The sequence below is a fragment of the Enterococcus sp. AMC1252 genome, assembly GCF_058216515.1.
Window position 1 is genome coordinate 3,402,249 of record NZ_CM177097.1, and the last position, 57,671, is coordinate 3,459,919.

Sequence of the window (57,671 nt, forward strand, 5' to 3'; positions counted from 1 at the left end):
GCCCGAATGCATCACCGCATCATCGATAGCAGAAACGATCCTCGCTTGACGTGTAACAACTGGTGTCCAGTTTGTATCGACAACGTCACTAAAACTCTCTTCATCTAGCGCATCTAAGTATGCATTGGTAAACCCAACGCTGGCAGATAAATAATCTTCTAGTAAGCTTTTATCCCTCACTATAACTTTAGCTGCTTGTTCAGGAGTATGATGCCAATCTTCCGTATCATCTGGTAAATCCAATGCGAATCGCTCATTCCAACCCGATTCTAACCATAGCGGTTTAGTACCGTTAAGTTCTGAAATTTGATAATCAAGTTCTCGTGCAGTATGCCAAATAAGCCAAGTAACTGATTTGATTAATGGTGCTGGCATTGTATTAGCTTCATCTACTTGCATCTGGTCAAGTGTCTCTTCAAACCGTTCTTGAGCTCGTTTCAACGTTTCTATAGATAGTTGTGTACTTTTCATTGTAGACCTCTCCTTTAATGGTTGAAATGAAAATAATTTGTTCTATATCCTTACTAAATACTGTACTACAGTGATCTTGTAACTACAAATTTTCCAAACTTTTTTGAAACGCGTTTTCAACACTTTTATTTAATCATTCAATTTTATTTTCTGCCAAAATCTCGATGTAGCATATATATGTTTAGTCCCCTATTATATTATTCGATTGACACAAAGCATGATAGGATACTGATACGATTGCTACCTAAATAATATAGGCATAAAACATAGAATTATATCGACTTATTCAACCTCTTAGTATATAATAACTTACTAAAAGGAGTGATTCACGTATGGTATTAGCAGATATTAAAATTGGGATAGACTTAATTAAACAAATCCCTTCAATGTACGACTATTTGAATAAAAACGTAAGAAAACTGTCTTTTCCAAAAGAAGAGGAGCTAAGAACTATTTATGAACAATATTTAAAAAATACTTTAAAAACATACAGTATGGCTAAAACATTGTTATATAGCCATACGCCAAAATCTATATATTCTTTTTACGAACCTATGGATTTAAAAAACGAGTCACATTACATACCTACCAGTGACTCTTTAAAAAATATAGATTTTTTTCAACGTAATAAAAAAGTTATTATTACTGGAACTGGCGGTATTGGTAAATCTATGATGCTTAAGAAAATATTTCTTGATTTCATACAAGGAGATACACAAATTCCGATTTTTTTGGAATTAAAAAAAATAGAAGACAAGGAAGATATAGAGACCTTTATCTATAACAATGTTAAGGTTTTAGGCCTTAATCTTACTCAAGAAGAATTTTTAAAAACGCTAGACTTAGGTAGATATATTATTTTTTTTGATGCTTTCGATGAAATCAACTATGACCTATCAAATAAGATAGAACGTGAATTATTAATATTTTCGCAAAAATACGAAGATAATATTTTTATTATCTCATCACGCCCTGGAAATTCATTTGAGAGTTGGACTTTATTTTCAGAGTATCAAATTGCTCCATTAACTAAAGAAAAAGCTTTATCTTTGATAGCTAAACTAGACAGTACAGAACATCTTCAAAACAATTTCTATAAAGAAATTGATGAAAAACTTTTTGAAACACATAAGCAATTTTTATCTATTCCTTTATTATTAACCATTATGTTAATAACTTATCAAGAGTCTTCAGAAATACCTAACAATTTCACAGATTTCTACAATTATTGTTACAGTGCACTTTTTAATAGACATGACGCAAGTAAAGGTTATAAAAGGAAACTAAAAACAGAACTAGGCGAGTCTGATTTCAAGAAAGTTTTAAATTTCGTTGCCTTCAGAAATTTTACCAAAGGGCAAGTTAATATGAATAAAGAATACTTGGTAAAAATTATAGATGATTATAATAATTTGAATCAGAGGCAGTCTTCATCCCTTTGGATTAATGCTGATGATTTTATAGATGATGCTTCAAATTCAGTTTGCATGTTAGTAACAGAGGGTCTTGACTACAAGTTTTCACACAGGTCATTTCAAGAATTCTTTGGTGCAGGTTATATTCTTCAAAAAGATCGTACTTTTTTTGAAAATAAATTACTCCCTTGGATTGAAAAAGTACATAATATATTTACTGATAATATTATCTTTTTTAACACTATCCAGAAAATGGCTCCTGATCTCTTGATCAACAATATTCTACTGCCTATTGTACAAAAAAAATGTGAAGAAGTAGAAGGGTTAACTGATTATGAAATAGTTAATCTATTTCTAGAAAGTATTAAGTTAGACAACGATGATATCTTTTCAATTTCTTATGATATAAAACTCAGTTCTTTAAAAGATACATATAAATATATTCGTTCTGAATTTAATTTCGTTCCGAATGATATTCTTCAAAGAAGAGAGACTCGTCCTTTCTACCCTAGCTTATCGCGTGAAAAAATAGAAAACTATCCTGATGTGGATATTTCACATGTTCCCCGTGAGCAAATAGAAAAAAATCTTTATTTTGGACTTCTCTTCAATGCTGTAATTGAACCAGTACATGGGTTAAAAGAGTGGTTAAACTTAACTATTGCGAATATCTCTGATGTCAAAGATGACTTTTATTGATTCAAAGATATTCACCATAAGTATTTATTACATTGCTAATAACAATCTTAGATACATATACCAGGTAATGTCACATGAAATCAGCACTTAAAATAAAAATATGATGTTGGAACAGAAGTGTTTAACTCCGAGAAATAAGAAGGAGTTGCTTCTGCGCCCACCGTTTATTCGGATTCCTTGAGGCTAGGATGTAACTCATAGAGTTATGTCCCAGCCTCATGTTTTTTATTTATGATACGCATGGTTCTTAGAAAAATACCAATTAATAGGATTCTAGTAATAGCATGGTTTGATGACTACGATCATCGATCACCCATAACTTTTTAATTTGGAAATCAGGCATCTTTCCCTTTATGGTGTAGGTATGATACTCAATGAAAAATGGTTCTTCTTGTCGATGAATCACTTCAATTGCTTGGCGTTGATTATCTGGATTGAATTCAAAGATTTGTAAGTAGTCTAATTCTGTTTCAGTTTCACTTCTTTTTTTGTCAATTAAATTCCAGCAATATAATTGGATTTTTTTTGGTACTTGTTCGTTCACTCCTCTCGTGACGTAACGATTTTCTTTGTTATCGAACATTTTATTCCCTCCTTAAAACACAAAAATAGACCAACCACCATTTAAGATGATTGATCTTCATGAATATAATATATAGTTATTTTTAAGCTAGATATATTCCTTACAACTGATTTACATCGGTTTCCTTAATGACATGAAATTCCGTCCTTCTTTTTTCCGGCGTATTCTCGTATTTCCTATCCCAGGAATCAACCACTTTTTGCATTTCTTTTAAAGTTCTCTCTATTTCTTCAAAGTGTTTATTGGCTTCTTTTTCTGTTTTCAACTGGCTTTCTAAACTTTTGAGTTGGGCATTCTGTCCAATTTCACGAATCTTTTGACGTTGTTCTTCCTTGCGCAGTTCTAATTCTTTATCATCCACTAGAAACACACCTTTTTCTATTTCAATTAAAATTTATCTAGCATTTTTCCTTGTTCATCTAAAACTTGTGTTACTTTCTTTCCAAACTGCCCTTTTACTGTCTCTCCTAGACCACTTGTTGCAGAAGTAATCGAACTTTTTGCACTTTCTGATTCCGTTTCTCCAGATTTTTTTGTTTTTTTCACAAGACTATCTTTTTTTTGAACAAGTGCCATTGCAGTGGCTTGAGCGCTCATTTTTTGTAAATTCTTTTTATATTCTTTTAATAGTTTTTCGATTGCTTCTAACACGTAATCATACTCCTTTTACGGTTTAGTTTGTTCTTGAAGTTTTTTACGATAGGCTTGTTCTGCTTCGTCTTCTTTTAACGAAAGGGTCCGTTTCTCTCTGTCTAATTCTGAGAAAAAATCTTCTTCAAGACGTGATAGTTCACGTCTTGCCCATTCCATAGGCTCATTTGTTTCACCAAATCGTTGTACTTGCCGTTGCATTTCAGAATAGGTATCATTCGTTGCTTGTTCCGCTTGTCGCCTAATTCTTGTCAATGCGTCAGATTCTTCTTCAAGTTGTCGTCTCGTTTGTTGATAATCCGCTAATGCTTGCTCTTCTTGATCCATACTCGTATCTCTCCCTTTTTTAGGCGAGTTGTTTCGCTAATTCTTGGTCTCGTTGAACTAATTCACCTATTTTTGCAGTAATATCTTTGGTTAGGGTACTAAATTTACTACTCATTTGATGCGCTAAACTTAGTTTTTCTTGAAATTCTTGTGAAGGAATCGTCACCATTGTTTGTTCCGTACACCCCATTGCCTGCATAGCATCTAAAACTTCGCCATAAGATAAGTCAGGACAATTACTTTGAATCGTCGAACGTCCTTCTTGCCACATTTCTTCTAATTCCCTAATCGCATCTTTATAGAGCTTTACGACGTTCTCCATTGCCATGTCAAATTTTGAAGATGCAAGCTTTACAATGGTTAGCGCTTGGCTATCGTCTAAATAGATTTGTTCATTTCCAGATAAACCGCCACCACTAGCAGTAAATTTTTTACGTAAAACGTTCAATTTGGTAAAACTATCAATTTGAGTTTGAAGCCACTCATTTTCTTTTTTTAATTGTTGGTACTCTTTTTTACTGCCACTTTTATGTACACCATATTGTTCTAATCTGCGCATTTGCATCTTATTTTCAACGATACTTTGCGCTAAAAGGGTTTGTTCAATCGAAATACCACCATTCAAATCAGAATAAACCACGATATCGCCATATTTGTTGATATAGTTCCCTTTTTTATCTACTTGAAACTGATCTAATGAATGACCAGCGGTTCTCCACCATGGATTGTCGATACCCATACTCAAAAAAGGTATTTTTTTCCGACCACCAGTCAACACACCACTCGTCACGGCATCCCTTGTATCGAACAGATTCACAATCGTTCCTTTGTACTGTTTAATCTGTTCGGCTGTTAAGCCTGAACCAGCAGCACCATAAGTGAAGGCATTGTAACCTAATAATACCGCAACATAAATCGCTTCTGCCCCACCTAATGAATGACCTGTCGTTCCGATGTTAAAACCATTTTCTTTTGGATACTTCCGTTCAATTTCTTTAGCGTAATCTATCGCAGAAGAGAACGCTCCATTCTCATATTTAGCGTCTAGTCCAATTTCTATGACATCTGATGTCCAATCCTTCAAACCACTTGTTCCTGCATAGACAATGATTACGTCTTTTTTTACGACTGATTCCGGATAGCCGGGTACCTTTTCTAATCTTTTTTCTGTCTTATACTCATCTTTAATTTCAGCAACAGTCATAGCTTGCATACTGTTTTTTCTAGGGGCAGATTCTGTTTTTAAGGTATCTTTGTTTGTGTCTATGGTGTCCAAAACTAAATATTTATCTTTACCAACCGTACTACCTACTTGAATTTCTCCAGATTCCACATCATAAGAATCTTTGGAAAGGACATTGAAATCATTCAGCTCTTTCTTTTTTGCCATACTATTTTACTCCTTTATTATCATAAATAATATTTTTTTCAGGCATCTTATCTGTTCTACTTTCTTCTGATTCATTTAAAAAATAATTATTTTGCCCTTTTCCAGTATTGAAATCAAATATAAGCTTTCCGGTTTCTGCCGATACTGTATTTGACGATGCACGAAGAGTATAAATATCATTAATAATTAATCTCACTTCTAGCGAGTTCATCGGCCCAACAGAAAATCCTGTAAATTCTATTTTTTCTATATCTGAGTATTTAGCTATTTCATCTACACGTTTAGAATATTCAGGAAACGTCATTTTCTCATTGTCATAATCTTTATCTAATTGATCTAATTCTTCTTTGTTAAACGTGTAAAGTCGATAGTTGTTATACAAATAATTGGCTAAATCTGTTTGAATATCGCGTAATTCTGCTAAATCTTTTTCTCGTTTCATATACCATGCTCCTCCAATTACTACTAAAATTATTAAAGCTAGAACTATGTTTTTTTTTGGTTTCATTCGTTTCTCCTTAAAGTAAAAGTAAGATAATCATAACATAGCGATTAGATTCATAAAACCACGTAATAACAACCGTTAACAAGTTGTCGCCTTGTTTGGTGGTACTCTGCTAGTGCCTAGTCTTCATTCCTCATGTTGGGTTCACTCCGATAGCGTGGTGAATTTACTCCCCATCTGATTCGCCAAACTAATTCTCTCTTGGAGTATATTCTGATTTTAAGGTATTCTTGTTTGTGTCAATGGTGTCCAAAACTAAATATTTATCGTCTACTAGTCGATCACCTGTCTGAACATTATTATGTTTCCCTTGATAAGACTCTTTCGATAATTTGTTATAATCGACCAATTTTTTGGGGCAATTTTTCTGCCGTACCCATAATTATTCCACTCCTTTGTTGTTGTAGATAATGTTTTCTTCAGCCATTTTTTTGTCAGTGCTTTTTTCTTTTCGTTCTAAAACATACCCATTTCGGTTATTCATAGAATTGAAGCTGTACAACCATTTCCCTGTTTCTGCAGAAACGGTACTTAATGACGTATCATCTGAGTACACATCATTGATTTTAAAATCAACGACTAAATCTTTCATTGGTCCAACAGAAAATTTAGTAAATTCCACTTTTTCTATATCCGAGTAAACTCGAGTCTCTTTCATTTTTTTAAAATATTCTTCTTCGGATAAACTTCCATTCCCTTTATTATACAACTTCTTTACTTTATCACTTTCAGATGTATTTCTCGTATATAACCGATAGTTGTTATACAAATAATTAGCTAAATCTGTTTGAATATCATGTAATTCTGCTAAATCTTTTTCTTTTTTCATGTACCATAAACCTTGTAATAACTGTATCTAAAATTTAAAAGTAATGTTATTAAACATCTAGGTAGACATAATCCCGATTAACTAAAGTAGCGCCTGTAGCCAGTTTATTAACATACGTTCCCTCTTTGACAATATACACTAGTCCAAGTAAACACCTACTGATGTCCCTAACTTTCTTTTAAAAAAAATATGAAAGTTTGGAACAAAAACACCGATAAATCGCTATATAATTAGAGTTCAAAAGAAATTTTTTACTCTCTGTTTAAACAATCTTGCAACGTGATTTCGAGTATATGCATTAACTCTCTAAAGTCATTCTTAGTAACCGTATAATAGCAAAAAGAATGATAGTGCATCAACAGATGAAATAGGATTTTTTTCAAATCTAGTAAATTCATTTTGTTAAACCTGTAAACTAACAAATAATGCTTCATGAACTTTGATATCCACTATATTTACCAAATTTCAAAAAAATGAAACAGGTAACGAGGAGATTGGCAGATTCATATATTTTCTCTCTTCACCATTCAATCCTCTATACCAATACAGATCCGTAAGTAGTATTTCAGAAAAAATTTCTGTGATTTCTAATTCAATTTCACCTATACTGTAAATTAGTTTGATCTTTTTTTCTTCCTTACTTTTTAAAGCTAAAAAGGTTTTACCATTAAGAACAGAGAAATCATCAGTACTTTGAAGTTCATTCTCCCAGTCATGCCAATTCAAAATATTTCTAACAGTTATAACTAATTTTTGTTCACCGTTAGATACAAAGACACCCTTCTCATTATTATTTTCTAAAAAGCAATATACTCCATCAAACTTAAGTATGAGTACATGATTTTGAAATAAAGCATCTGTAATAGTCATATCGTGAAACGAAATATATTCCATCGTCTTGTATATCCGTTTATCCATTAGTCATCTTTTCCTAAAAATATCCCTACTTATGATACGGTTCTGCGTATCATAAGTAGGGATATTTACGAAATCTTATGATATCTATTGACTTATTCGTCTGATAAACTTATGTAATCATAAAATATCCTCTAAAACTTTTTAGCTATATTTTTTGTGATAAAAACTAATGCAGTCATGCCAGCCATACTACTTACAATTTTCGTATTCTTTTTGAACTCTTTATATAGACGCTCATGCTCTCCACAGAATAGAGATTTTTTAGAGTACGTTTCTTTCTTACAGCTAGGAAACTTACATATTCTTAATTTCGATTCATTCATGACTTTCTCCCTCAATTTGATTATTTTTTATACCTCTAATTAAGTCAGTAATTTTATTCGTGATATCTAATGATATCTCATTGAATCTTCCATCATAACCTTTATGCGCATTATCCATAAGCCAAGCTATACTTCTACCACTGTTATCAATTTCTTTTAACAAAATCTGCTCAATAAAAGATTGATAATTAGCCAACGTTGCTAATAATGAATTTTCTTCACCTAATGCAGTGTATGCAATAAGATTCAACTGAACAGCTGAATTTAGATAGCCAATTGAATTTTGTAAAATGTTTTCGATTCTTTTTGCTTCTTTTGTTTTTGTCTTCAAATCTATAAAACTGTTAACATCTAAATGTATTGAAAACATTAACTTAGCTATTGTACTGTTGCTTATTTTTATAGCTTCTATCAATAATTCTTGCCTTAACTTATCATTTTTAGCAGATAGTCCCTCAATCATGAGTTGACGCGCACTAAAAAAACCAGCGTACCTATCATTGTATTGCCCTTTTTCAACACGCTTTACCAGCTTATTTAAATCCTCAATTTTCTCAGTAATTACAGCTATCTGTCCTTGTATTGCTGATAGCTCTGGGAGATTCCCTAAACCTTGAACAGTTCGTTGATCAAGTGTAACAAAACTTTGATTTTTACCTGTCACTGCATCTTTGATCACAGCGTATGTTTCGCCAGTTTTTTTCCTTATACCAAACTCCCACTCACCTGTTTTTAATTTTTCTTTAGCGTAATCTGACAAGTTTGCAACATATTCTATTTTCTTTTTTCCAATAAGTTCAGACATTAATTTAGCTTCAGATATATTCCTAAAGATACTCTGCTTAATATTATTATTCAGAGAAATTCCTGCTGCTTCTTGAAGGGGAACCAATGAAAAAGAAGAGAAATCATAATTATATAAATTTTTATCAGTTACATCAATCGTAGTCATTTGATCTATGGGTAAAATAATTTCAAAATTATCCATTCCTATTCTCCTTATCTTTGATATAGATATATTATATCATGTATAAAAAGATACTTTCTGTACAATTACAAAATGCTACCTAACAAAACTTGTCAGGTAGCTTAGAAAAATACATCCATTAACTTTGGTCTTGATATCTTTTCTAAAGATGATGGTCGTCCTCTCGTATATGTTTACCAATCTATAATTTCTTCCATCCTATAAATAACTAAATAGCTGGCATTCCTACCACAAAACAGTCTTCATAGTACAAATTTACTTACGATAATATTCTGCGTATCGGAAGTGAATGATATAAATTAGTAAATCTAAAACACATTCTTAAAAATCATGACTAGACTGTTAGAAACGTACTTAGATGGAAAAGAATAAAAACAGCCCACAGCACAAAGATTGCTGCTGGTGTTCTATTAAATTCAAACAGTGATTTATAATCTATCCAAAAAATTCAGATTGAACATTTATAAGATTTACATCGTCATCTATCATATTTTCAAATTTATATTTCATATAATATGCGCTACTATCATTGTGTGTAGATAAAAGAAGTTGATAATCCTGTAAAAATTCATGTCTCAGCAATTCTATAAAAGAGTGTACGTTTAAAGAGTCCATGTCTTGTATCGGGTCATCAATCACTAAATATTTCAGATTATCTGAAATATTGTATGTTGTGTTTATTGCAAGAGTAAATGCGACGGAAATGACTGCTAGTTGACCAGAGCTTAAATGATGCATTGCATCATGGTCAGAGGAAGGGTCTGTAATAAACCGTATCCTATCAGATTCTTCACTTGTAGAAATAAAGACACCCATACCTTGCTGATAATTCTGCAATACTTTTGACGTGTAAATATAGAAAGGTAGTTTAATAGCATTGACCATTTTTTTCTTATGATCAGCAATTGTGGTTTTATAAATATCTTTTACATCCCTAACTTTATCCAATATGTTGTCTAAGTCCTCTTTGCGTTTCTCAAGTACTTCAACAATGATATTCTTCTTAATCAAGTATTGGCTATTAAGATATTGTTCTTTTTCTAACAATTTTTCATAACTAAAATCTTTAAACTGACTTGAGTCAGAACTAAAATATGTCTCATAACAATTATATTCATCAACTGTCTCTTCGTGATTATATTGAATTTTTTGATATTCTGCATTTAAATCTCCTACAAGATTATTTTGCATATCAGCAACAGTGATTTTTGTCACTACACCCGTTTCTTCGTTATCAACCTCATATTCTTTCAATGCCAATTCAGGAAGATGTTTCTCAATAAAATTCAAATCTGCGTCAAAAGAAACCTGGCTCAATTCGTTTATTTCTTTCATTATGTCAATTCCAACTGGTAAACTCCCTATATATTCTTGCTTTATCTGAGTGATTGTATTTTCTAAATCTTTTAATGTTTTGTTTTCACAATTCTCCCAAATTAGGACTTTTGTTTGATCCAAACGTTCAATAGAATGAGGAATAGTTATATTCAGATTTTTTATTTCTTTAAGTTCGCTAATTAATTGATTATTTATTGTAGTGTGTTCAGTTAGAAATGCTATCACTAATTCATTAAGTTTATCTATAAATAATTCCTTAATTCTATCTTTTAAGTTTGTTAATTTCTGATTTTGAGTACCCGCAAGTTTATTCAGATAAAAACTATAATCTTCATACAGTTCTTCAAGTATTTTATTCTCTTGAGGTATTGTTCCACAATATGGACACTCTTCCTCTTGAAGAACATCCTGGCAGCTCTCGTTTACATGAATATTCATCTCTTTTCGCATATATAATAACTTATTCAAAGATATTGTTGTCTCTTTACTGGATTTAGTAAGGTCCTCATACTCATTCGTTAATTCTTGAAACACAGAAAATTCTTTTGGAAAATGATGTTTGATAGCACCTTGTACCTTCGATAGTACGATATCAAAATCATTTTCTTGAAATATGGTTGACAAATCACTATACTCACTAATCTGTTTGTTTGTTTTTTCGTAAGCCTCAATATTCGAAATAACATTTTGTAAAACAAATCTTTTATACATGTTCTCATTTTCTATAAGTGCCAGTTCATCAAGAGTAGTTTGTAGCTTAGGCTCAAGAAGATACTGTCCCAAAACAATTTTTTTTAATAATTTTTCATTTTTTTTGATTTGATTAATTCGTTTTGCATTTTTCATCTTAGTAAACTCATCTGGTGAGAAATGGTTCAAAAATTCTTTTAATATATTAAGCTCATCATTGTATTTACTTCTATTAATTTCAGTTTCTTCAAGTGAAAATTTGCTAAATGGATTCTCCTTATCGAAATCAAAATTTTCATGAGTGAATAATTTTGAATATGGTCTGCTGACGGCGACATTTTTATTTCTTAATTCGACTATTTTAGCGCCTATACTCTCACTAATTTTAAAAAACCTATGATAAAATTGATTTAATTTTTTATAGTAATTTTCTTGAAAATCTGTTTGAAATAAAAAACCTAAAGCCGCTCTTCTCTCAGTTTCAGATTTTTTTAAAAAGAAAGTAGTTTCTTCTTGTTGTAAATAATTAAATAGATAAAAAATATTTTTGAAATTATATTCATGATCTTCAAGTCCAAAAAACTCTTCTATTTTATCACTCGACAGTTGAGTATTTGCATCTGATGAAGGATCAAAAACATCTTTGTCAAAATCTTGAGCCGGTTCAGTGAAAGTTTGAATCATTTTAAAATCTGCTGGTTTATTCTTTCGGCCTTTTTCATTAGATCTACCAGAATGATTTTTCTTTAAATATTTAACTATGATTAGTTCTTCACCATGAGAGTTTTCTAACCAGAGCTTTACTATTACATCCTTATTTTTTATATTCTGATAAAATGGCTTAATATAGTTTTTCTTGTGATCTGTCACATTTTCTTTAATAAAAGTTCGATGGATTTCTCCTGTTAAGCATAGTTCTATAACATCAAATACAGTCGTTTTTCCGTAACCATTTGGGCCAACTAACAAAGTATTTTTTCCTGAAAAATCAATAATTTTTTTTTCAGCTACTCCCTTAAAATTACTAATAAATACTTTTTTTATTTTCATTCAATTGCCCCTCCAAATATCTTAAAAAAACTATCAACCAATTCATTGGATTCACTCTCACTTATAAATGACTCAGCAAACTTGTCAGTTTTATCTGGTAGTTCTTCTGGGAATTTCCGAGAGAAGATTTCAATACAATTCTGAACCTCTGCTGTATTCTTTATCTTAAGATTTTCTTCTATTTTTTTATCCAAGTCTTCTAGACTTTCTGGTTCTCTCCCTAATGCTAAGAAAGGTAGCTTCACGAAAAGTTGCATAAGTAAATAGTACTCTGTATCCGAAAATAAATCTTTTTCGAATTCTTGAAATCTGACATCATCTGTAATCATTTGAGTTAATTTATCTACAAGATTTGGACCTTTAGGTAGCTTTGCATAACTGTCATTTGTATAGCTTATAACGAATTTTCTGAAGAAAAATTCATCTTCCTCAATTCTTAATATTTGATTTTTATATTCATCAAATTCTTCCTTTCCCCCTTCCAATAAAATTATTAAGGACGTGTTTTTCTTGATTTCAGGGTGTTTTTGTTGCCAAATTTCAAATTTTTTAATGATTAAATCTATTTTTTCAGATTCAAAAAAGTTCAAAAATTCTTCTTTATCAAACTTTGAGATTATGTAACTTTCCGAATTTTTTATTTTTGTTAATGTGTTTTCATTTATTTCAAACATACCATCTTCAAAATTATATTCGGTAAATATTTGATCTAGCATATCAATCATTTTCCACCTCGTTATTAATTTTTTTTATTGCATCTTCCACTTTTATGAAAGACATATTCGAGTTCGTAAATTTGTCATCTTCACTAGCTTTTTTTTTCCACCGATTTGGCTTTTCTTCAACTAATTGATCAATTTTTTCTGAAATTCTAATGCTTCCTATTTGTCCATTTACGATATAATCTCTTTGAAAAATATCTTTTGTTGCAACTTTATTATTCATCATTTTTTTAATAACACTTTCTACCTTTGCGGGTTTTCTATTGACTAGTGAGACTAAATAACCACCGTTGCTACAATAGCCATTGTACGAACAGTCAAATTCCTCCTTATCAACACCAACTAAGCAACTTAAAAATACATCTTTAAAGCTATCATCATTACACAAGGTCAGAAGTTCTTGTTCCTGGTCCTCATCATCAAATTTATCAGGATTTATTTGTCTGAAAAACTTTAAAAGTTTCTCATCATTAAGCTGATAAATTTCATCAATTTTTTGCTTAAAAAACCCAGCCTTTTCATTGAATATTTTGACGCTAGCATCTTCTTCTTCACATTCTTCTTCATACAATTCTTCTAAAAAAATCTCCCATTGTTTAACTAGAAATACTCTAAGAATTCGAATTCTATTTTCTTCGAAATCTGATTGATCCTCAATAATTTTTAAAACTTCCTCAAAAAATAATGTTGGAAATCCACCTTGCTTATGCTTTTCTCTTATTTCCAAATCTAGTTCAGCTAGCAAATAATAATAGACTTTTTTTATCCTTACTAAATCATTGCATAAATTTGGATCTCTAATCATTAAAATTTCTTTAATTTTTTTTGTACAAAATGAATAAATCTCATCTTCAGTATCTCCGTTTGACAAATTACAATACTTTTTCCCATCAGGATACTCGAACAGTTTAATGTTGTTAGGATTCGGAACGTAGACTTGTCTACCATCGAATTCTTTCAATTTCTCTTCATCTAATCCAAATCCTTTAACCTCTTTAATGGTATGTAAATATCTAGACTTATTATCAACAACTGGAATGGTTGATGTTTGATTTCCTTTTTTATCATAAGTATGAATTTGAAATCCTGGTGTTTCTATTGATAGTTCTCCTTCTGAATATTTGTATTTAAGTATGCTAAAAACATCTTTATACTTATTAGGGGTAGTTCCTTTTAGATAGGCTTTAACTTGGTGCCTTGACACTACTTTATCTATTGATCCACGTGTTGAAGGTTTCTTCACATCAATATCCTCTGCAGACTCATATTCAACATACCAACCTTTATAATCTTTATTTTCTTCAAGTAAAGTCAATAAATTCTCTAAAAGTAAAAAAACACCGACTTTCCCTTGATGAAAATACCCACTCCAACTAGCTGTTGCATTTCTAACATCCATACTCTTCTCCTTAGTTTTATTGTGAAGACTTACTAATAAACTCGTAAAGCCTTAATTATGCTCTCTACCTCTTCTCCAGAAGCTATACTTCATCTTCTGTTATTTTTTATGTCTTTTTTACTGCACGTCAGCATCCTAGTTTTGAAACTGTATTTTCAGCATTCTTCTTGTACGAATCGTAGTCATTAGTGTCTTTCTTATAAAGTCTGTTAATTTTATCATCTAGTATCCTCTCAACACCTTATACAAATCCTTAGCAGCCAATGTATACACCAAGTTAAAATTATTTATCATCTTCTTTGCTAAATAATTTTTCATACGCACTTTAATCGGATATATACTCTTCCGTGATTCCATCTTGGAAGACATCCTTGAATAGTATTTTCTCAAACATTTGCACGTTCATTGTACATATCGTAGTTAGTAGTCACTATATTAATTGGACTTTTCCTATTTGAAGAGATCGTTTTTAGATAAATCTTTTTATATACATCTGACAATTCTACGCAGTTCATTCCTTGTATAAATTTTTCTGTAATAAAACTTTTGACAATTTCAATTTTTCCATCAATTTCATTTTATATTTCTTTGATGTGATTTACTTGCTTTAGAAAATTCATAAAATCCATTAGCTCCTCAAGATTTCTATTTACCTTATCTTGAAATATCTACACCTAAAATTTTTAAATCTGGATGCAATTCTATGAAGTAATTAAAAAGACCTGTCATCGTAGAAATCGCAGCTTCTTTTTTATCAATGTAAAAACTGGAGCATCCTGCGCCCATAAGTACTGATAGATTTTCCATTTGCAATGCTTGAGAAATATTCTTTCGTACCTCTTCTACATTTTTTTCTTGTTTTATTGCTCCTTGATAACAAATAACTTTTTCATCATCTTGTACCACAATTCAATCCCTTCATAAAAAATTATATTTATTAATTTAATTATAACACTGACACTCATAATGTTAAATATTTTATATAATTAGTTTGCGTTACGCACCTCCCTAACAGTTCCCTTAGCGATCATGAACCGCTAGGGAATTGTTACGAGGACGATCACATTTGATGCGATTCTTCATTGCTCCTATACTGTGAATCGAAAGGGGGTTGTTAAGACAAAAAGAACCGAATCCTCTGAATGTGATACGGTTTCTCTATAGTGCTTGCTAAGCTGATCAATGATGGATTGGTCAAAATACATCGTCAATTGTAAGTGTTCTTTAGTATCTGGTGTAAAGATAATCTTTTGAATAAAGGTTCAGTATAGCTGCTTTATCTGCTGTTTTTCTTAATTGCTTACCAGTTTATCAATACCAATCACAATGTCAGTCACGTTACCTACCTCTATTTTCTTGCCTTGATAACTCAAAATAGTTAAAATTTCATTTTCTTGCCAGAACGTGTGTAATTCTTACCAACGTTCTTTCAATGAATCCAACAGCTCTGGACTATCTTCTAACAACAATGTCAATTTCTCAATTTTTTTCATGACCTCTTTCTTTTAGTCTCACATAACCCCTAATTCCTGCTTTATTTGTCGATTAATTGCCAACAATACAGTTGAATTTCTTTTGGTACTTTGTCGTTCACTCCTCTCGTGATGTAATGATTTTCTTTGTTATCAAACATTTTATTCCTTCCTTGAAACACAAAAATAGATCAACCACCGATTAAGATGATTGATCTTCATTAATATAATATATAATTATTTTTGAGCTAGATACATCAGTTTACTCAAGATATAAAAACAGAGCCAGCTTTTTTCATTGGTTATTATACTTTTCATAAATAACGTATATAATTGCCATAACTACGGCAAATGGAATAGTTAACATAAGTCCAGCAATCCCCCATATAAAACAAGCCAACGGATAGGCACCTAATCCATTTTCGCTTGAATCTAGATTAGGAAAAATACTAAAAAGAAATAAAAAAATTGCAGGTATGATTATGAGTATAACTATATTAATAGCAAATAATACTTGGCTTACAAGAAAAATTTTTTTCATTTGTTGCCCCTTTATGATTTGTTCTAGAGCACTTGTTGCAGGAGTAATGAAATTTTGGGAAAATACCTATTAAAAAGAATCTAACGTTTGTTTTTGTTCCTCAAATACTTGCGTTACCTTCTTACTAAATTGACCTTTCACTGATTCTTGAAAGGCGCTTCCAGTTGACCCAATCATCGCAGACGCTTCACCCATCCCTTTTTCTCCTTTTGCTTTGACTGATTCTTTATTCGTGTTCATTTGGGTACTTGCACTTTGACCAAGTCCACGTAGCGCTATTTTTTGACTTTCTTTTCGGAACGCTTTCTCTCGTGCTTTTTGTTCCCGCTCTTTTGCTTCTTTTGACACCCCTTTAGCCCTCCTGTTGGATTAATTCTTGACGTTTCTTTCGATAATTATATTCCGCTTCGTCTTGTTGCTGAATCAAGTTTTTTCGTTCTTGGGTTAATTCTTCCAAGTAATTCGCTTCATTGCGTTGTAATTCTCGTTGTATATCCATTAACGAATCCATAGAACGCTCTCTTTTTCCCACTACTTGCCGTACTTGATGCAACAATTCTTGCGTATAATCTTCTCCATTTCGGAGATATTCTTTTACTCTATCTTCTTGCTCCTCCAACTCTATTCTAGTTCTCTGATAATTTTGGAATAATTCTTCTTCTGCATCTATTGTCATTTTTATTTTTCCTCTATGAAACAAGCCCTTTTAATTGGTTCGCTAGTTCTTTGTCTCTTTGAACAAGCTCATTAATTTTACTTCGTATTTCTTGCGCTAATTGTTGGAATTTTTCAGCCATTTTTTTGGCTTTATTTATCTTTTCTTTATACTCATTCACGGGTTCTGTCACAATACTTTGTTCTGTACAACCACCTTCTGCTAAGGCAGATTTGATTTCTCCTTCAGATAAATCAGTCCCAATCAATCGAGCATCCGTTAACGTTTCTGTCCATAATTCTTCTGCGTTTTGTATGCCTGTTTGATACACCATCACAACTGATAACATCGCAGTTTCAAATTCTGAGGAAGCATGACTCACAACCGCTAAGGCTTGACTATCATCTAAATAAATTTGTTCACTAGATGACAACCCACCACCACTCGCCGTGAATGTCTTCTTTAATTGTTCCAAGTTCTTCAACTGATCACGCATAATCAACATATTATGCGCATGTTTTGCTTGTTGGAATTGTTTTAACGATTCTTTCGTTACTTGTAGGTTTCCGTTCTTAAACTGATACCCACCCCACATATGTTGATCAATCATTCCTTTTTTCTTTGAGTCAACAAAAATAAGCATTCCTACATGTCGCAATTTAATATTCCAATCTGTATGTCTATATCCAATAGGAACAATATCTTTTTCATCTACGAAATTAAAGATACGGTCTTTTAACTGAGCTACTCGTTTTCGTTGCTTTTCTGTCATCATACAGTAAGCATTCGGTCCTTGATAAAGAAAAGCACCATTCACTCGGTTTAACTTATCTTGTGAATCCAATGCTCCTAAAGCATATTGAGCATTTGAAGAAGCTTGAGAATGACCATATACATCAAAACGAGCATTTGAATACTTGTCCATCGCATTATTCAGCGTTTCAGCAGAAGATTTCATTTGTTTTGTCGGATCGAATATAGTATTCGGTTTCTTATAACTTTTCTCAATATTATTTAAGATTTGCTTATTGTTATCCCACCAATCCCGCTTCACTTCTCCAGCTTGACTGCCTATTTTCTCTGGACTTGTAGAACCTTGATACAGCACAGTTACGTTATTCACTTCAGACGGTTTTTGTATTTTAGGATTGCCGTCAGTGATAATAAAAGCCTGTTCCCCTGTTTTTTTATCATTTACTACTTTTGATACATAGCCTATTTTTGTATTTCTATCATCAATGTATACAGGTTCACCTTCTTTATAGTCATCATATTCATTTTTAGCAATATCAACTCGTTGCTTATCTGAGTAATTAGTCATTATTCATATTCCCTTTCTCTAACATATCTTCCAAGGGCAGTGACCCTCCACCAGAACTGTTAGTTAATCTCCCATTTTCTTCTTGATCTAAAGTCACTCGAATATACAATTGATTATCATCATTGATAATCAATTTAAGCATTATTCCTCCCATAGGATTATGTTCCACACTATCATAATCTACTTTATAGGATTTAATTATTCCATCTGAAGTTAAAGCTTTTGAATCTGCATTTTTTAATGTTTTTTCATAAACTTGTTTTGCCTGACCACTATTTACCACATTTAACATCTCATCTTTAAATCGCTTGTTATCCATATACACTTTTCCTCCGATACCTAGAATAATAACTAAAACTATTCCTACTACTATTACTATAAATTTTCTTTTAGTCATCCTTTACACCTCATCATTAATAAGTAAACTATAACATACTTGCAAAATGAATACATTCGTTATTTAAATAGCTAGTAGACATAATCCCGATTAACTACAGTAGCGTCTGTAGCCCCCTATTAAATACAAGCTTTTACTTGATAAATTTAGCTGAAAAGCGTCTGTCAGACACTCAGTAAAGTTCCTTGACAAGTTGTGAATCGTTTTTTTGTTTCTAATACTGAAGAACTCCTTCGTTTAGTTTACTCTCTTATTATTTTCCAATAAGTATAGTTTAACAAAATAAAGAGTAAGAATACAGACCATTTGGTAAAAAGTAATTTCTCATGAGAAATAAAACAGCGTATGACTATAAAACTAACATTATTTACAATTTGAGTGAAAAGACTATAAATAATGTGGTATGCTAATAATGGTTGATGGTTTTTTTATCCGAATATAGGTTACATATCCGCTTGAATAAAGATCGGAACATCTTTGCTTTCTGAAAGTATCGAGCGAACTTCTCGCTCAATACTTTTCGCAAAATTTTGCTCTCCAAGCTTCGTTAATAAGTGGATATAGTCGTAAATATTTTCTTTATAACAATCGTCACCAGTAATTAAATAGCTTGTTAAATTATCCAAGTACTGAATAACTAATTTGTAATCAAACGTAAGATTGCCTTCTTTTGTAGCGGCTAATCTTAAATAATAACGACTTGCCTCATATTCTTTTTTGCGTAGTAAAGTTGTGATTAAATTGTTTATCATGTTTTTAATAAATTCTGTTGTCTCCACATTTCTGACTTCAATATCTTTAACAGGCAACGCTTTTTTAGCTAGGTGATTGATTTGCTTATTGTTAAATAGAAATATTGTATTGGATAATACAGCGTAATCATACTGAAAAAAATACTCTTTTTCCATTAGAAGTTCATAGATTTGATTTAACTCTTCTTGGCTTACAGGAGAAATTTCTTTCCAAAAATTGGAGAACAGTGTTTTTATCCCGATAAAATTTGCCATTTCCCTAAGATGCATGTCCTTAGAAAATGTTAATTGGTTGTAGTAGTTAAGTAACTTCTTTTTATTGGATTCATCTATAGGATTATTAGCACATTGTCTAAACAATTTACGAAACTTTTTTTGTTCCATACTGTCTTCTAAATATTCTGAAAATTCTTCTAGTGGAACAGAGAAGCGTTCTAAAATATCTCTTAGTTCAGAAAATCTTAACACTTTTTTTCCTGTCTCAATTTTGGAATAGACGGAAGTATCCGTATAGGTAAGAATATCTTTTTGCTTTAAATTTCTATTTTTTCTAAAAAAATAAAGTGCTTCTTCTACATTCATTCTAGTTTCACTTCCTTTTGTCTAAGTATAGCACATTATTACATATAAAATGTTTGAAATATACTATTATTGAAAGGAGGGATTGCCATGATTACAGTTGCTACTGCGGTTGCTATTTCAGTTTTTATTTGGGTTAATGTTTAATTTGATTACACCACAATTATCTGAGATAGCTGTTTAGTTATTTCATAAGTCGACCCTTGTATCTTTTTTGATACAAGGGTTATTTTAATATTAGCTGATTCTATTTTTAACTTTATTAAAAAATATAGTCATCCATATTTACCAAATTTCAAAAAAATGAAACAGGTAACGAAGAGATTGGCAGATTCATATATTTTCTCTCTTCCCCATCCAATCCTCTATACCAATACAGGTCCGTAAGTAGTATTTCAGAAAAAAGCTCTATAATCTCTAATTCAATTTCACCTATACTGTAAATTAGTTTGATCTTTTTTTCTTCCTTAATTTTTAAAGCTAAGAAGGTTTTACCATTAAGAACAGAGAAATCATCAGTGCTTTGAAGTTCATTCTCCCAGTCATGCCAATTCAAAATATTTCTAACAGTTATAACTAATTTTTGTTCACCGTTAGATACAAAGATACCCTTCTCATCATTATTTTCTAAAAAGCAATATACTCCATCAAACTTAAGTATGAGTACATGATTTTGAAATAAAGCATCTGTAATAGTCATATCGTGAAACGAAATATATTCCATCGTCTTGTATATCCGTTTATCCATTAGTCATCCTTTCCTAAAAATATCCCTACTTATGATACGGTTCTGCGTATCACATGTAAATGATATTCTTAGAAGCCTATAACAATCAACATTTCTTCTCACAACTCCCAACGCACAAAAGGTCATATTTTTACAACTCGAATGTATGTGTTAGTTTATCAAAAGTTTTTATTTGTAAATAAAATATAATTTCATCGTTTCAATCCGAATAATCAAAACTACTATATGTGTGTCTTCATGATACAGATTTTTTAAGTTTGTTATTTAAAATTAATTAACAATACAAGACTCATTTTTATTATTTTTTATAAGACTGGTTTGCAAACGTAATAATCAATATATTCTTAACAAGAAAAATGTGATGATCTAGACTGAATAAGTCTAGATCATCACTACTGCAATTTTGTTCCGATACAATGAAACTAAAATATTCTGGTGTTTAACCTTTATTTTAGTTTTATTAAATCTTTCCACCTACTCCTTTGAACTTATCTACAAATACTGAGATTTTCTGAAAAACGCTCTGCTTTTTTGTTAAATACTGAGGATTAAGAGGACTCATTTTAGGAAGAGCTTCATTAAGTTCCGTTCCATTTTCACTGGCATATTCTCTTTTTAATGACGCTAAAATATATCTTTTTGCAGCTTCTTCATTAAGACTTTCAGTATTAATCAATTCTTCTGCTTCACGTTTTTGCTCAGTTTGAGCAAATGAGAAAAAGGCATCAATAATACTTGCTTTATCTTGAATACTATCTAAATCAGCTTGATTGATAAAATCAACTACCAAGTTTTCTTTTGCACGGTTTCCTACACTAGAGCGAATTAAGCGGCGAACTTCTTCAACCAAGAATTCTTTATCTTTTACCTTTTTATTATGCTCAAAAATAAGTTCAAGAATGTAATCCAAATTGATCTCTTGGGATTTTAAAAGATCTACCTCAAAGACAACATCATCCCAATCAATAGAGGCATCTCCTTTTTCTTTTCCAGTTTTTTCACGACGAAGCCAATCACGAATATCATTATATGAAGAACGATAATCTTGAACAGCTCTTTCTTCTAACACTTGAGTCTTTTCCATAACAGATATATCTTCATCCGTTACATAGTGAGTAGACTTAAAATTTTCTAAAGCTTTAGGGTCGGTCAGATCTACTGTTTGTAAAGCTTTTAAACCTGAAAATTCATCATAGTTCTGTAGGATATTTTCAATACGCAAATATTCTCCAAAAAGTTTAGCAAATTCTTTCTTATCCCTTTCAGTAACAATCTCATCAACATTAGGATAACGTTCCTTTAATTCTTTTACCACATCTTCATATCCACGACGGGCTTCACCTGTTGCCAAGTCAGTGAATCCTTCCATATAATCCTTGTAACTTTTCTCCAACACAACGTTTTTAGTATTTTTATCTCCAAAAAGAGTAATAGCGTCAATGGTTGCTTGCTCTAAATCTCTAAAAGTAACAATATTTCCAAAAGTTTTGGTTGAATCATAAATACGATTTGTTCTCGAAAAAGCTTGCATTAAACCATGATACCTAAGATTTTTATCAACAAATAAAGTATTTAATGTAGGTGCATCAAAACCAGTTAAAAACATTCCAACAACAATCAACAAATCAATCTCTTTGCCTTTTACTCGTTTAGCAAGGTCTCGATAATAATTTTGAAATTCCTTACTTTCTACGCCATAATTGGTTTTAAACAGGACATTATAGTCTTTAATGGCTAAACTTAAAAACTCTTTTGCACTACTATCCATTGCCGAAGGTTCAAACGTTTCGTCAAGAATTTCTCCTATAGCATTTTGCTCTTCATTAGCAGCATAGGAAAAGATTGTGGCAATCTTAAGAGGATTATTATTTCCCTGTTGTAAGTTATTTAATGATTCATAGTAGAGTTTGGCTGCATCGACACTGCTTACAGCAAACATGGCATTAAATCCTTTTTCCCCCGCATTTAAACGATGGGTTTTTACTTTAAAATTATTAAGAATATATTGTGAAATTTCTTTAATTCGTTCAGGATGCATTAAAGCCTCTCTATTTTCTGCTGCCGATAGCTTTTTTTCGTCCTGTTCTTTTTCAATCATTTTGAATTTGGGACGTACATCATTATAATCTACTTTGAACTTTAAGACTTTCTCATCTCTAATCGCATCAGTAATTACATAGGAATGTAACTCTCGACCGAAAACAGAAGCAGTCGTTTCAGAACCTAACGCATTTTCCGGGAAAATAGGCGTACCTGTAAATCCGAATTGATAGAACTTCTTAAACTTTTTATTAATATTTTTTTGTGCTTCACCAAATTGTGAACGATGAGCTTCATCAAAAATAAATACCACTTGTTTATTGTATATAGGTAGCTCTGTTTCGCTTTTAATTAGGTTATTCAGTTTTTGAATCGTAGTCACAATAATTTTATTATCGTCTTTTTCAATGTTGCGCTTTAATCCTGCGGTACTTTCTGACCCATTAACACTATCAGGAGAAAAACGCTGATACTCTTTCATTGTCTGAAAATCTAGGTCTTTCCGATCTACAACAAAAAAAACTTTATCTATAAAATCAAGTTCAGTAGCCAAACGTGCTGCTTTGAAACTCGTAAGCGTTTTTCCCGAACCCGTTGTATGCCATATATATCCGCCACTTTCAATGGTTCTCCAATTTTTAGCTAGGTAAGAACTTTCAATTTTCCATAATATTCTTTCCGTGGCAGCAATTTGATAAGGACGCATAATCAGCAAATTATCGCTCACATCAAAAACTGAGTATCTCAGTAGTATATTCAATAAAGTATTTTTCTGAAAAAAGGTAGCAGTGAAATCTTTTAAATCTTTAATAAGAGTGTTATCCGATTTTGCCCAATTCATAGTAAAATCAAAACTGTTCTTTTCTCGTTTAGTCGTATTAGTAAAATAGCGACTATCTGTCCCATTAGAAATTACAAAAATCTGTAAATATTTAAACAAAGAGTTTTCTGAATTAAAGCTTTCTTTACTATATCGATGAACCTGATTAAAAGCTTCACGAATGGCAACACCACGCTTTTTTATCTCTATTTGTACTAAGGGTAAGCCATTGACTAATATAGTAACATCATACCTATTGACTTGCGTTCCTTTTTGTTCAAATTGAGAAATTACCTGTACGTTATTATTTGTAATATTCTTTTTATCTACTAGATAAATATTTTGAATATGACCATCATCAAAAACAAAGTCATAAATATAATCGTTATGAATTCTACGAGTATTATCAATGTGGTTATCGCCAGGTTTATCTAAATACTGCTCACAAAATCTAATCCATTCAACGTCTGAAAATTGCACATCATTGAGATTTTGTAATTGCACTCTGACATTAGCAAGCATTTTTTCAGTATTGGTCAAGCTTGATAGATACTCATAACCTTGATTTACTAAATCTTGGATCAGTTCTCGTTCTAAATCAGCTTCCGTTTGATAATCAGTCCCTTGTTGATTTATCTTGGTATATTTATCCAAAACTATATAGTTATTTGATTCTGTAATTGATTCGTAGTCGCTCATTAATTCCCCTCCTTGATATAAAATCTCTTCCTTTATTTCATTTGAATTGATGATTTCTCTTAATTTCTTCCATTAAATGACCTAAGACTCGTTTATCATCATCAGATAATTCAGCTACTTCCTCTCCTGAATGTTTTGAATGACTTGAAATATTAATAATTCTTGCCTCATAAGGATTAGTTCCGCCTGTTGTCTTTGGCAATAATTCTCCCCACTTGTCATAACCTAAAAATGTAGATGTTTTCTCCAAAATATTTCTAAAGAAATTAAAATGATATTTTTTTAACTGACCTAGTTCAATAGCATTTTCAATTTCGTTTTTTAAAAAAAGATGATAAGAAAAAGGAGAATCGTTTCCTTGTAGAAACAAATCATATTCTGCATTTTTATCTTTTTTTAGAAAATATTTTTTACAACTGTTCTGCTTAAGCTCATTATGTAGAACATTATAGAATAAAGGATTGTGTGCAGTTATAATAAATTTAAGATTTGATTCACTAGATTTTATTAATTGTGCCAAATCTACTGCTAACTCAATTAAGTGGTTTTCATCTAATGAACTTACTGGGTCATCTATAAATACATATTCTAACTGATCAAATTGATCAGTTTCCCTATCAGCTAGTTCAGCCACATTTAATATATCAATAACTTGTTTCAGTAGAGAATAAAAAACACACCATATAAAGTTACTCTCTTCTCCTTTTGAAATTTTAATCTTATCTGAATGCTCATCATTACCACGTTCATATGAGAAAGTTATTTCTGTGAAAGAACCCACTATTACCTTATTCCCATCTTTATCCTCAATATCATATTCCTCATTAAAATGTGGTGTTAATTTTTCATCAGTATAATATTGAAAATTCGAAATAATATTTCTATCTTGTCCTTGATCTACAAAAATCCATTTTGTAAATGAGTTGGACTGGATTTTCAGTTTAGGTTCGAGATCATTTTCTAAATCATTATCCCAATAAAATAAATCTTCAGTAAAAGCATTATAATAAAGTATTTTTTTAGTAACTATTTCCTCTATACGCACTTCACTATCTACTTCCTGTGTCACTAAAAATTTGAATTCTCGTGAAAGTCTAGTTTTACCCGTCCCATTAAAAGCATAAATCAATTGAACTTTTTTATCAGTATCTTTTAACTGTCGCGCAATTTCGTTTAAACTCTTCCCCATACTATTCTTTTACCTCACTTTTCGAAAATGAAAATAGCAAATTACGGTAATACCCATACTGCTTTTCTCTTGATATAAGCTCTGCTTTAAGTTCTGCTTTAAGTCCTGCTTTCTGCTCTGATAAGGTGTCCAAAATAAAGACTATTTCTTCTTGTATTTCTATAGAGGGTATGGGAATTAATTTATTTGAAAAATTGCTAATCCATTGACGTTTATGATTTCCTTTAGCTAAATCATTAGGCACAGTATTTAACCAATAATAGACATATTTTAATAGAGTTTCTGATTCATTTTTTGATGTAATCATCTTCATAGCTGATGATTTTACTTTAAAATCAAAATCTACCCATTTATTTGCTGTTGTAAAGTCATCAAAAATAATTACTGGATTTTTTGATGCTTCGTAGAGTCCATCTATTTCATCGGTATATCCAAGAATAAACGTTTTTCCCGCTGTTAAAACTGGTGTTTCAAAGTCATCACTATAGCCTTTGGATTTTACTAAGTATTTTGATGGTTGTTCATAATCTACAACTTCCTCAAGTAACTTCCACTTAACTCCAACCCCATCTAGCAGTTTTTCCATATAATTTGTGTTAATCATGACAATTTTATCAATTTCAGTACGAAGTTTATCTGCCTTGGCTACAGTCTTTCTTATTTCTTCATTCAGCTTATTTATATCAATGAATTCTCTTGAATCCTTTTCTTCTACATAAGAGTTCACAGATAGATTGTATTTATTTTGAACAATTACATCATAATGAACATTTTTTGCAACATAATCAACGTCTTCTTTATTATCAAATATTTTTATTATGCGCTCAATGTGTTCATCTGTAAGTATGTTATTATTCGTTGCTTTTTTATAGAAATCTACTCCACTTGCATCAATAAATTGAGTCTTATTATCGGTTTTATGCTTAGAAAGAACTAAAATATTAACCGCTATTGAAGTCCCATAAAAAAGGTTAGGTGCTAAGGAGATAATCGTTTCAACAAAGTTGTTATCAATTAGATACTTTCTTATTTTTTGCTCTGCACCGCCACGATAAAAAATACCTGGAAAACAGACGATAGCTGCACGCCCTTTACTTGAAAGGTAATTTAGAGTATGAAGTACAAAAGCAAAATCAGCCTTGGACTTTGGAGCTAATACGCCTGCTGGAGCAAATCTTTCATCATTAATAAGTGTTGGGTCATCATTACCAATCCAATTTACAGAATATGGTGGATTAGACACAATTGCATCAAAAGGTTTTTCCTCAGTAAAGTGAGGATCTAAGAGCGTATTCCCTAAAGCAATATTAAATTTATCGTAGTTTATGTTGTGCAAGAACATATTCATACGAGCAAGATTATAAGTTGTATGGTTAATCTCCTGTCCATAGAACCCGTCTTCGATAACATGAGAATCAAACTGTTTCCTTGCTTGTAATAAAAGTGAACCCGAGCCCGCTGCAGGATCATAAATCTTATTAATGGTTGTTTGCTTGTGTATTGCTAATTGAGCTAGAAGTTTTGATACATTCTGAGGTGTGAAGTACTCTCCTCCAGATTTTCCTGCATTGGCAGCATAATTAGAAATTAAGAACTCATAGGCGTCACCAAAAAGGTCAATATGATTATCTTCAAATTTACCAAAGTTAAGCCCTGCTACACCTTTAATAACAGCAGCTAAATGACTGTTTTTCTCCTTTACAGTGTTTCCTAACCTATTACTTGTGGTGTCGAAATCAGCAAATAATCCTTTAATATCTAGTTCAGACGGATATCCAATTGCTGAACTTTCAATAGCAGAAAATATAGTAGCTAAATCTGTATTCAGACTTTCGTTTGTGTTAGCATTTTCCGCAATATTAGTAAATAGCTGACTCGGATATATGAAATAGCCTTTTGTTTTTATAGCATCCTCTTTGATTTCTCTAGTTATAATATCATCAGGAATATCTGCATATAAGACACTTTCATCTCCCGCCTCAATATAGTTAGAAAAATTCTCACTAATAAAACGATAAAATAGCGTCCCTAAAACATATTGTTTAAAATCCCATCCATCCACAGAACCACGGACATCATTGGCGATTTTCCAGATTTGAGATTGTAACGCAGCACGTTGAGCTGTACTTGACATTTGTATTCCTCCAATTTTTATATATTGATTATAAGCAATTCTAGATAGGTTTGCAGATTTTCAATTATCTTTAAATCAACAGTACAATATTCTTATTTTTCTATCCTAGTATCCAGTTTAAAGCCATCTGTAATAATCCCTGTAGCTGTTTTTTTATTATACCTTTTCAAGATAGTACTATATCTCTATATTATACAATATTTCATCCTGATAAAGCCAATCGATTAGAGATTTTTAGCAGCTATTTTGATATTTTCCACGTTTCGTGCACTCAATTAGATTAGACTTAGATAAGAAGTCCCGAGAATTCTCATTTCATAAAGTCTTATTTTTCCCTTAAATGTTATAAAATAGACTATTTTCAGTTTATAGAGTGTCGTTTTATTATCCAAAAATCATCATACAATTATTATCCATCCGTAATAAATTTGTATCCACTTATCTTATTTCAACCGTAAAAAAGATATAATATTATCAGTAATTCAATTATTAAAATAGTAAAAGAATATTTTACTTGTTTATCTTCGTATACATTATTCATGAATAAAAAATAGAATCAAAAAATCTTAAAATTTCATTTTAAAAGAAATTGTTAAATAAAGTTACGCACCTCCCTAACAGTTCCCCTAGCGATCATTAATCGCTAGGGAATTGTTACGTGGTCGATCACATTTGATGCGATTCATCATTGCTCCTATACAGTGAATCGGAACGGTGTTGTTAAGACAAAAAGAACCGTATCCTCTGAATGGGATACGGTTTCTCTATAGTGCTTGTTAAGTTGATCAATGATGGATTGGTCAAAATACATCGTCAATTGTAAGTGGTCTTTAGTATCTGGCGTAAAGGTAATCTTTTGAATAAACGTTCTGTATAGCTGTTTTATCTGTTGCTTTTCTTGATTGCTTACTAGTTTATCAATGCCAATCACAATGTCAGTCACGTTGCCTACCTCTATTTTCTTGCCTTGATAACTTAAAATGGTTAAGAGTTCATTTTCTCGAATCTGTTTTTCTCGTCGTAATGTATGCTTTTCTTCTAAACGTTCTTTTAATGAGTCTAACAATTCTGGGTCTTCTTCTGACAATAACGTCAATTTCTCAATTTGGGCAGTTATTTCTTGTTTTTCGGTCTGTATAACCTTTAGCTCTTGCGACAATGGGGGGCGCTGCTCCTCCATTTCCTGATTAAGTGCTTGAATGACTTCTTTTATGATTTGTGGATGTTGAACGATTTCCTTCAGCCTTGCAGCCACAAACTGTTCCGCTTGGTCTGCTCGGATTGAGTTCGCATGACATACACTTGCTCCTTTATTTCGAAATTGAGAACAGGAATAATACCGAATACGTTTTTTGGTCCCATCCTTTAGTGTATTAGTCACATTACTTGCTGCCATTGGTGCTCCACATTCTGGACATCGAAGCAATCCTGTCAATACATTTTCACCTGCATGATTCCAATTGGGGTGTCTGCTCTCCAAGTCTAAACGCTCCTGAACCGCCTGATAGGTATGTTCATCAATAATTGGTTCATGGTCTCCTTTTACAATAATCGGGTGGAGATTTTTCCCCTTTCTTCGTTTCGTATCCCAATCAACGTAACGGGCATATTCTAAGTACCCAGCATAGATTTTATTATGCAAAATATCTTTAATGGCAGTGGTTGAAAAAGAATTGCCTTTCACTGTTTGATAGCCTCTTTTATTTAATTCATTCGCAATTGAACGATACCCTTGCCCACTCAAGTATTTTGAATAAATCAACTGAACTAGTTCCGCTTCTTTGGGTTCAATGAGTAATTGTTTTTTTCCATCATTATCAACACCACTAACATAACCAAGCCTTCGTCCCCCTGCATAGCGCTTTTGATCTCGTACCAATGAGGTCATGGCCATTTGAACATTTTCTGAAATTTGATTTCGTTCAAATTCACTAAAGCTGCCAAGAAGCTGCAACATCAACTTCCCACTAGAGGTCGTTACGTCAAATTGTTCTGAGATAGAGTACAAACCGGCATTGTGTTCTAAAAGCACGTCTACTGTTTTTAAAATATCCAACATATTTCGTCCAAGTCGGCTTAGTTTCCAAATGACTAACAGATCAAATTTTTCTGCTTGTACATCCGCCATCATTCGTTGATACGCCAAACGGTTCTTTGTGCTTTTACCACTTTCCCCTTCATCCGCATAAACCTCTGTTACCTCATAGCCTATTCGTTTAGCATAATCCCGTCCATTTTGTTCCTGTGCTTGAATACTATACCCCTCTTGCGCTTGTTCGGTCGTACTGACACGCAAATACAAGGCCAGACGGTTTTTCTTAATTGGTTTTTCCATTCTGATTTCTTCCTTCCCACTGTAAAATATTTTGATTGATATTTTTTAAGTAAATTTCAGTGATGTCTCTCTTCTTTGTTAGTCGAATTTCTTTCAGTTGAGCCCATAACACGTCTTTTATTGGCTGTTGAGTTAGCTGTAATAAAGCAGTTAGCTTCTGTTGGCAAACAGCTTTTGATAGCTTTGGATGTGGATTTCGTGCGTTATTCTTATTCAATTGTTCTAGTTGCTTTTTAAACTCATTGGTAGATAGTTGATCTTTCTCAAAAGCTTCGAATAAGTTCGTTCGCTGTTGGTCAATTTTTTTCTTGTATTGTTGGTTGTTGCGTTGAATGCTCATTAACTCTTCTTGAACCGCTGTTGTTAGCCCATCTAACAATTCTTTCTTGCTTAAAAACACTTTTATATGCTTCATGACTTGAGATTCTATCTTAGACGCAGAAACAGTTACTCCTTCACATTGCCGATTCGCACAATGATAATAATGGTGTTCTTTACCTGTTTGTTTATGGCTTATCCTTTTTGGACTAAGAAACCAACCACAATATGGACAACTAATTTTCTGTCGTAAAGGATACACTCGTCCATTCTTTTTCTTACAATGTCGTTGTTCCCGTATTTCTTGTACTTTATGAAACAATGATTCAGAAATAATCGGTTGGAAATTTCCATAGTAACCACCTAAGTTTCCTCCTTTGATCCACCCATAATAAAGAGAATTCCCTAAAATAACAGGAATACGATGGATAGCTAACGGCTTCCCTTTATACAGATAGCCTTCTTTGCTTAACTGTTTCACAAGACTCTTGTAACCATATTTTTCAGTCACGTATAACTCAAATATCCTTTTTATGATTGGCGCTGTCTCTGGATTTTTACTGACGTTTCCATTTTCTAATACGTAACCTATTGGAACAGACGAACCTAAATATTGCTTCTTTGTTTTTTTATAAGCTAATGTTGCATTTACATTCTCAATGGTCACGTTCCGCTGCATTTCCCCTAAAATCCCTAAGATTTGTACAAACATTTTTTGTGTGGCAATACTCGTTCCTACGCCATTTGGCAAAGGTTCTGTCACTGAATGAACTTGAACATGATGATGCTCACAAAATTCAAGAAACTCCAAAAGATTTTTTGTATTTCTTGCGATTCGATCATACCGCCAAACATAAAGAATTCCTACTGAATTATTTTGTACAATCGTTTCTTTTAATCGCTGAAAATCCGGTCTGTTTTCTGTCCCACCTGAAAATCCTTTATCGACGTAGACAAAGGGCATACTATCTTCCTGTTTAGATGCATACGTTTCAATTTTTGTTAATTGCGCATCAACGCTTACTTTCCTTCCATCATCTACAGAAGTCCGAGCATACGAATAAACGTTCACCATAATCACTCCTTAATGAGAAAGCATACCGTATTTTGCAGGTATGCTTTCTCATAGTTAAAAAATCATTGATTGTTATCTTTTTCATCAATTTCCGGATCATGATGGTATATATAAGGTAATAAAGAACAAGCTAATTGTTTCGAAAAAATGGTCAGATTATCATTCATGGTTCTTGCCTCCTTATTTTTATTCTGATTTAAGGGTCAGCTTTTTTAACTGTACCACTTACAAAATTCCAGTTCTTCTACGAAAAATACTTGTTTATGCGATATGCTGTCGTAAACTGATCGAGCATTAATTAACGTTTGTTTATGCAGTAAAACTTTCTTTAGCTGGTTAAACAAGGGTCTTAGCTTTTTATCTTCAAAGTAGTCAAAGCCATTTTCTGAAGAGCTCGCATTTTGTTGCCACGTTTGGTATATCTTCTCAGGTAACAATTCCCCTAATCGATTCAGCGCAGGAATATTCGATACATTCAATGCCTCTATAAAGCTCCAAAATGCTCCTTCTTCTTTGTGCTGGACTTCAATCACATGATCAATCTGATAATCACCTGGGGCACCTGAAGGGTCTGTTACTTCTAATGTAAGAATGATCAGGGACACGATTTGACCAATTCTATTTCTACCTTTAACAAACTCTACATTTGTAATTTCACTGTAATGTGCAAAATGATTGAGTCCACTAGTTCCTTGTATATCAATAAATGTATCTCGATTATAAAACACTTCTTCTTTATTTCTATTGTTCATCTAAAATTCCTTCTTTCTCTTCGTTTAATTGTTATTTTTATTCTATGCTGATTTGTGAAGTCGGACAGAATTTGACCCTTATTTTTAAATCTGATTTCTTTTCGAAACCGTTTGTATTTCTTACATTTCGTTTGATGCATCAGGCGAAATAACTTGCCATTGCTTATTTTTTAGACTACCACGAATATAATGTGGGGCATGAATTGTTCTTAGTTTCTCTCGCTTCTTTAGTAGTTGCAACATACCACCAATACTTGCTTCTTTTGTGCCGAACAGATGAGCATTTTTATATAGATCTCTTGTAGTAAAAATTTGCGTGCCATAATTCCATACACAAAAATTGTATAGTTGTTGCGTTTTTTATAGTTTTTTCATTGGTCAGTTATCTCCTTTTCTTAGGCTGGAGCTTACTAGTAAAACGAGTAGCTCCAGATTCTTTTTTATAACTTTAGTCTTACTAAAATTCTAAATCAATGTCATCAACTTCCATTCGGTCAGTCATCGGTTGTTCAACAGTCTGATTAGGCGTTTCTACTTGCTCCTCCTCACAATGAGTCTCTGGTGCTTGTGTCGCTCCTCTCGGTAAAGAATAGCTAAAATAAGGACTATACTCTAAATCTAAGTGTAATTCATAGGTTGAAAGCCGTTTATTTTTCACGCTAATCCTTTTTTGACTTCTATCCCCTTCTTTAAAAATGACTTTTTTTTCAATCAACTCTTTAATCACCCGTTTTGGGTTTTCGACTTTTGCCAACACTTTTACAATTTCTTCAAATTTATTTTTCAAGATATTTACTTGGACAAATTCTACCTTCAGTTGGGTATAGCCATATGGGTTTAGGGTTGTCTTTTTTGCATTCGAAAATTGTACAAAATGATGTCCATTAGATACAGCCCATTCCAACACTTTTTCTTCAATACTTTGCTCTTCAAGTTCTTGGTTCTCGATAGCACTTTTTTCGATAGCTATTAATTCATCTTTGATAAAATCATAACGTAATGGGATGTCGAGCAACTTAATAACCATCTGAGCTGCTGTGGTAATTAAGGCATAGTTATTGGCTACTCTCCCTTTGACTGCACTTTCGGGTAGTTCTTGTAATATCAGCGCTTTCTCTTGTTCAAATACATCAATAATAAGCTCATGCCCTTCTCTAAATAGCTGTTCAATAAATTTATTGGCGGCTTGACCATGATTGTACGTTGATACTTCTTTGATCCGTTCGGCTGATGTGGCGTTTTTGGTCCAAATTTTTCCATGAATGTCTATTAGTCTAGGCCGAATGCCTGTTTCATTTTTCATAAAAACCGAAAGCGGGTTTTCCGAACTTAGGATCACTATCGTTGAAAATGTTTTTTGAGCACGTAACTTTCCCTTCTGAGTCATGCGTTTTCTATCCTTTCCTGTACTAACAATATAAACAAGCTGAGTAATATCCATAGTAGTATTGGCAGCTAATTCATCTAGTGCGTAAGGGACTCCATGATTGTCCGATAGCGTTGCAATAATACTATTCAAGGTTGCGTTCATTGAATCCATTGCACTTGATGGTGAAGCGAACATGGACACTCCAAAAAGTTGTGCCGTTGACTTACCTGTTGACGTTTTATTGGACAAATTAATAACTGGAGCTGTTAAATCAGGGTAATTTGTGCCCTTCAAATAAGCGAAAACCGTACTGGCAAAGCCAACAGCCAGCATCATTTCCATATACGTCCCCACTACTTCATTCTTTACCATTCCCAACCATACTTCATATTTTCCAATCGGTTTCAGATCAAAGGAACCTCCATCATCTTTTGCTAGATGGCTATCTCTTGTATCAGCATTATTTCCAAAAGCCTTATATAAATGAAATACCGGCTCTGACTCAGGCTGAAATCTCCAACCGATAGTGCTATGCAAGTAATGAACTGGAACTGTTTGTTTTTGCGTTACTAAGAAATCAATAACCTGTGGCTCAAAATTTGCTTTGCTTTCAAGCCCAAATCGTGACATTTTTTTCAGCATTCCAACTTGAAGAAAGTCGCCACTTACCCATGTTTCTTCCCAGTAGCCATTACTTTTATACTTAATTTCATACTCAACTAGTCCTGTTTCCAAAGATTTCCGGATACTGCTAATGTAAATCGCAGAAGCAATCGTTATTTTTTTCTCTTCTTTTTTCCATGTCAGACCGTCGTTACTTAGTAGAAAAGGAAAGAAATCGTATTGTTGGCCATTTAACAAGGCTTCATGTTCTACTGCTTTAGGGACTATCTTAGCTTCAGATGGTAATGGATATTTCTTGATGAAGTCTTCTATAGTTAAATCCTTATGACTTTCATGTAGGCACTTCGCTTGAACAAACTCGCCATTCTGAATAAGAGAAAACCCATAAGTGTTATTGGTATGATCTTTTACTGGGCAGACGTCAAACGCCAATAATTCAGTCCCTTCTTTTTCACCATTTTTCACTTTATATTTTAGTTTATAATAATCTGCCCATGCTCTAGCATCCGCTTTTATCCAGTTTGATTTTAACTTCACCTCAGACTGTGGATTATTTTTCACAATTGTAGTGCTTTTTTCCATTAGTATAGAATTCACCCAATTATATAATTTTGAAAGATCATTGGGCGTATCATCTTTATAGATAGTTTCAATATAGCTTTGACGATGTGGCATTTCTTCTGTAGATTTTCCTTTTGTCGCCATACAGCCATATAGTTTTGTTACCCTAGCAATATCATGTGTCACTTGATCAACTTTTGCCTGTTCAGTATCAAATTTATTAGCTAGTGCTTGTAAAATTTGTTTGGGAAATTCTGATGAATACTCACTGAAATTCCCTTCAAGAACTATATGTCTGCCATTACCAGAAGAAGCTGTCATGTAATTTCCAATGCCCATTTCTTGTAAAAGCTGACCAATGTTTTCCATCTCCTTTTCAGCCGCAGCTACTTTTTCGTCGTTAGCGCTTGTGCCCTTAGGACGCTCTGTATCAATATCTATAAGTAGACGATCAAAGCTTGCAATATCGTTCGACCTAAGTGAACTCTTAGCAACTGACTCTTTTTTTGGTGGATTCATTGTTGTGTGAATCGTTTGATTCCAAAGTTTATTGCTTACTATCCAGTCATACATTTTTTGCTGATCACTTTCTTCAATAGGTAGAACGATTGTTTTCGTTGGTTTCACACTAAAACAGCGCAAATTAAAATGTGTAACGCCCTTCTCACGAAAGTAGTTCGCAGTCTTTTTCATCTCTGGCCAAAGTCTTTCGTCAAATACTTCTTTTGTAACTTCTTCGTTTGCGTTTGTTAATATAATTTTTTCTTTTTTTAGCATTGTTTTTTCCTCCAATAATTTAATATTGGATTCACCGGTAAATCCTTTTGTTTTGTTTGTTGTAATTACATTCTTATCTTACGATGATTTCGAGAAAGAAAAAACGTGGTAAAAAAGCAGCAACTTTCGCTAAAAATTCCCCCTTTTCTACTAAAAAAACTGTACTATGAGTATTCATTCTCTGAATTTTATGATAAAGGCAACAAAAAAAGAGACAGTAAAATTCTGTCTCTTCTCTATTTAATAATTTTTAAAACCAATAGTCCTCTCCATATTTACTATTATCCGAACAAGTTAATAAAAGCGAGAGTCGCCCATAACCAGATGTTAAATAGTGATTTACGCCATAAATGGTTTGTCTAAATTCATGTTGTTCAGTAAAGTAGCGCTCAGACAATATTTCCATCCCAGGAAAAAATACTTCTGCAACTATAGTATCCAACAGAACAAATAACTCATACTGGTCAATTGATTGAAGACTTATTTTTTCGTCTGTAATGAACTCTTTTATAATTAGATAGTCACGTAGCCACCACTTTGTATCTCTATTGAATAAAACAGTATAGGTTTCAGGTACTGCTTTACCTGTTTCATCCGTAAAATATGGATTCCTCGGGGTGAACTTTTTAGCATCAGTACTTCTTATTGCATCAATAAAAGGCTTGTACACCTCAAATTCATAGAAAGAAGAACCATTTGTATAAGTATCCTTCATAAATTTTTTCAATACCTCTTCATCCGTACACTTGTCTAGTTTCTCTTGTTTTTTGTATAACTCAAGTCGTTCGTTAAGATTATTTTGAAATAGTTCTACCATTAACTTATAAAATTCTTCATTATATGCACTGAGGAAAAGTACCTGCATGCCCATATAGCAGTATATGTAGTTCACTCCGTATTGTGTAACAAGTGATGTATATTCTGAATTAGTTTGTTTGGTTTTCGTTCTTATGCCTGAAACTAATTCTTTTGCACTCTCCATAGGTGAGAGAGAAAATTTTTTCAATTGCTTTTTATAACGCTTCGGACCTTTTGGAAAGTTTTGAAAAATGAAAATGATTAGTAAGTTCTCTAGCGGATTTAGGTCATTTTCTTTGTGGGCTATAGAAATCCCTTCACTATCAAATTTCGTTTTTACCGCCAGTTTCTTTTTTATCCATTTTTGATATCCCAATTCTTCATCACATTCAACATTCTCAGTGATTTTTTGGAAATTTGGTAACAGGCTGTTAATTGCTTTTCCATAGTCTTCTTTCAGTCTGTTTATACTTAGTAAAAGTAAATTGATACTTTGTACATAGGTTTCTTTGGGTTTATCTTGTTTAATTTTTTGCTCGTATGTTCCTCCTAAAAATAATGGGTTTAATGTCCTGTTTTCATAGTCATAGATGTTCATTTTTTATCACCTCACTACTATAATAATATATTTCAATTGTCTTTAGTAGTTAATTTTATTTTTTGGGAAATTTGGGAATACCCAAAATATCCTTTTGCTATGTAGTTTTTTTAAGTAATTTTATGACAAAAAGAATCCCACATTCCCAATTTATTTTTGGGAATATGGGATTTAGAAGCTGTTCATTTTTCTTGTCTATTCAATGCTTTAGTTCTATTCCCAAAAATCCCAACTTTTTCGAACAACACTACACTGTTACTTTAAGAAGCCCTCATACAGATTTTTACCTTGCCCTACCTTTGTTCCTCTTTGAGTAATCTCTTTATCCGTTAAGACATACATAATTTGATACCAACCACCTAAATCACTAAACACTTGTGAATACGGATCACTTCCCATTTTCTCTCGGTCATAAATAGATTGTGTTGGATTTTGTTCTTTATAGGGAAGACTGCTTGTATCATACGCAATACCTAAATAACGAGCGTCCTCTTTTACAACCTCCTCTCTATCCACCAGTTTTTGTTTTATTGTTTTTAAGGTATCTGTAATTTGTTGTTCCGTAAATGACTCGCTTTGCTCATCTGCTTCTATCACTAAACGGAAATAGTGGTCTATGTCTAAATGATTCAATAGACGAAACGCTGCCTGATTTAACGCAATGACTTGTTCTTGGTAGCCTTCTACTTCCCCTTTTTCATATACCTCTGTATACAAACTAAAATAATCATCATCCATTACTAACCCATATAAATAATCTAGGTTAAACGCAAAATAATACTCCCCTGTTTTTGTTTGATTATTCGGAAAGCTCATTTCGTACTTTTCTTGTAAAAATTGTTGAATATCTTCTAACGTTTTCAGCTCTGTTACTTGCTTTGTTGTGGGATTTCCTTCATAACCAAGTCCGTATGCTTTTTTATATTTCCGCTCTATTCGATCTTCTAATGCGGATTGGCGACTACTATCCACCTCAAAATAAGAAGCATCTTTTGATTGATTTACTTCTGGAGCATCTTCCTTTCGTTGTTTTTCTTGACTCGATATTGAAGAAGAAGCTTGCGTTTCATTTACTTTTTTTTCTTCTTTTGATTGTGTAGAACAAGCGGCTAAGCTAACCATACAGCCTAAAATGATGAATCCCTTAACCCAATTTTTCATATGTATCCCTCCTAATAAAGTGAAAGACGAGAAACATTTGAATGTCTGCTCGTCCTTTTATTTTGTTTACTTAGACCAGAAAAACGTCCATTCATCTAGTGTTTCACCATTATTTACACGTTGTCCTAGTTGATAGGCATCTACGGCACCAACAATTATAACAATCAACCCAAGTAAAGGAAGAAGTATGGTCACTAGTATCGCAGCCACAATCATCACAATGCCTTTTGTTTTCTGGTTATACCATAATAGGGACGGCAATCCTGGAATAAAGAATCCTAAAATAGCTGCTAATATAACATTCACTGAACCTGTCCCTGTACTCTCTAAACTTTTTCCTACGGATTGTCGCTTTATTTTTCGAGGATTAACACCACATCCCAGACATAATTCCTGATTGGGTTGGATCTCATTTCCACAGTTATAACAATAATGAATCACTTTCCCTTGACGCACACCACAAGACGTACAGATTTCCGCTTCTTGGCTCATTTCCTTCCCACAATTCGTACAATGCATCTGCTTACTTTCCATGTTCATTTCCTCCATTTGTTTGTGAGTGTAACCACTGCGCTATATAAGGCAATGATTCGTCCTCTAATTTATTTTCATTAACTGCTTCACTCAGAAACCGTCTGATTTGACGTTCTGAATAATCAAAAGAAATCGCTAATTGCTGGATTTCTTTTTTTGAAAATACTTTTCCTTTGTGTACTTCTTTTTCTACGTATCGCTTCACATAAGCCCCATCAATTAGCTTTGTGGGAAAATTAATACTTAACCCCTTAAAATGTTGATACAATACCAAGCAATCCTCTAAAGAAGTCAGTTGTGCAATGGTTTTATAAATTCCATTTAAGCCTTCAATCTCTTTTTCCACATGTCACACTTCCACCCTTTCTTCATAACTTAATCTATTCTTAGTGTATCGATTCTTTTTTGACATTGCCTGTACGCCTGTCACTACCTTTGACAATGCCATTTACACTTCTTTTGTCATTAAGTTTTTCTTCCGGTACTGGGCATAGCTAATATAGCGCCATTCATGCCTAATTTTTGGCGCTAATGGATGCGCTGGGTGTTCTTCATCGTCAACTAACACCTTTACTTGTTTTTTCTGCTTCGTTGAAAGTAGACCATAGAATATATCTAATTGCTTCTTAGCCAACTCATTGGTACGTAATATAGAACCCACACCAATAATAATCTCCGTTAATTGCTTCTCTGCTAGACATGTTTCAATCACCGCAAAGGTTTGATCGTCACTACCTCCAGTTAAAGATTGTGCGGTTCCTTTAATTTTTGTAGAGGAAAATAAATTCACTGCTAAAAATCCTGAAAATTCCTGCTTACGTAGTTGTTCTTGGATCAACATCGTGGTCATATCTAAAGCAAGTGGGTCAATCATCGTCGGATGAATCGTCACGATCATTGCAAGTGGACCATCACCCCACACTTTTTTTAATAAGTAACGATGATTCCCTTCTGTATTCGACCATGATTCAGATTGAATCGTTATCTTTCGTTTTTGAATCATTTTCTTCTCCTTTTTCTATCCATGATATGTGATTAATTCGGTAATAACTGTTGTAATGACTAAGCATGCTAAACGAATCCATAAACCCATTTACTCTCGCCCCTCTCTTATTGCATCTACTATTTGCATCATACAGTGACAAATCAATTCTAAAAATTCCTCTTTGGTCATTCAGCTCCATCCTTCATTGGTAAAAGTTTGGAATAGAGTCGTGTATTATTCTTTAATAAACCTTTGATATACGTGGTTTGGCTCGTAACATCAGTAAGAAAATACACAACATATTCATTGTCTTGATTATCTACATATAAATACAAGTGGGTCATTACTAGTTTTGGTAATTGTTTTTTGGCTCCTTCAGGAAGAGTAGCTTCGTCTAGTTCTTCCCTTTCCAATGTGACAGATTCATAGCTCCATTCCTCTTTTACTGTTACAAGCTTCGTTTGTTTTTGTAAAATCGTCATTGCTTCATTTGACATCGCTTACTTCCTTTCTATGGTATAAAAATAACCTTACGAGCTTCCCTCATAAGGCTTCATTACTTACTATCGGTTATATACCCTTCTGCTTTCATAGATAAATAGTTTCCATTACTACCAATAATCAGATGATCTTGTAAATTGATTTGAAGCAATCGACAGGCTTTTTCTAACTTCGCAGTAAATTCAATATCCGCTAATGAAGCGGTCACACTACCTGAAGGATGATTATGCCCAACACAAATAGACACACTATTTGACAACAGCGCCATCTTTAAGATATCTCTAGGGAAAGCGAGTGACTGATTGATGGTTCCTATATGAACAACTTGAATAGCCGTTGGTTCATTTTTTACGTTTAAACCAGCTACCACCAAATGTTCTCGGTCTTTTGTTTCAATAAACGGGGCGAATAATTCATAGACAGCTTGAGGGCTAGTACAAGTTCTAGCGGCGTAAAAAGTTGAGGCTTCTTTTACCAGTTCAAGACTGACAATAGCTACACGTTTTCTCGGTTGGTTTGTTTTCATGTTTTTCTCCTTTATGATTGTTGTAGTTGGTTCTTAGAAAAATGCAGTTAATAATCTTCTGGTAATAACATGGTTTGATGACTACGATCATCGATCACCCATAACTTTTTAATTTGGAAATCAGGCATCTTTCCCTTTATGGTGTAGGTATGATAATCAATGAAAAATGGTTGCTCTTGTCGATGAATCACTTCAATTGCTTGGCGTTGATTATCTGGATTGAATTCAAAGATTTGTAAGTAGTCTAATTCTGTTTCAGTTTCACTTCTTTTTTTATCGATCAAATTCCAGCAATAGAGTTGGATTTCTTTTGGTACTTGTTCGTTCACTCCCTTCGTGATGTAACGATTTTCTTTGTTATCAAACATTTTATTCCCTCCTTAAAACACAAAAATAGACCAACCACCATTTAAGATGATTGATCTTCATAGATATAATATATAATTATTTTTGAGCTAGATACACTAATTCACCTTCATCGTATTAATAGGTGAATCTGTCCTAGCAAGTGTCAACTGCTCAACTTCTTTCTCAGTCATTATAGAAAGTTGTTCTTCTCCAATAGTATGAAGGATATGAATGTAATCATAGACACTCTTGATGTACGTATAATCTCCTTTAGTTAGATATAAATATAAATTTTCTAAATAACTAATGGTCATGTGATACTTATAATTCTTATTTTTTGGGTTTTGCTTTTTAGCAAGCACTAAATAGTCTTGCACTTTCCCATATTCCTTACTATATAGTTTGGAGGTAATCAGATTAGTAATTAAATTATATGCAAATTGTTTCGTTACTGTATTTCGATTTTCTTCATCTTTTATTGGAATCGCTCTTCTTATTAATAGTTCAGCTCGTTGCTCTTCTAAAAGAAAAATAATATTTGACATCAATGTATAATCATATTGAACATAGTATGATTTTTTGCTTAAATAAGTAAAACTATCATTTAATCCTTCTTTTGTCACTTGCTCAACTTCTGACCAGTGATTTGAAAAGAACACCTTAATCGCAATAAAATTGGAACGTTCCTTTAATGATTGATTTTCTATATTTTTCAATTGATTATAGTAGTGAAGTAATTCTTTCTTTTTACTTTGATTCGTAAGATGAGTAGCGCAATATTCAAATAATTGTCTAAACTTTTTTTGATCATCGTCCAATGAAGAATGACAGATAAACTCTTCTGGTGAAATAGAAAGCTTATTAAGAATTGCTGTTAGTTCAGACATCTTTATTTCTCGTTTACCGCTTTCAATTCTAGAATAAGCGGAAGTATCATGATAAGGTAATACTTCTTTTTGTGTAAACTTCATATTTTGTCTAAAAAAGAGCAATGTTTCATTTACATTCATAAGATATACTCCTTTTTTGTAAAATTATACCACATATCAATCTATTTTATACTTAAAGTTTAAATACCGTTTATAATCAAATTAAATTCTGTTATGATAAAGGTAGTAACAGAATTTAAGATAGGAGAGATCAGTATGTCTATTTTATTATTGGCTGTAGTAGTTCCATTTGTTATCATCGTAGCACCATAGATAGATGATTAAAACAATAGAAACGTGAAGAAACACCTATATTGCTACATAGGATTACTTCACGTTTTGTACTTTACAATAGGATACTATTCACCTAAAATAAAATCAACTTTCTGTAAGTTTTCTTCTATTACAATTTGTCCACATTTCCATTATAGGAGCCATCACAAATTATTAAAACAGAAACAACTACTCAATAAAAGATCAACTATTTTACACTTAAATCTCCAAAAGAGGTTATCACCTTATCTGTCACAGATAAATCTTGAGGCGGATAATCAGGATTTTGAAAACCGATAACTGTCATCTCTGCCCTACTTGCTGATAAAGCACCATTTTTGGTATCTTCAAAAGCCAAACATCTTTGTGAAGGAACTTTTAATTGTCTAGCTGCTTCTAAAAAACATCTGGCGCAGGTTTTGAATGGGCGACTTCTTCTCCGCTAACTACCACATCAAAATACTGAATAATCCCAATTGCATCTAAAGAGTTTAAAATTTCTTTTTTAGGCGAATAACTCGTAAACAGCTTGAGGGCTAGTACAGGTTCTAGCGGCATAAAAAGGGGAGACTTCTTTCACCAGTTCAAGACTGACGATAGCTACACGTTTTCTCGGTTGATTTGTTTTCATGTTTTTCTCCTTTTTGATTGTTGTAGTTGGTTCTTAGAAAAATGCCAATTAATAGTATTCTGGTAATAACATAATTTGATGACTACGATCATCGATCACCCATAATTTTTAATTTGGAAATCAACTATCTTTCCCTTTATGGTGTAAGTATGATAATCAATGAAAAATGGTTGCTCTTGTCGATGAATCACTTCAATTGCTTGGCGTTGCTTATCTGGATTGAACTCAAAGATTTATGAGTAGTCTAATTCTGTTTCAGCTTTACTTCTTTTTTTATCGATCAAATTCCAGCAATAGAGTTGGATTTCTTTTGGTACGTGATCGTTCACTCCCTTCGTGATGTATCGATTTTCTTTGTTATCAAACATTTCCTTTCCTCCTTGGAACACAAAATAGACCAACCACCGATTAAGATGATTGATCTTCATAAATATAATATATAGTTATCTATCTCTTTACTACCCAGTAACTACTTGCATTATTACTAGCTTATTTAATAGATAAATTCAGATTTAGTACTTTGTATAACTAGCACAGGCTACTCTTTATTCGTTATTGGCAACCTGATTAGTGAGCTTATTTCTTACTAGTCAAGGCTCTATTTTCTCGATTCCCGTCGAGTGGTAGAGTGCCTTTTTTTATTTTGTTGTTATTATCTCGTCAATAGTTACTTCTTGATCGGTTTTTAAATCATAAAATCCAATATGAACATCATTCTCATATAACCAACACAAATCAGTACCATACGGGGCACTAAAAATTTCTAGCATTGCTGAGGATATCTTAAATATAGAATCTGCATTTAAAATCGTAAAATTATGAGATTCATTAACATAAGCCTCGTCATCCATAGTTGAATATAGTGTCCAACCATTTAAACTATTAATTTCGGATTTTTCTCTAAAAGAATATTTTATTGGATTTCCCTTACAGATATTATTGGATACCACAAACCCACCGAAATCAGAATTATTTATTTTCACTTTCAAATTCCTCCACAATTTTTACAAAATCATTTCTCCATGAATACTCTTGAGCATAATCCAAACAAGATTTCCCAAAGCTATCCTTTAACTCAAAATTAGAGCCTGCCTCTAACAACATCCAGTATAGAGGTTTATTTTCATCTGTTGACAATTTATTAATCGTAATTGAATATTTTAATGGTATTGCTTTGTATTTGTCTAATCCATTAATATCAATTCCATTATCTATTAGTACCTTACTAATTTCAACCATATAATCAATACTTGGTCTCAAATTGCAAAAATAAAGCATGTGCAATGCGTTTCGTTGATATTTACTTGTTGTATAATTAATATTTATGCCTTCATCAATTAAGAACTGAATTATCTTAATTTTTTCTGATTCATTATTCATGTTAGTCATTGCCATACACAGTAAATTCAAATCTAACTCATTGTTGACTTCGTTAATATCTCCCTTGTACATTTTTTTTACATCATCTAAACTACCATCTCTGACAGCATCAAATATTGTTGTCATTTTCATCTTATCGGCTCCTTTTTATTCATACTGATGGCTTCTATTTGCAGAGGGCGTCTCTAACCTAAAATTATCTGAATTAAATTGAAATTCTTTCAATTCGTCTAAAGTAATTTCTCCATTTTTGTATTTTTCAAACATATTTTTATAAGAATTTCCTTCTGTATGTCCAAAATCTACTTTATTTTTTCTAGTATCCCCTGGTTTCCAATCAATAGTTTCACCTGTATTAGGATCTCTTAAAATACCATCTGGATCTACTTGATTATTATATACATCTTTTTCGAATTGTATTTTTTTCTCCCCTGAAAGTTGTGGGCGTCCGTTTGGTTTTCCATTTTTGATGTATGGACCGTTCTCAATAGGCTGTTTAATCTTTTCAGCCCCACTGGCTTTCTGATAAGATTTATTTCCATTACTCTTATTTTTATCTAGCGTATAATTCTTTCCGTTCTTACTTCCTTGAATAACTGTATTCTTATTAGGTAGGTTATTTTTGGGAGTAGATATCTTCACAACCCCTTTGACCATCACACCCATTGTGATTAACCCATTTGCCAATAACGATGCTTTCCCTAATTTTTCGGCTGTTGTTAATTTTTTCCCTGTCACACTATCGATCCCTGTTGAAAGTTCTTTTATCAACGTCGCATTTTGTTCATAGAATAACTCGTCCATTCCTTTTCCACGATCCCCTTGAACAAATCCTAGACCATGTTTTGCAATCATTCGACTCAACCATTCATTATACGCCAAACTTACCGTAATATCTTCTGACGTGGCTGTCGTTTTCCCTTTTTCTACCCAAAGCCATATTTTTCCATATCCTAAATCAATTAATTTATATTCCCGATTCCCTACATCGGGTTGCTTATCTCCTGTGATCCCATTTAAATCACTTGCTTTTTTCAATTGATTAAACCAACTTTTATCGACTCCTTCTGGCAAAGAGTACGATCCGTCACTATTCACTACTGTATTCTCTAAAATTAAACAATTTTGCATTGCCACTTTCATGTCATTCAAACTATTACTGAACAACCCGTTTGTTTGAGAAGAAAAGGTGTGCAGCTTTTCCAATTTTTTTTCGAGTTCTCGTATATCATCTTCAAAATCATTCGACATACGAGCCAAATTGGATTGAACGTTTAATAAAGCGTCCAATACTTTTGCTACAGGATTATTTCGAGACAGTGCTCTAGCTAATGCTGCCGATGCATCAACAGACGCTTTCATCGCTTTTTTCGTGGCTATTTGTTGCATTAATTTGTCTTCATCCAATGTCCCCTCACCTGAAACCAATGCATCGGCGGAACTGTAGGTCTGTAACTCACTTTCAATGCTATCTATTGCAGAAGTTACTTTGCTAATGGTGGGTACAATTAAATCACTAAATAATCCTTTACCAGCCGTGTAAGCTGCTCCAGACAATGTTTTACCATCTACCGCAGCTATCACCTGTTGACTTCCAGATTTTAATTGTTCGGAAGCTTCCTTGCCACTTTGGATGTTTTTCTGTAATGCAGAGATTAGTTGTGAAGAATCTGAGCTAGAATAAATCAATCCCAAGGAATTTCACCCCTCTGTTTATACAATTCTTCGGTTTCTTTATCGAGTATTTTTCGCTGCTCGGCATAACTATTAGTTAAATTGTCTTCAGCTTCTCGCAATTGACGGACAAAAAAACGTTCTTGTTCTTCATTTCTTCGTTGAATACGAATCCCTTCACTATTTCCATCACGAACAACATCTTCATTTAACATAGCTAGCGTATGATAACCTCGTCGTAACTCCTCTTGTAAGTCTTGTAGATTCATTTCGATCTTCTTCTGATCTTGTTTCAATTCATCCATACTTGTTTCTTTTTCTATAATGAACCGTCCATACTTGGCTCGTTCAGCATCATTTTTATTCCCCATGAATTGGCTCCTTAAAATTTGATTTTGCTATCTTCAATCGCCATAATTTCCGCAATTTTGGGAAATTTCTGACTTTGTTCTTTCACGCAATCAATTAATTGAGCTAAATCTGACAATAATTGATTATTTATTTCCGTTCCTTGTTTCATACTAGAAACGTTACTTTTTCCTAGTGTCACTTGTGTACCTTTGTTGACAGATACGGATTTAATACCAGATACCGCACCTGTAGCAGCTCCTATATCTGAAGCTATATGACTCATAAAAGAATCGACCCCTTTTACTATTTTTTCAATAAGTACAGTTTAACGGAATATAGTATAAAAATATAGACTATTTAGTAAAAAAGTTAATAAATAATGACTAATTTAGTTTAAAATTTTTTGGTTTAACAAAAAAGCCTCAAAATAAACGCTGTTTTAGCATGACTTATTGATTGAATCACAAGAAATAAAGTAAAGTATCAATATAAGTAAACTTTGTTTTGTTAGAATAAGGTTTAGATGAATCCCTTCATTCTATAATTAAGTATCTGCTTGTTTTATCACTAATCCCCCTATACTCTATCAAGAAAAAGAATAGTAAATGCTTCTTTTAAACAATTCAAATAGACCAAAAATATCCCTATTTATGATACGGTTCCCCTCGCATAATCCGAAATCCACGATAAATCTGTTCCACCAAAACCAACCGCATCAACTGATGTGGATAAGTCAACTTTCCAAATGACATCTGCTGCTGACTTCTTTTCAGTACCTCATCACTCAAACCTAGTGAACCACCGATCACAAATGCTAACTGGCTTTTACCATTAATTCCTAACTGCTCGATTTCCTTAGAAAACTCCTCGCTGCTGAACTGCTTTCCATTGATTGCCAAAACAAAAACATGATCTTGATCCGCAATTTTGGCTAAAATTCGTTCGCCTTCTTTTCCCTTAACCTGCTGCATCTCTGCCTCACTTAGATTTTCTGGAGCTTTTTCATCTGATACTTCAATAATTTCTACTTTTGCATAACTTTGCAGGCGTTTTAAATATTCATTGATTCCTTGAACTAAATATTTTTCTTTCAACTTACCCACAGTAATAATTTTTATTTTCATTGATTTCACGTCTCTTCCTATTTACATTCTTCTACTTGTTAACAATTTTATCATGAAAGTTTTGACTCTTCCACATACTTTCCCACAAAGTTATACACATATGCACAGACTTATCCACAGACGAACTTCAAATTATCCTTTATTTTATAGTATTTTGAGATACAAACACATATTCCCATTTATTTATCCACATTATCCACAAAATGTGGATAACTTTTTCACAGGTGTTTTCCTCTATTTTTCAAAAGTTTTTCACACTTTACTGTGTATAAGTATTTCTCAAAATGAGATTTTTCATCATTTGTATCTGTTTTTCTCCCTAACTTGTTCATAAAAAATTCAAAGCTCTTGGGTAGACTAAAGGTGTCTTGAAAGACTATACTAAATATAATAAATAATGATAATTAATTAGGAGGTTGCTTGTATGCAAAAGAAAGACGTTACACCTGATTCAGATAAAAAGCAAAATGGATTATTTAAAAAATTTGGAATGGGTTTGATTGGAGGGTTGCTTGGAGGAGCTCTTGCTTTTGGCGGTGCTTATGCCATTATGGGACAAAATTCACCTTCATCTACTAATTCATCAACAACAAACTCAGTAAAAGATAACAAAGGGGATACAAAAGTAACAAACGTTAATTTAGATGTAAATAGCGATGTGACTAAAGCGGTTGATAAAGTGAAAGATACCGTTGTTTCAGTCATTAACTTACAAAGCCCTAGTCAAAATACTGATGATGGTGGCTTTGGTAGTATTTTTGGCGGAAATGATGGCAGCCAAGGTGACAGCTCAAAATCTGACGGTAGTGATCTACAAGCTGCTAGCGAAGGTAGCGGTGTAATTTATAAAAAAGATGGAAAAACAGCCTATGTTGTTACCAACAACCACGTAGTAGACCAAGCAAAAGGTTTAGAAGTTGTTTTACATGATGGTACGAAAGTTCAAGGTGAGCTAGTCGGTACGGATTCTTATACTGACCTTGCCGTAATCAAAATTTCATCTGATAAAGTTGACTCAATTGCCGAATTTGGTAACTCTGATAAACTAAAAATTGGTGAACCCGCTTTAGCTATTGGCTCACCATTAGGTTCAGCATATGCCAATTCAGTAACACAAGGGATCATTTCTTCATTAAACAGAAATATCCAAAACGAAAACAATGGTCAAGCAATCAACATCAATGCAATCCAAACTGACGCTGCGATCAATCCAGGAAACTCAGGCGGTCCTTTAGTTAATATTGAAGGTCAAGTAATCGGGATCAATTCTGTTAAAATCGTACAATCTGAAAGCCAAGTAAGTGTTGAAGGAATGGGCTTTGCAATTCCAAGTAATGATGTGGTAAATATTATCAATCAATTGGAAAAAGAAGGAAAAGTAACTCGTCCAGCACTAGGTATTTCAATGGAAGAATTGACAAATGTATCAACACAACAAAGAAAAGAAATCTTAAAACTTCCTGAAGCTGTCCAAATGGGTGTCCTTGTTCGCACTGTTCAAACGGCTACTCCAGCGGACAAAGCAGGCATTGAACGATATGATGTTATCACTAAAATAGACGGTGAAGAGATAAATTCTGTAACTGATTTACAAAGTGCTCTTTACAAGAAAAAAGTCGGCGATAAAATGAAAGTTACATTCTACCGTGATGGGAAAGAACAAAGTGTGGATGTAGAATTAACGATCGATCAATCCGCACTTAAACAAAACTCATCTAACTCAAACAATTCACAAAATCCATAAGTATAACAATTAAAAAAACTAGGTGATGCTTTCCTCTTCTGAGTGAAAAGCATCCAACCTAGTTTTTTTTCTATCAAGCTACACCTTGTCTGAGCAATAAATTCAAGAGGTTTATAATCTGTATACTGCATTAGAGGAAGCAGAACAACATGCAGCCCGTTCAAATGAACCAAGTTTCGCTGAATGTAATGGTGATTAACAATAAAAATAACCCCACAACAAAACAACTTTTCTGTTTTGTTGTGGGGATTCACTTTGTTTTTTACTTTCCTACAGGAAATGGATTCCCAACTACCGCATCAAAAGGCAATTCTAATATCCCCTTTTTAGTCGGTGCATTAGGTAAACGTAGCTCTCCTGCTGAACAAATCATTCCAAAACTTTCCACGCCACGTAAAACACCTGGCCAAATCATCAATCCATCAGGCATCATAGCCCCTGGTTTTGCGACAACCACTTTTTGTCCAGCTTTGATATTGGATGCACCACAAACAATCTGTAGAACTTCGCCATTATCGACTTCTGTCTGAGTAATTGATAAATGATCAGAATCAGGATGTTTTTTGCAAGATTTTACAAAACCTATAACAATTTTCGGTTCATTCTTGGCAACTAGCTTTTCAGAAAAACCAGAGTTAGTAAGTTCTGCATTCACTTTAGCAACCTGCTCTTCAGTTAACTCTATTTGACCACTTCCAACAATTTCCCCTAATAATGTTGAGGCGTCAAAAATATTCCAAGCAACAACTTGTCCCTCTTCAGAAACACTTACTCGTGCCACATTTCCTTTGCGTTCTACTTTATTTTCTTGTCCTTTATCGTCAGAAACGATGACCATCAATACATCGCCGACATGTTCCTTATTGTAAGCAAAAATCATTTTTTTCTCTCACTCCATTTTTATCATTTCTCCAAGATACTGCCTTATAAAACGATATAACGCACTCTATCCCCTGTCCTATCTTAACAAAAAAAACAGGTCGACTGCATGATATTTTTTCTTATCAGCCTTTTATCCAGAAAAAATAAGTGAAACAACACGGTTACGCTATGCTTCACCTATTTTACATGATACTTATTTATTTTTTCTTTTTTTCCGGATGAACGATCAAAACATCGCATGGGGCATGACGAATGATATAACTACTGACACTACCTATCATTAAACGTTCCACTGCATTTAAGCCAGACTGTCCCACCATGATTAAGTCAATGTCATACGTTTTTGGTAACTCTTGGCACATCACTTCTTTTGCTGCGCCGTAAGTCAAAACGGTTTCTACCTGATCAAAATCCACACTTTTTGCGTATGTTTTACAATCAGCTAATATTTCTTTTGCACTTTCCGTTTCTTGATCTAATAAACCATCATTCAAAGAGGAATACCCCATCATAGTATAGACTTTATTTTCTATAACATGCGCCACGATCACACGACCATTATTTCTTCTCGCTACTTCAACTGCTTGTTGATACGCTAAATTCCCTTGATCACTGCCATCTACACCAACTAAAATATTCTTATAAGTTTGTGTTAACAATGTACTCATCTCCCGATTGATTTATTTTGTTTCTTGAATCGGATAGCTAGTATAAATTAGAACCTCAACGAACACTTTTTAAAAATGTCGTGATTTCTTCTTTTGTTTTACGATTTTTATTGACTAAACGACCTAACTCTTTGCCTTGATCAGTCACTATGAAACTTGGAATACCAAAAATAGTCCACTCAGAAGCAAGGTCCATGAATTTATCTCGATCTACTTCAATAAAACGAAAGTCTGGAAATTCTGCTTCAATTTCAGGAATCACTGGTTTGATAAAACGGCAATCTCCACACCAATCTGCGGTGAAGAAAAAGACACTTTTTCCTTCTGAAACATAGCCTGCAAGCTCTTCATAAGATGCTGGAATAATCATAAACTATCCTCTACTTTCCGTAAATGATCGTGTTAACAGTTGTTTTATCAAGTCCTTTTAGCACTTGAATCAACATTTCACGGGCTGCTTCGAAGTCTTTGATATTGAACATTGTTTGATGCGTATGAATATAACGTCCACAAACACCGATTACAGTACTTGGCACTCCATTATTTGTGGTATGAGCAGCGCCAGCATCCGTTCCACCTTTCGAAACAAAGTACTGGTAAGGAATGTTGTGTGTTGCGGCTGTATCTAATAAATATTCACGTACGCGAGGTAATGTAATCATACCTGGATCGTAAATACGTAACAATGTTCCTTCCCCAAGGTGACCGTAAGTTCCTTTTTTTGTTTGAATATCATCTGCAGCTGAACAATCTACTGCAAAGAATAAATCTGGATTGAATTTATGGACAGATGGTTTAGAACCACGTAAGCCAACTTCTTCTTGCACATTTGCCCCAGCGATCAACGTGTGGCCTAATTGTTCGTTTTGTAAAGCTTCCAGAGCTTCTAAAACTAAAGTACAACCATAGCGATTATCCCATGATTTACTGATAATATTTTTGCCATTTGCTGTTTTAATCGTTTCAGTTTGTGGCACAATTGAATCTCCTGGTCGAACGCCGAAACTTTCCGCTTCCTCTTTCGATTCAAAACCAGCATCAAAGAGAATATCTGTTACTTCTAACTGTTTTTGGCCACTCGTTCCACGTAACAAATGGGGTGGAACTGAAGAAGAGATACATGGATAATTTCCTTTACTTGTTTTTAAAGTAAAACGTTGTGCTGATACTACATAAGGATTCCAGCCACCTAAAGGAACCACTTGGAATAATCCGTTATCTTTGATTTGCGTTAGCATAAAACCGACTTCGTCCATATGAGCGGCAACCATAACACGCGGTGCATCTTGTTCTTTCGCTCTTTTTAGACCAAAAATCCCACCTAAACCATCATATTGAATTTCATCTACCAATGGTTCCATATTTTTTTTCATGTAGGCACGAATATCATCTTCAAATCCACTCGTTCCTTGTAATTCAGTTAATTCTTTAATACGTTGAAATGTTTTTTCTTCCATTGTTGTATTATCTGCCAGCTCTCCTCCTTAGGATCACTCATTCTTTTTTGCTAAAAAATAACATTAATTAAAAACAAAAACGGCAGATACTCCTTTCATATGATTTCACATTCATTATAACGCAAATTTTTTCAATTGCCCACGTTTTTTGTTTTTCGATATTTTCGTACAATGTGTTAGAATATAGTTAACGCTGAATGATTTTGGCAAACATTTGAAAATACTCGGAGGTTATTCCCCATGAATGAAGAAAATGAATTAAGCTATTTTAAAGGCGGCTTAGCACTTGGTGTAAGTTTAGGCATCATAAGCGGTATTGCTTCTACACTTTGGTATCAGAAAAAAAGGACATTGGATGCTGATTTAGTTTTAGAAAATGTCAAAACAGCCTTTTTGAAAGAAGGACCCATCGAAGGCTCTTGGATAGAATTTGAGAAAAAACCATTACGAAAATTTGCCGTTCATTCAAAAACCTATAATGGCGGAATTTCGCGCTTGGAAGATGGAATTATGGTTCAGTATGAATTTACTGCTGATGCCTTTACAGGAACTGTAATTGACGTTAAACGAATCAAAGATTAAGAAGAGCAGTTGAAACAATCACGTATGAGACCGTGACGTTTCAACTGTTCCTTTTTTTATCGCCCTCCTGCTCATTTTTGTGAAAAAAAAAGACCACGTACTATAACAATTGTCATACTACATGCCCCTCTTTTTATATTCTTATTCAGATTGAAATCTTGCCTCTACGCGATAAATCGGCTGACCTTTTGCAGAAAACTTCGCCTCATATTCTGTCATGATATTTCCTTCATAATTGCTAGCATGTAAATCTAACCAAACTTGTTCTAAAACCATACCATATTTTGAAAAACTGCTTAATGAATATTCAAACAAACCACGGTTATCCGTTTTAAAATGGATTTCCCCATTTGGTTTTAGGATTTTTTCATCTGTTGCTAAAAAAGTTTTAAATGTTAAACGACGTTTTTCATGTCTTGTCTTAGGCCATGGATCAGAAAAGTTCAAGTATATTTGATCCACTTCATTTTCTGCAAAGTATTGTGTCAATTCTTCTCCGTTGACATGAAGCAATTGCAGGTTAGGTAATTCTTCTTCTAACGCTTTTTCTAAAGCGATTGACAAAACACTTAGTTGCATGTCGATCCCAATATAGTTGATTTTCGGGTTTGCTTTTGCCATTCCTACTACAAATTGTCCCTTACCAGAACCAATTTCAATATGAATCGGGTGGTCATTCCCAAAACGTTCGGCCCAACGCCCCTGCCACTTTTCAGGTTCGTCAACAACTAATTCAGGATGGCTAGCCAAAAGTTCCGCCGCTCCAGGTCTTTTTCTCATTCTCATATGTTGTGTTTCCTTTCTTTAAATAGCAAATTTTAAGAGGGTAGGACAAAACAGAATTTGTTTTGCGCTGCCCTCTATTTATTTAAGTAAACGGTGACTGGATAAATGGTGAAATCAGAAGCAACTCCTTGTTTCCTAACCTTCTTTTAATACCCAAAAGCTCGCTTCAACTTCAATATCTCTGCATTCATTTCCCGTTTTTCTCCTAATTGATAATGGCGTAAAATTTCTTGTAAGAAATTAAACAACGCATACCATTTGATTCGTGTTAGTGCTTCCTCACTTGGCCGCATACCATAAGATAATAGCCATTTGTTCCAACTTGCACGTGGGACATAATGACCGAGCAACATGCCAAGGTCTAAAGCTGGATCAGCAATCATTACGGAATCCCAGTCAACTAAATACAGATAATTATTAGATACGATCCAATTACGATGATTAACATCACCATGAACGACCATATAATTATGAATAGAATAATTTGGTATATTCTCTTGCAAGTAGTGATACACTCTTGCAAGATACGAATTATTTTGAAGTTCTTTAGGCAACCTCTCGTCATATGCGTGAAGCATCATTGCAGGCGTTTGGATCTGACCACCAATTTTTCCAAGCATACTTTTCAGCATATGCGAATGGTGCAAATGATAAAGCACGTCTACAACATCGTTTCTTTGACCAATTTCTTGGGCTTTAAGTACTTGACCATCAAGCCATTCTTGTGCCGTTAAAATATCGCCTGTCACTGTTCGTTTCGTCCAAACCAGCTTAGGGGCAATTCCTTCTTTAGACAGTGCAGCCAAAAGAGGAGAAGTATTTCGTTTAATAAATACTCTTTCAGTCGCACGTATACCCATGAAAGTTTGGCCAGTTGCGCCTTTTATTGGCTGCAAGCGCCATTCTTTATCCAACTGAAATGCCATGGAAATTATCTCCTATCCTAACAACTTCTAATAATTATTTGCAGTAAGTATCATTTTAGCTTCCATAACGTTTAACGTCAAGCATCTCTCTTGTTCTTTTAATAGTCAAACTAATTTTCTGGTGTTCCACACACTGTGTCAACACTTGCAATATAAGCATTTAGTAACTGTTCAGTAATTTTTCCTGGCTTTCCCGTCCCCACGATATGATCATTTACTTTTACAACGGGTACGATTTCAGTTAATGATCCAGAAACAAAACATTCATCCGCTGTAAACAATTCTTCTTCATAAACGGCTTCTTCTTTAACCGGAATGCCCAGTTCTCTTGCTAACTCGATAATTTTCATTTTAGTGATTCCTGGTAAAATCAAATTTCCATCTGGATGCGTATAAACAGTCCCCTCTTTGACTACCCAGAAATTCGCTGCAGATGCTTCTGTCACTTTGTCATCACGGACAAGTACGGCATCATCAAACCCTTGACGGCGAGCCTCATCCAATGACAGCACATTACCCATTAAACTCAATGACTTGATATCACAATGTAACCAACGTGTATCAGGAACTACAGCTACTGTGATTCCTTCCTTCATTTTTTCCAAAGGGCGCTCATACGGTCTAATATTAGCTGTTAAGACCCCTTTGACTTTTTTAGGATCTGGCAGTGCATGATTTCTTGGTGAATCGATTCCTCTTGTTACTTGAAAATAAAGTTTTCCTTCTTTGATTCCTTCAATTTCAACTAATTTCTCCAAATTAGCAGTCAACTCTTCTTTTGTAAAGGGCACGTGCATTCTGATTTTTTCAGCACCGCTCCATAAACGATTTAAATGTTCTTTCACCATATACAAGTGGCCGTTATACACTCGAACGACTTCATATAGACCGTCACCGTATTGATAGCCGCGATCTTCAATATCGATTTTTACTTCTTCACGTTCAACGATTTGATTATTCCATAAAATATGCATGATTAAGCCTCCATCTTCTTCAAACGATAAGGAACATAAAATTTAGCAAACAACAACACTTCAATAATCAACGCCGCCACAACCATCACAGCTTCTTTAAAATCAGGTAACGCAACTATAACAAAGAGACTGAACAGAATCGCTGCAGCAAATAATAATACCGTTACAAGTTTACCCACAGCTTGTTTTTTTTGTCCATTTGGCACAGGATACAAATGTGTCATCACCATATAATCAAACTGTGTATAAATCGGAATCAACTGAAAACCAATCAAATAAACAAATAAAACCGATACACCCATTGAAATCCAAAATTCTTTTAAGAAAAATAAAATCACTCCAGCAACGAGCACCAAACGAACGAATAAACCACTATACTCAGAACCTCTCAAGAAACTACGAGCGTATAGATATAAGTAAGTGTTTTGGTTTGTTTTCTTGATTTTACTCAATAATGGATCAAGAAATTTCCGACGCTTCACACTGCTAGAAATTTCTGGTACATCTGTAAATAAGTGGATGAATTGATAAATTCGATGCATCCGATTTTTTTCTTTTTGAATCATCAGTTCCCAATCTAACGAGATATTTTGTTCTTTTTTATTTAATGCTACATAGAAAAATACAGCTTGCACCGCTGCGACAAAAGGTCCTGCTAACGGCGTAACATATAAACTAAGAGTGATTGCTACAAAACTTGTAACGAACCACAATGTAAACCACAGATAATACTCTTTTGAAGAAATTTGATATAACTCATATTTTTGTAAACGCAAATGACTCGCCTTTAAAATTCCCAACATCACAATAAAATAGAAAAATGTTGAAAAGGCCCATCCTGTCGAAACTACCACTAATGGCATCGACATACCACCCATTAAGAATAAAGCGACTAGCGGCAGCCAAAAAGAGTAACGAATCGCACGATTTAAATAACTATTCATCTCAAGTTCTTTCGGTAAAATAAAAACTTTATCTGCCTCCTCAGCTAATGTCGCAATACGGCCAATTTGTAGTAATACTAGCCAAAGAACTAAAATAATGGGTCTCCCCCAGACAAAATTGGCTGGTAGTGTTTTTAACACTTGAGAATAATAAAACCCCAGCCCGCCTAACAGAAAGACACAAACTAAAATAAAATGATCGTTAAACACGTAACGCATATATTTCATCATTTTTTTCAAATGGCGCGCTAAACGAATGCCAAAAAATCCAGACATACTACCCCACCTTTTCTTCTTTAGTTAATGCGATATAAATATCATCCAAAGAAGAACCTGGTAAACTAAATTCTTCACGCAATTCTTCCATCGAACCAACTGCTCGAACTTCTCCATCATGCAAGACCACAAAACGATCACAATACCGCTCTGCAGTGGCTAAAATATGAGTCGACATCAAAATTGCCGCTCCTTGATTACGCATTTCATCCATTAATTCTAATAAAGCATGAATCGCTAGTGGATCCAATCCTAAAAACGGTTCATCAATGATATATAAACTAGGTTCAATTAAAAAGGCACATAAAACCATCACCTTTTGTTTCATTCCTTTTGAAAAATTGGCTGGGAACCAATCTAACTTATTTTCTAATCGGAATGTTTTTAATAACGCATCTGCACGATTAAAAGCTTCCTCGATAGGAATATCATAAGCCATTGCAGTAATTTCAATATGCTCTCTTAATGTTAGTTCTTCATATAAGGAAGGCGTTTCTGGAATATAGCCGATTTTTTTACGGTAACTTTCTGGTTGTTGTCTCAACGTTTCTCCATCAATAGAAATTTTTCCTTTTTGTGGTGTTAATAAACCAATCACATTCTTGATCGTGGTACTCTTTCCTGCACCATTCAATCCTATCAAACCAACCATTTCACCAGATTTCACTTCAAAATTAATATCTTTTAAAACAGGGATATGACCGTAGCCTCCTGTTAAATGTTCAATTACTAAACTCATTTCTATACCTCCAACTATTTTTATCGTGAATCTATTATACCACGAACTTTTTGAAGGTTTCATGAACTTTTCCTCCCAAATAAATTTCAAGGTATGGTAAAGTAAAAGAAACAGCAAAAAGAAAGAAGGGAAACCATGACAGACTGTATTTTTTGTAAAATCATCAATCAAGAAATTCCAAGTTATAAAGTTTATGAAGATGATAAGGTTTATGCCTTTTTAGACATTACTCAAGTAACTAAAGGCCACACTTTACTCATTCCTAAAGAACATGTAACAGATATTTTTGAGTATGAACCAACTCTTGCAGGCGAAGTGTTTGCACGTGTTCCTAAAGTAGCACGTGCTTTAGAAAAAGCTTTTCCAGAAATGGACGGTCTAAATATCATCAACAATAATAAAGAACTCGCTTATCAATCTGTTT

58 protein-coding genes and 2 pseudogenes (2 of these 60 cut by a window edge) are annotated in these 57,671 nt (G+C 33.3%); 4 read left to right on the plus strand and 56 right to left on the minus strand.

Going from position 1 to position 57,671, the window contains the following annotated elements; genetic code table 11:
• A protein-coding gene (locus AC4BB5_RS16120) for a DinB family protein (protein ID WP_490457084.1) crosses the window boundary here: on the minus strand, positions 1–471 show its 5' portion. It extends 39 nt beyond the left edge of the window; only the first 471 of its 510 coding nucleotides appear in the window; the start codon lies at positions 469–471; its stop codon lies off the left edge, out of view.
• Between the two features lie 332 nt (positions 472–803).
• Here AC4BB5_RS16120 and AC4BB5_RS16125 point away from each other — a divergent pair, with 332 nt between their 5' ends.
• A complete protein-coding gene (locus tag AC4BB5_RS16125; protein WP_490457085.1) occupies positions 804–2,585 on the plus strand; it encodes an NACHT domain-containing protein in 1,782 nt (593 codons plus the stop codon).
• Positions 2,586–2,847: 262 nt separating this feature from the next.
• Here the strand turns inward: AC4BB5_RS16125 and AC4BB5_RS16130 are convergent, their stop codons facing one another.
• From AC4BB5_RS16130 to rlmH, 46 genes and pseudogenes are all read right to left on the minus strand, one after another.
• Positions 2,848–3,168, minus strand: a complete 321-nt coding sequence (locus AC4BB5_RS16130) for a DUF960 family protein (RefSeq protein WP_490457086.1) — start codon at positions 3,166–3,168, stop codon at positions 2,848–2,850.
• A gap of 100 nt (positions 3,169–3,268) precedes the next feature.
• Positions 3,269–3,529 (minus strand): hypothetical protein, encoded by a 261-nt coding sequence (locus tag AC4BB5_RS16135; protein ID WP_490457087.1) that lies wholly within the window; start codon positions 3,527–3,529, stop codon positions 3,269–3,271.
• Between the two features lie 26 nt (positions 3,530–3,555).
• Complete coding sequence (locus tag AC4BB5_RS16140; protein ID WP_069635776.1) at positions 3,556–3,819, minus strand: hypothetical protein; 264 nt, start codon at positions 3,817–3,819, stop codon at positions 3,556–3,558.
• A 15-nt stretch (positions 3,820–3,834) separates the two neighbouring features.
• On the minus strand, positions 3,835–4,146 hold the full coding sequence (locus tag AC4BB5_RS16145; RefSeq protein WP_025873694.1) for a hypothetical protein: 312 nt from the start codon (positions 4,144–4,146) through the stop codon (positions 3,835–3,837).
• A gap of 19 nt (positions 4,147–4,165) precedes the next feature.
• Positions 4,166–5,518 carry a Tle-like phospholipase domain-containing protein gene (locus AC4BB5_RS16150; protein WP_490459085.1) on the minus strand — a complete coding sequence of 451 codons (1,353 nt, stop codon included), beginning with the start codon at positions 5,516–5,518 and terminating at the stop codon, positions 4,166–4,168.
• Between the two features lie 19 nt (positions 5,519–5,537).
• On the minus strand, positions 5,538–5,978 hold the full coding sequence (locus AC4BB5_RS16155) for a hypothetical protein (protein ID WP_490457088.1): 441 nt from the start codon (positions 5,976–5,978) through the stop codon (positions 5,538–5,540).
• A 445-nt stretch (positions 5,979–6,423) separates the two neighbouring features.
• Positions 6,424–6,870 carry a hypothetical protein gene (locus AC4BB5_RS16160; protein WP_490457089.1) on the minus strand — a complete coding sequence of 149 codons (447 nt, stop codon included), beginning with the start codon at positions 6,868–6,870 and terminating at the stop codon, positions 6,424–6,426.
• Positions 6,871–7,335: 465 nt separating this feature from the next.
• Positions 7,336–7,788, minus strand: a complete 453-nt coding sequence (locus AC4BB5_RS16165; protein ID WP_490457090.1) for a hypothetical protein — start codon at positions 7,786–7,788, stop codon at positions 7,336–7,338.
• A gap of 131 nt (positions 7,789–7,919) precedes the next feature.
• The gene (locus tag AC4BB5_RS16170; protein WP_490457091.1) at positions 7,920–8,111 is read right to left on the minus strand and encodes a hypothetical protein; all 192 of its coding nucleotides are present in this window, start codon (positions 8,109–8,111) and stop codon (positions 7,920–7,922) included.
• Entirely contained in the window at positions 8,104–9,099 is a 996-nt protein-coding gene (locus tag AC4BB5_RS16175; RefSeq protein ID WP_490457092.1) for a hypothetical protein, read from the minus strand. The genes AC4BB5_RS16170 and AC4BB5_RS16175 overlap by 8 nt, the downstream gene beginning before the upstream one ends.
• Before the next feature lie 435 nt (positions 9,100–9,534).
• Complete coding sequence (locus AC4BB5_RS16180; RefSeq protein WP_490457093.1) at positions 9,535–12,177, minus strand: hypothetical protein; 2,643 nt, start codon at positions 12,175–12,177, stop codon at positions 9,535–9,537.
• The gene (locus AC4BB5_RS16185) at positions 12,174–12,902 is read right to left on the minus strand and encodes an ABC-three component system middle component 1 (RefSeq protein WP_490457094.1); all 729 of its coding nucleotides are present in this window, start codon (positions 12,900–12,902) and stop codon (positions 12,174–12,176) included. The genes AC4BB5_RS16180 and AC4BB5_RS16185 overlap by 4 nt, the downstream gene beginning before the upstream one ends.
• Positions 12,895–14,298, minus strand: coding sequence for an ABC-three component system protein (locus tag AC4BB5_RS16190; RefSeq protein ID WP_490457095.1), 1,404 nt, complete (start codon positions 14,296–14,298; stop codon positions 12,895–12,897). Before AC4BB5_RS16190 ends, AC4BB5_RS16185 begins: the two co-directional genes overlap by 8 nt.
• Before the next feature lie 654 nt (positions 14,299–14,952).
• Positions 14,953–15,204, minus strand: coding sequence for a hypothetical protein (locus tag AC4BB5_RS16195; RefSeq protein WP_490457096.1), 252 nt, complete (start codon positions 15,202–15,204; stop codon positions 14,953–14,955).
• Positions 15,205–16,065: 861 nt separating this feature from the next.
• Positions 16,066–16,311, minus strand: coding sequence for a hypothetical protein (locus AC4BB5_RS16200; RefSeq protein WP_490457097.1), 246 nt, complete (start codon positions 16,309–16,311; stop codon positions 16,066–16,068).
• Positions 16,312–16,380: 69 nt separating this feature from the next.
• The gene (locus tag AC4BB5_RS16205) at positions 16,381–16,659 is read right to left on the minus strand and encodes a hypothetical protein (RefSeq protein WP_490457098.1); all 279 of its coding nucleotides are present in this window, start codon (positions 16,657–16,659) and stop codon (positions 16,381–16,383) included.
• A gap of 4 nt (positions 16,660–16,663) precedes the next feature.
• On the minus strand, positions 16,664–16,987 hold the full coding sequence (locus AC4BB5_RS16210) for a hypothetical protein (RefSeq protein ID WP_490457099.1): 324 nt from the start codon (positions 16,985–16,987) through the stop codon (positions 16,664–16,666).
• A 13-nt stretch (positions 16,988–17,000) separates the two neighbouring features.
• The gene (locus AC4BB5_RS16215) at positions 17,001–18,287 is read right to left on the minus strand and encodes a hypothetical protein (protein ID WP_490457100.1); all 1,287 of its coding nucleotides are present in this window, start codon (positions 18,285–18,287) and stop codon (positions 17,001–17,003) included.
• On the minus strand, positions 18,280–18,684 hold the full coding sequence (locus AC4BB5_RS16220; protein ID WP_490457101.1) for a DUF1310 family protein: 405 nt from the start codon (positions 18,682–18,684) through the stop codon (positions 18,280–18,282). The genes AC4BB5_RS16215 and AC4BB5_RS16220 overlap by 8 nt, the downstream gene beginning before the upstream one ends.
• Before the next feature lie 443 nt (positions 18,685–19,127).
• On the minus strand, positions 19,128–20,018 hold the full coding sequence (locus AC4BB5_RS16225) for a helix-turn-helix domain-containing protein (RefSeq protein ID WP_490457102.1): 891 nt from the start codon (positions 20,016–20,018) through the stop codon (positions 19,128–19,130).
• Between the two features lie 292 nt (positions 20,019–20,310).
• Positions 20,311–20,763, minus strand: a complete 453-nt coding sequence (locus tag AC4BB5_RS16230; protein WP_490457103.1) for a hypothetical protein — start codon at positions 20,761–20,763, stop codon at positions 20,311–20,313.
• A 460-nt stretch (positions 20,764–21,223) separates the two neighbouring features.
• Positions 21,224–24,322 (minus strand): HsdR family type I site-specific deoxyribonuclease, encoded by a 3,099-nt coding sequence (locus AC4BB5_RS16235; protein WP_490457104.1) that lies wholly within the window; start codon positions 24,320–24,322, stop codon positions 21,224–21,226.
• 37 nt (positions 24,323–24,359) lie between these two features.
• Positions 24,360–25,511 (minus strand): AAA family ATPase, encoded by a 1,152-nt coding sequence (locus tag AC4BB5_RS16240; RefSeq protein WP_490457105.1) that lies wholly within the window; start codon positions 25,509–25,511, stop codon positions 24,360–24,362.
• A 1-nt stretch (position 25,512) separates the two neighbouring features.
• On the minus strand, positions 25,513–26,115 hold the full coding sequence (locus AC4BB5_RS16245; protein WP_490459086.1) for a restriction endonuclease subunit S: 603 nt from the start codon (positions 26,113–26,115) through the stop codon (positions 25,513–25,515).
• A pseudogene (locus AC4BB5_RS16250) lies at positions 26,116–27,645 on the minus strand (type I restriction-modification system subunit M); the annotation flags it as partial.
• Between the two features lie 694 nt (positions 27,646–28,339).
• Positions 28,340–29,980, minus strand: a complete 1,641-nt coding sequence (locus AC4BB5_RS16255) for a recombinase family protein (RefSeq protein ID WP_490457106.1) — start codon at positions 29,978–29,980, stop codon at positions 28,340–28,342.
• Positions 29,964–31,373: a recombinase family protein gene (locus AC4BB5_RS16260; RefSeq protein WP_490457107.1), complete on the minus strand. Its 1,410-nt coding sequence runs from the start codon at positions 31,371–31,373 to the stop codon at positions 29,964–29,966. The genes AC4BB5_RS16255 and AC4BB5_RS16260 overlap by 17 nt, the downstream gene beginning before the upstream one ends.
• 212 nt (positions 31,374–31,585) lie before the next feature.
• The gene (locus tag AC4BB5_RS16265) at positions 31,586–32,125 is read right to left on the minus strand and encodes a hypothetical protein (RefSeq protein ID WP_490457108.1); all 540 of its coding nucleotides are present in this window, start codon (positions 32,123–32,125) and stop codon (positions 31,586–31,588) included.
• 457 nt (positions 32,126–32,582) lie between these two features.
• The gene (locus AC4BB5_RS16270; protein ID WP_490457109.1) at positions 32,583–35,456 is read right to left on the minus strand and encodes a DUF927 domain-containing protein; all 2,874 of its coding nucleotides are present in this window, start codon (positions 35,454–35,456) and stop codon (positions 32,583–32,585) included.
• A gap of 250 nt (positions 35,457–35,706) precedes the next feature.
• Positions 35,707–36,852 (minus strand): hypothetical protein, encoded by a 1,146-nt coding sequence (locus AC4BB5_RS16275; RefSeq protein WP_490457110.1) that lies wholly within the window; start codon positions 36,850–36,852, stop codon positions 35,707–35,709.
• Between the two features lie 255 nt (positions 36,853–37,107).
• Positions 37,108–38,013, minus strand: a complete 906-nt coding sequence (locus AC4BB5_RS16280) for a hypothetical protein (RefSeq protein ID WP_490457111.1) — start codon at positions 38,011–38,013, stop codon at positions 37,108–37,110.
• Positions 38,014–38,079: 66 nt separating this feature from the next.
• Positions 38,080–38,547, minus strand: a complete 468-nt coding sequence (locus tag AC4BB5_RS16285; RefSeq protein WP_429953572.1) for a zinc ribbon domain-containing protein — start codon at positions 38,545–38,547, stop codon at positions 38,080–38,082.
• Positions 38,537–38,893, minus strand: a complete 357-nt coding sequence (locus tag AC4BB5_RS16290) for a hypothetical protein (protein ID WP_490457112.1) — start codon at positions 38,891–38,893, stop codon at positions 38,537–38,539. Before AC4BB5_RS16290 ends, AC4BB5_RS16285 begins: the two co-directional genes overlap by 11 nt.
• A gap of 102 nt (positions 38,894–38,995) precedes the next feature.
• Entirely contained in the window at positions 38,996–39,550 is a 555-nt protein-coding gene (locus AC4BB5_RS16295; RefSeq protein WP_490457113.1) for a DUF1643 domain-containing protein, read from the minus strand.
• A gap of 167 nt (positions 39,551–39,717) precedes the next feature.
• Positions 39,718–40,029 (minus strand): 4'-phosphopantetheinyl transferase, encoded by a 312-nt coding sequence (locus AC4BB5_RS16300; RefSeq protein WP_490457114.1) that lies wholly within the window; start codon positions 40,027–40,029, stop codon positions 39,718–39,720.
• Between the two features lie 59 nt (positions 40,030–40,088).
• The gene (locus AC4BB5_RS16305; protein WP_490457115.1) at positions 40,089–40,559 is read right to left on the minus strand and encodes a JAB domain-containing protein; all 471 of its coding nucleotides are present in this window, start codon (positions 40,557–40,559) and stop codon (positions 40,089–40,091) included.
• Positions 40,560–40,606: 47 nt separating this feature from the next.
• Positions 40,607–40,927, minus strand: a complete 321-nt coding sequence (locus tag AC4BB5_RS16310; protein ID WP_490457116.1) for a DUF960 family protein — start codon at positions 40,925–40,927, stop codon at positions 40,607–40,609.
• A gap of 96 nt (positions 40,928–41,023) precedes the next feature.
• The gene (locus AC4BB5_RS16315) at positions 41,024–41,917 is read right to left on the minus strand and encodes a helix-turn-helix domain-containing protein (protein WP_490457117.1); all 894 of its coding nucleotides are present in this window, start codon (positions 41,915–41,917) and stop codon (positions 41,024–41,026) included.
• Positions 41,918–42,505: 588 nt separating this feature from the next.
• On the minus strand, positions 42,506–42,667 hold the full coding sequence (locus AC4BB5_RS16320; protein ID WP_429953579.1) for an HAD hydrolase-like protein: 162 nt from the start codon (positions 42,665–42,667) through the stop codon (positions 42,506–42,508).
• A gap of 306 nt (positions 42,668–42,973) precedes the next feature.
• Entirely contained in the window at positions 42,974–43,108 is a 135-nt protein-coding gene (locus tag AC4BB5_RS16325; RefSeq protein ID WP_429953580.1) for a DUF960 family protein, read from the minus strand.
• Positions 43,109–43,378: 270 nt separating this feature from the next.
• Positions 43,379–43,723 (minus strand): immunity protein Imm33 domain-containing protein, encoded by a 345-nt coding sequence (locus AC4BB5_RS16330; RefSeq protein ID WP_429953581.1) that lies wholly within the window; start codon positions 43,721–43,723, stop codon positions 43,379–43,381.
• Positions 43,710–44,252, minus strand: a complete 543-nt coding sequence (locus AC4BB5_RS16335; protein ID WP_429953582.1) for an ankyrin repeat domain-containing protein — start codon at positions 44,250–44,252, stop codon at positions 43,710–43,712. Before AC4BB5_RS16335 ends, AC4BB5_RS16330 begins: the two co-directional genes overlap by 14 nt.
• 15 nt (positions 44,253–44,267) lie before the next feature.
• Positions 44,268–45,815 (minus strand): GH-E family nuclease, encoded by a 1,548-nt coding sequence (locus AC4BB5_RS16340; protein ID WP_490457118.1) that lies wholly within the window; start codon positions 45,813–45,815, stop codon positions 44,268–44,270.
• A complete protein-coding gene (locus AC4BB5_RS16345) occupies positions 45,806–46,165 on the minus strand; it encodes a hypothetical protein (protein WP_490457119.1) in 360 nt (119 codons plus the stop codon). Before AC4BB5_RS16345 ends, AC4BB5_RS16340 begins: the two co-directional genes overlap by 10 nt.
• Before the next feature lie 11 nt (positions 46,166–46,176).
• Positions 46,177–46,428, minus strand: a complete 252-nt coding sequence (locus AC4BB5_RS16350) for a hypothetical protein (RefSeq protein WP_479998518.1) — start codon at positions 46,426–46,428, stop codon at positions 46,177–46,179.
• 361 nt (positions 46,429–46,789) lie between these two features.
• Entirely contained in the window at positions 46,790–47,269 is a 480-nt protein-coding gene (gene rlmH / locus AC4BB5_RS16355) for a 23S rRNA (pseudouridine(1915)-N(3))-methyltransferase RlmH (RefSeq protein ID WP_490457120.1), read from the minus strand.
• 424 nt (positions 47,270–47,693) lie between these two features.
• On the opposite strand from rlmH, the gene AC4BB5_RS16360 reads away from it, so the two are divergent.
• Positions 47,694–49,013 (plus strand): S1C family serine protease, encoded by a 1,320-nt coding sequence (locus AC4BB5_RS16360; protein WP_490457121.1) that lies wholly within the window; start codon positions 47,694–47,696, stop codon positions 49,011–49,013.
• A gap of 262 nt (positions 49,014–49,275) precedes the next feature.
• Here the strand turns inward: AC4BB5_RS16360 and ytpR are convergent, their stop codons facing one another.
• From ytpR to pepA, 4 genes are all read right to left on the minus strand, one after another.
• Positions 49,276–49,893: a YtpR family tRNA-binding protein gene (gene ytpR, locus AC4BB5_RS16365; RefSeq protein ID WP_490457122.1), complete on the minus strand. Its 618-nt coding sequence runs from the start codon at positions 49,891–49,893 to the stop codon at positions 49,276–49,278.
• A 199-nt stretch (positions 49,894–50,092) separates the two neighbouring features.
• Entirely contained in the window at positions 50,093–50,554 is a 462-nt protein-coding gene (locus tag AC4BB5_RS16370) for a universal stress protein (RefSeq protein WP_490457123.1), read from the minus strand.
• Between the two features lie 64 nt (positions 50,555–50,618).
• The gene (locus AC4BB5_RS16375; RefSeq protein ID WP_490457124.1) at positions 50,619–50,933 is read right to left on the minus strand and encodes a thioredoxin family protein; all 315 of its coding nucleotides are present in this window, start codon (positions 50,931–50,933) and stop codon (positions 50,619–50,621) included.
• A 10-nt stretch (positions 50,934–50,943) separates the two neighbouring features.
• Positions 50,944–52,020, minus strand: a complete 1,077-nt coding sequence (pepA, locus tag AC4BB5_RS16380; protein WP_490457125.1) for a glutamyl aminopeptidase — start codon at positions 52,018–52,020, stop codon at positions 50,944–50,946.
• A 240-nt stretch (positions 52,021–52,260) separates the two neighbouring features.
• On the opposite strand from pepA, the gene AC4BB5_RS16385 reads away from it, so the two are divergent.
• A complete protein-coding gene (locus AC4BB5_RS16385; protein WP_490457126.1) occupies positions 52,261–52,602 on the plus strand; it encodes a peptidase in 342 nt (113 codons plus the stop codon).
• Between the two features lie 141 nt (positions 52,603–52,743).
• On the opposite strand, the gene trmB is transcribed toward AC4BB5_RS16385, so the two are convergent.
• The 5 genes from trmB to AC4BB5_RS16410 all read right to left on the minus strand — a co-directional run bounded on the left by trmB (position 52,744) and on the right by AC4BB5_RS16410 (position 57,247).
• On the minus strand, positions 52,744–53,388 hold the full coding sequence (gene trmB, locus AC4BB5_RS16390; RefSeq protein WP_490457127.1) for a tRNA (guanosine(46)-N7)-methyltransferase TrmB: 645 nt from the start codon (positions 53,386–53,388) through the stop codon (positions 52,744–52,746).
• Positions 53,389–53,534: 146 nt separating this feature from the next.
• The gene (locus AC4BB5_RS16395) at positions 53,535–54,314 is read right to left on the minus strand and encodes a phosphotransferase family protein (protein ID WP_490457128.1); all 780 of its coding nucleotides are present in this window, start codon (positions 54,312–54,314) and stop codon (positions 53,535–53,537) included.
• A 110-nt stretch (positions 54,315–54,424) separates the two neighbouring features.
• Entirely contained in the window at positions 54,425–55,288 is an 864-nt protein-coding gene (gene dat / locus AC4BB5_RS16400) for a D-amino-acid transaminase (RefSeq protein ID WP_490457129.1), read from the minus strand.
• 2 nt (positions 55,289–55,290) lie between these two features.
• Positions 55,291–56,508 carry an ABC transporter permease gene (locus AC4BB5_RS16405; protein WP_490457130.1) on the minus strand — a complete coding sequence of 406 codons (1,218 nt, stop codon included), beginning with the start codon at positions 56,506–56,508 and terminating at the stop codon, positions 55,291–55,293.
• A gap of 1 nt (position 56,509) precedes the next feature.
• Positions 56,510–57,247: an ABC transporter ATP-binding protein gene (locus tag AC4BB5_RS16410; RefSeq protein WP_490457131.1), complete on the minus strand. Its 738-nt coding sequence runs from the start codon at positions 57,245–57,247 to the stop codon at positions 56,510–56,512.
• Positions 57,248–57,367: 120 nt separating this feature from the next.
• Here AC4BB5_RS16410 and AC4BB5_RS16415 point away from each other — a divergent pair.
• Positions 57,368–57,671, plus strand: a pseudogene (locus AC4BB5_RS16415) (HIT family protein); its annotated part runs 140 nt beyond the window's last position; the annotation flags it as partial.

Excerpts from the sequence above, each read along its gene's own strand:
- AC4BB5_RS16215 (WP_490457100.1), bottom strand. The coding sequence starts at position 18,287 with ATGACTAATTACTCAGATAAGCAACGAGTTGATATTGCTAAAAATGAA.
- AC4BB5_RS16210 (WP_490457099.1), bottom strand. The coding sequence starts at position 16,987 with ATGACAATAGATGCAGAAGAAGAATTATTCCAAAATTATCAGAGAACT.
- AC4BB5_RS16235 (WP_490457104.1), bottom strand. The coding sequence starts at position 24,322 with ATGAGCGACTACGAATCAATTACAGAATCAAATAACTATATAGTTTTG.
- AC4BB5_RS16170 (WP_490457091.1), bottom strand. The coding sequence starts at position 8,111 with ATGAATGAATCGAAATTAAGAATATGTAAGTTTCCTAGCTGTAAGAAA.
- AC4BB5_RS16395 (WP_490457128.1), bottom strand. The coding sequence starts at position 54,314 with ATGGCATTTCAGTTGGATAAAGAATGGCGCTTGCAGCCAATAAAAGGC.
- AC4BB5_RS16410 (WP_490457131.1), bottom strand. The coding sequence starts at position 57,247 with ATGAGTTTAGTAATTGAACATTTAACAGGAGGCTACGGTCATATCCCT.
- AC4BB5_RS16320 (WP_429953579.1), bottom strand. The coding sequence starts at position 42,667 with ATGCCGCTAGAACCTGTACTAGCCCTCAAGCTGTTTACGAGTTATTCG.
- AC4BB5_RS16180 (WP_490457093.1), bottom strand. The coding sequence starts at position 12,177 with ATGAAAATAAAAAAAGTATTTATTAGTAATTTTAAGGGAGTAGCTGAA.
- AC4BB5_RS16190 (WP_490457095.1), bottom strand. The coding sequence starts at position 14,298 with ATGGATGTTAGAAATGCAACAGCTAGTTGGAGTGGGTATTTTCATCAA.
- dat (WP_490457129.1), bottom strand. The coding sequence starts at position 55,288 with ATGCATATTTTATGGAATAATCAAATCGTTGAACGTGAAGAAGTAAAA.
- AC4BB5_RS16315 (WP_490457117.1), bottom strand. The coding sequence starts at position 41,917 with ATGAATGTAAATGAAACATTGCTCTTTTTTAGACAAAATATGAAGTTT.
- AC4BB5_RS16230 (WP_490457103.1), bottom strand. The coding sequence starts at position 20,763 with ATGGATAAACGGATATACAAGACGATGGAATATATTTCGTTTCACGAT.
- AC4BB5_RS16260 (WP_490457107.1), bottom strand. The coding sequence starts at position 31,373 with ATGGTGAACGTTTATTCGTATGCTCGGACTTCTGTAGATGATGGAAGG.
- AC4BB5_RS16125 (WP_490457085.1), top strand. The coding sequence starts at position 804 with ATGGTATTAGCAGATATTAAAATTGGGATAGACTTAATTAAACAAATC.
- AC4BB5_RS16240 (WP_490457105.1), bottom strand. The coding sequence starts at position 25,511 with ATGGGGAAGAGTTTAAACGAAATTGCGCGACAGTTAAAAGATACTGAT.
- AC4BB5_RS16335 (WP_429953582.1), bottom strand. The coding sequence starts at position 44,252 with ATGAAAATGACAACAATATTTGATGCTGTCAGAGATGGTAGTTTAGAT.
- AC4BB5_RS16405 (WP_490457130.1), bottom strand. The coding sequence starts at position 56,508 with ATGTCTGGATTTTTTGGCATTCGTTTAGCGCGCCATTTGAAAAAAATG.
- AC4BB5_RS16280 (WP_490457111.1), bottom strand. The coding sequence starts at position 38,013 with ATGAAAAATTGGGTTAAGGGATTCATCATTTTAGGCTGTATGGTTAGC.
- AC4BB5_RS16310 (WP_490457116.1), bottom strand. The coding sequence starts at position 40,927 with ATGTTTGATAACAAAGAAAATCGTTACATCACGAAGGGAGTGAACGAA.
- AC4BB5_RS16275 (WP_490457110.1), bottom strand. The coding sequence starts at position 36,852 with ATGAACATCTATGACTATGAAAACAGGACATTAAACCCATTATTTTTA.
- AC4BB5_RS16385 (WP_490457126.1), top strand. The coding sequence starts at position 52,261 with ATGAATGAAGAAAATGAATTAAGCTATTTTAAAGGCGGCTTAGCACTT.
- AC4BB5_RS16225 (WP_490457102.1), bottom strand. The coding sequence starts at position 20,018 with ATGAATGTAGAAGAAGCACTTTATTTTTTTAGAAAAAATAGAAATTTA.
- AC4BB5_RS16245 (WP_490459086.1), bottom strand. The coding sequence starts at position 26,115 with ATGATTAACACAAATTATATGGAAAAACTGCTAGATGGGGTTGGAGTT.
- AC4BB5_RS16200 (WP_490457097.1), bottom strand. The coding sequence starts at position 16,311 with ATGAAAAAAATTTTTCTTGTAAGCCAAGTATTATTTGCTATTAATATA.
- pepA (WP_490457125.1), bottom strand. The coding sequence starts at position 52,020 with ATGGAAGAAAAAACATTTCAACGTATTAAAGAATTAACTGAATTACAA.
- AC4BB5_RS16300 (WP_490457114.1), bottom strand. The coding sequence starts at position 40,029 with ATGTCAAATGAAGCAATGACGATTTTACAAAAACAAACGAAGCTTGTA.
- rlmH (WP_490457120.1), bottom strand. The coding sequence starts at position 47,269 with ATGAAAATAAAAATTATTACTGTGGGTAAGTTGAAAGAAAAATATTTA.
- AC4BB5_RS16145 (WP_025873694.1), bottom strand. The coding sequence starts at position 4,146 with ATGGATCAAGAAGAGCAAGCATTAGCGGATTATCAACAAACGAGACGA.
- AC4BB5_RS16360 (WP_490457121.1), top strand. The coding sequence starts at position 47,694 with ATGCAAAAGAAAGACGTTACACCTGATTCAGATAAAAAGCAAAATGGA.
- AC4BB5_RS16220 (WP_490457101.1), bottom strand. The coding sequence starts at position 18,684 with ATGACTAAAAGAAAATTTATAGTAATAGTAGTAGGAATAGTTTTAGTT.
- AC4BB5_RS16175 (WP_490457092.1), bottom strand. The coding sequence starts at position 9,099 with ATGGATAATTTTGAAATTATTTTACCCATAGATCAAATGACTACGATT.
- AC4BB5_RS16130 (WP_490457086.1), bottom strand. The coding sequence starts at position 3,168 with ATGTTCGATAACAAAGAAAATCGTTACGTCACGAGAGGAGTGAACGAA.
- AC4BB5_RS16155 (WP_490457088.1), bottom strand. The coding sequence starts at position 5,978 with ATGAAACGAGAAAAAGATTTAGCAGAATTACGCGATATTCAAACAGAT.
- AC4BB5_RS16345 (WP_490457119.1), bottom strand. The coding sequence starts at position 46,165 with ATGGGGAATAAAAATGATGCTGAACGAGCCAAGTATGGACGGTTCATT.
- AC4BB5_RS16375 (WP_490457124.1), bottom strand. The coding sequence starts at position 50,933 with ATGATTATTCCAGCATCTTATGAAGAGCTTGCAGGCTATGTTTCAGAA.
- AC4BB5_RS16305 (WP_490457115.1), bottom strand. The coding sequence starts at position 40,559 with ATGAAAACAAACCAACCGAGAAAACGTGTAGCTATTGTCAGTCTTGAA.
- AC4BB5_RS16160 (WP_490457089.1), bottom strand. The coding sequence starts at position 6,870 with ATGAAAAAAGAAAAAGATTTAGCAGAATTACATGATATTCAAACAGAT.
- AC4BB5_RS16265 (WP_490457108.1), bottom strand. The coding sequence starts at position 32,125 with ATGAACAATAGAAATAAAGAAGAAGTGTTTTATAATCGAGATACATTT.
- AC4BB5_RS16270 (WP_490457109.1), bottom strand. The coding sequence starts at position 35,456 with ATGCTAAAAAAAGAAAAAATTATATTAACAAACGCAAACGAAGAAGTT.
- AC4BB5_RS16165 (WP_490457090.1), bottom strand. The coding sequence starts at position 7,788 with ATGGATAAACGGATATACAAGACGATGGAATATATTTCGTTTCACGAT.
- AC4BB5_RS16185 (WP_490457094.1), bottom strand. The coding sequence starts at position 12,902 with ATGATTGATATGCTAGATCAAATATTTACCGAATATAATTTTGAAGAT.
- ytpR (WP_490457122.1), bottom strand. The coding sequence starts at position 49,893 with ATGATTTTTGCTTACAATAAGGAACATGTCGGCGATGTATTGATGGTC.
- AC4BB5_RS16295 (WP_490457113.1), bottom strand. The coding sequence starts at position 39,550 with ATGATTCAAAAACGAAAGATAACGATTCAATCTGAATCATGGTCGAAT.
- trmB (WP_490457127.1), bottom strand. The coding sequence starts at position 53,388 with ATGAGAATGAGAAAAAGACCTGGAGCGGCGGAACTTTTGGCTAGCCAT.
- AC4BB5_RS16350 (WP_479998518.1), bottom strand. The coding sequence starts at position 46,428 with ATGAGTCATATAGCTTCAGATATAGGAGCTGCTACAGGTGCGGTATCT.
- AC4BB5_RS16285 (WP_429953572.1), bottom strand. The coding sequence starts at position 38,547 with ATGGAAAGTAAGCAGATGCATTGTACGAATTGTGGGAAGGAAATGAGC.
- AC4BB5_RS16325 (WP_429953580.1), bottom strand. The coding sequence starts at position 43,108 with ATGTTTGATAACAAAGAAAATCGATACATCACGAAGGGAGTGAACGAT.
- AC4BB5_RS16255 (WP_490457106.1), bottom strand. The coding sequence starts at position 29,980 with ATGGAAAAACCAATTAAGAAAAACCGTCTGGCCTTGTATTTGCGTGTC.